Origin of the sequence: Rahnella inusitata, assembly GCF_965118895.1 — a bacterium.
In the GTDB taxonomy this organism is placed as follows: domain Bacteria; phylum Pseudomonadota; class Gammaproteobacteria; order Enterobacterales; family Enterobacteriaceae; genus Rahnella; species Rahnella inusitata_A.
Genome location: NZ_CBCPJJ010000025.1, coordinates 1 through 57671, shown reverse-complemented (window position 1 = coordinate 57671; position 57671 = coordinate 1). Strand labels below are relative to the sequence as shown.

At 53.8% G+C, this 57671-nt stretch carries 49 protein-coding genes and 5 tRNA genes (1 of these 54 running past the window's edge); 13 read left to right on the top strand and 41 right to left on the bottom strand.

Features of this window, described 5'->3' with window-relative positions; all coding sequences use genetic code 11:
• Positions 1-704, bottom strand: the 5' portion of a protein-coding gene (gene pldA, locus ACMHLI_RS20620) for a phospholipase A (RefSeq protein ID WP_413531095.1). 175 nt of this gene lie to the left of the window's left edge; 704 of the gene's 879 nt are visible here — the first part of the coding sequence; its start codon is at positions 702-704; its stop codon lies beyond the left edge, outside the window.
• A gap of 239 nt (positions 705-943) precedes the next feature.
• Between pldA and ACMHLI_RS20615 the strand changes: the two genes are divergently transcribed.
• Positions 944-1426, top strand: coding sequence for a thioesterase family protein (locus ACMHLI_RS20615; RefSeq protein WP_112165540.1), 483 nt, complete (start codon positions 944-946; stop codon positions 1424-1426).
• A 77-nt stretch (positions 1427-1503) separates the two neighbouring features.
• Positions 1504-2412 carry an EamA family transporter RarD gene (rarD, locus tag ACMHLI_RS20610; protein ID WP_413531094.1) on the top strand — a complete coding sequence of 303 codons (909 nt, stop codon included), beginning with the start codon at positions 1504-1506 and terminating at the stop codon, positions 2410-2412.
• A gap of 50 nt (positions 2413-2462) precedes the next feature.
• Here rarD and corA read toward each other — a convergent pair whose 3' ends face one another.
• Positions 2463-3413: a magnesium/cobalt transporter CorA gene (corA, locus tag ACMHLI_RS20605; protein ID WP_112165536.1), complete on the bottom strand. Its 951-nt coding sequence runs from the start codon at positions 3411-3413 to the stop codon at positions 2463-2465.
• Positions 3414-3832: 419 nt separating this feature from the next.
• Here corA and ACMHLI_RS20600 point away from each other — a divergent pair, with 419 nt between their 5' ends.
• Positions 3833-4309 (top strand): WbuC family cupin fold metalloprotein, encoded by a 477-nt coding sequence (locus tag ACMHLI_RS20600; protein ID WP_413531093.1) that lies wholly within the window; start codon positions 3833-3835, stop codon positions 4307-4309.
• A gap of 122 nt (positions 4310-4431) precedes the next feature.
• On the opposite strand, the gene uvrD is transcribed toward ACMHLI_RS20600, so the two are convergent.
• The 7 genes from uvrD to ACMHLI_RS20565 all read right to left on the bottom strand — a co-directional run bounded on the left by uvrD (position 4432) and on the right by ACMHLI_RS20565 (position 12862).
• Positions 4432-6597, bottom strand: a complete 2166-nt coding sequence (uvrD, locus tag ACMHLI_RS20595; RefSeq protein ID WP_413531092.1) for a DNA helicase II — start codon at positions 6595-6597, stop codon at positions 4432-4434.
• 97 nt (positions 6598-6694) lie between these two features.
• Entirely contained in the window at positions 6695-7411 is a 717-nt protein-coding gene (gene yigB / locus ACMHLI_RS20590; protein WP_413531091.1) for a 5-amino-6-(5-phospho-D-ribitylamino)uracil phosphatase YigB, read from the bottom strand.
• Positions 7411-8322 (bottom strand): tyrosine recombinase XerC, encoded by a 912-nt coding sequence (gene xerC / locus ACMHLI_RS20585; RefSeq protein ID WP_413531090.1) that lies wholly within the window; start codon positions 8320-8322, stop codon positions 7411-7413. The genes yigB and xerC overlap by 1 nt, the downstream gene beginning before the upstream one ends.
• Complete coding sequence (locus ACMHLI_RS20580; protein ID WP_112165523.1) at positions 8319-9023, bottom strand: DUF484 domain-containing protein; 705 nt, start codon at positions 9021-9023, stop codon at positions 8319-8321. The genes xerC and ACMHLI_RS20580 overlap by 4 nt, the downstream gene beginning before the upstream one ends.
• The gene (dapF, locus tag ACMHLI_RS20575; protein ID WP_413531089.1) at positions 9020-9844 is read right to left on the bottom strand and encodes a diaminopimelate epimerase; all 825 of its coding nucleotides are present in this window, start codon (positions 9842-9844) and stop codon (positions 9020-9022) included. Before dapF ends, ACMHLI_RS20580 begins: the two co-directional genes overlap by 4 nt.
• Positions 9845-9941: 97 nt before the next feature.
• On the bottom strand, positions 9942-10145 hold the full coding sequence (lptM, locus tag ACMHLI_RS20570) for an LPS translocon maturation chaperone LptM (protein ID WP_413531088.1): 204 nt from the start codon (positions 10143-10145) through the stop codon (positions 9942-9944).
• Between the two features lie 158 nt (positions 10146-10303).
• Positions 10304-12862 carry a class I adenylate cyclase gene (locus tag ACMHLI_RS20565; protein WP_413531087.1) on the bottom strand — a complete coding sequence of 853 codons (2559 nt, stop codon included), beginning with the start codon at positions 12860-12862 and terminating at the stop codon, positions 10304-10306.
• 330 nt (positions 12863-13192) lie between these two features.
• Between ACMHLI_RS20565 and hemC the strand changes: the two genes are divergently transcribed.
• Genes hemC through hemY form a run of 4 tightly spaced genes read left to right on the top strand, consistent with a single transcriptional unit; the run spans position 13193 to position 17245 of the window.
• Complete coding sequence (hemC, locus tag ACMHLI_RS20560) at positions 13193-14134, top strand: hydroxymethylbilane synthase (protein ID WP_413531086.1); 942 nt, start codon at positions 13193-13195, stop codon at positions 14132-14134.
• Positions 14131-14880 (top strand): uroporphyrinogen-III synthase, encoded by a 750-nt coding sequence (hemD, locus tag ACMHLI_RS20555; RefSeq protein WP_413531085.1) that lies wholly within the window; start codon positions 14131-14133, stop codon positions 14878-14880. Before hemC ends, hemD begins: the two co-directional genes overlap by 4 nt.
• A 13-nt stretch (positions 14881-14893) precedes the next feature.
• Positions 14894-16045, top strand: coding sequence for a uroporphyrinogen-III C-methyltransferase (hemX, locus tag ACMHLI_RS20550; RefSeq protein WP_413531084.1), 1152 nt, complete (start codon positions 14894-14896; stop codon positions 16043-16045).
• A 3-nt stretch (positions 16046-16048) separates the two neighbouring features.
• Complete coding sequence (gene hemY / locus ACMHLI_RS20545) at positions 16049-17245, top strand: protoheme IX biogenesis protein HemY (protein ID WP_413531083.1); 1197 nt, start codon at positions 16049-16051, stop codon at positions 17243-17245.
• Between the two features lie 608 nt (positions 17246-17853).
• On the opposite strand, the gene ACMHLI_RS20540 is transcribed toward hemY, so the two are convergent.
• The 17 genes from ACMHLI_RS20540 to trxA form a co-directional block, all read right to left on the bottom strand.
• Positions 17854-17930: transfer RNA gene (locus ACMHLI_RS20540), tRNA-Pro, on the bottom strand.
• A 59-nt stretch (positions 17931-17989) separates the two neighbouring features.
• Positions 17990-18075: transfer RNA gene (locus ACMHLI_RS20535), tRNA-Leu, on the bottom strand.
• A 31-nt stretch (positions 18076-18106) separates the two neighbouring features.
• A tRNA-His gene (locus tag ACMHLI_RS20530) sits at positions 18107-18182 on the bottom strand.
• A gap of 71 nt (positions 18183-18253) precedes the next feature.
• Positions 18254-18330: transfer RNA gene (locus tag ACMHLI_RS20525), tRNA-Arg, on the bottom strand.
• Positions 18331-18473: 143 nt separating this feature from the next.
• A complete protein-coding gene (thrP, locus tag ACMHLI_RS20520; protein WP_413531082.1) occupies positions 18474-19868 on the bottom strand; it encodes a bifunctional threonine/serine APC transporter ThrP in 1395 nt (464 codons plus the stop codon).
• Between the two features lie 241 nt (positions 19869-20109).
• Complete coding sequence (wecG, locus tag ACMHLI_RS20515) at positions 20110-20853, bottom strand: lipopolysaccharide N-acetylmannosaminouronosyltransferase (RefSeq protein WP_413531081.1); 744 nt, start codon at positions 20851-20853, stop codon at positions 20110-20112.
• Positions 20843-22216, bottom strand: coding sequence for an ECA oligosaccharide polymerase (gene wzyE, locus ACMHLI_RS20510; RefSeq protein ID WP_413531080.1), 1374 nt, complete (start codon positions 22214-22216; stop codon positions 20843-20845). The genes wecG and wzyE overlap by 11 nt, the downstream gene beginning before the upstream one ends.
• The gene (locus ACMHLI_RS20505) at positions 22213-23295 is read right to left on the bottom strand and encodes a TDP-N-acetylfucosamine:lipid II N-acetylfucosaminyltransferase (RefSeq protein ID WP_413531079.1); all 1083 of its coding nucleotides are present in this window, start codon (positions 23293-23295) and stop codon (positions 22213-22215) included. Before ACMHLI_RS20505 ends, wzyE begins: the two co-directional genes overlap by 4 nt.
• Positions 23292-24542 (bottom strand): lipid III flippase WzxE, encoded by a 1251-nt coding sequence (gene wzxE / locus ACMHLI_RS20500; protein WP_413531078.1) that lies wholly within the window; start codon positions 24540-24542, stop codon positions 23292-23294. Before wzxE ends, ACMHLI_RS20505 begins: the two co-directional genes overlap by 4 nt.
• Before the next feature lies 1 nt (position 24543).
• The gene (gene rffA, locus ACMHLI_RS20495) at positions 24544-25674 is read right to left on the bottom strand and encodes a dTDP-4-amino-4,6-dideoxygalactose transaminase (RefSeq protein WP_413531077.1); all 1131 of its coding nucleotides are present in this window, start codon (positions 25672-25674) and stop codon (positions 24544-24546) included.
• A 4-nt stretch (positions 25675-25678) separates the two neighbouring features.
• A complete protein-coding gene (gene rffC / locus ACMHLI_RS20490) occupies positions 25679-26383 on the bottom strand; it encodes a dTDP-4-amino-4,6-dideoxy-D-galactose acyltransferase (protein ID WP_413531076.1) in 705 nt (234 codons plus the stop codon).
• Positions 26374-27636, bottom strand: coding sequence for a UDP-N-acetyl-D-mannosamine dehydrogenase (gene wecC, locus ACMHLI_RS20485; RefSeq protein WP_413531075.1), 1263 nt, complete (start codon positions 27634-27636; stop codon positions 26374-26376). Before wecC ends, rffC begins: the two co-directional genes overlap by 10 nt.
• Positions 27633-28763, bottom strand: coding sequence for a non-hydrolyzing UDP-N-acetylglucosamine 2-epimerase (wecB, locus tag ACMHLI_RS20480; RefSeq protein WP_413531074.1), 1131 nt, complete (start codon positions 28761-28763; stop codon positions 27633-27635). The genes wecC and wecB overlap by 4 nt, the downstream gene beginning before the upstream one ends.
• Positions 28760-29812 (bottom strand): ECA polysaccharide chain length modulation protein, encoded by a 1053-nt coding sequence (gene wzzE / locus ACMHLI_RS20475; RefSeq protein WP_413531073.1) that lies wholly within the window; start codon positions 29810-29812, stop codon positions 28760-28762. The genes wecB and wzzE overlap by 4 nt, the downstream gene beginning before the upstream one ends.
• A 41-nt stretch (positions 29813-29853) precedes the next feature.
• Positions 29854-30939 carry a UDP-N-acetylglucosamine--undecaprenyl-phosphate N-acetylglucosaminephosphotransferase gene (wecA, locus tag ACMHLI_RS20470; RefSeq protein WP_413531072.1) on the bottom strand — a complete coding sequence of 362 codons (1086 nt, stop codon included), beginning with the start codon at positions 30937-30939 and terminating at the stop codon, positions 29854-29856.
• Between the two features lie 300 nt (positions 30940-31239).
• Positions 31240-32499 carry a transcription termination factor Rho gene (rho, locus tag ACMHLI_RS20465; protein WP_056772325.1) on the bottom strand — a complete coding sequence of 420 codons (1260 nt, stop codon included), beginning with the start codon at positions 32497-32499 and terminating at the stop codon, positions 31240-31242.
• Positions 32500-32913: 414 nt separating this feature from the next.
• Positions 32914-33240 carry a thioredoxin TrxA gene (gene trxA, locus ACMHLI_RS20460; protein WP_013577537.1) on the bottom strand — a complete coding sequence of 109 codons (327 nt, stop codon included), beginning with the start codon at positions 33238-33240 and terminating at the stop codon, positions 32914-32916.
• A gap of 118 nt (positions 33241-33358) precedes the next feature.
• Between trxA and rhlB the strand changes: the two genes are divergently transcribed.
• Both rhlB and gppA read left to right on the top strand, forming a co-directional pair.
• Positions 33359-34651 carry an ATP-dependent RNA helicase RhlB gene (gene rhlB, locus ACMHLI_RS20455; protein ID WP_112165487.1) on the top strand — a complete coding sequence of 431 codons (1293 nt, stop codon included), beginning with the start codon at positions 33359-33361 and terminating at the stop codon, positions 34649-34651.
• Positions 34652-34657: 6 nt separating this feature from the next.
• Positions 34658-36151, top strand: a complete 1494-nt coding sequence (gene gppA / locus ACMHLI_RS20450; protein WP_413531071.1) for a guanosine-5'-triphosphate,3'-diphosphate diphosphatase — start codon at positions 34658-34660, stop codon at positions 36149-36151.
• Positions 36152-36218: 67 nt separating this feature from the next.
• On the opposite strand, the gene rep is transcribed toward gppA, so the two are convergent.
• Positions 36219-38243 carry a DNA helicase Rep gene (gene rep / locus ACMHLI_RS20445; RefSeq protein WP_413531070.1) on the bottom strand — a complete coding sequence of 675 codons (2025 nt, stop codon included), beginning with the start codon at positions 38241-38243 and terminating at the stop codon, positions 36219-36221.
• Between the two features lie 176 nt (positions 38244-38419).
• Between rep and ppiC the strand changes: the two genes are divergently transcribed.
• Positions 38420-38701 (top strand): peptidylprolyl isomerase PpiC, encoded by a 282-nt coding sequence (gene ppiC, locus ACMHLI_RS20440; RefSeq protein ID WP_112165480.1) that lies wholly within the window; start codon positions 38420-38422, stop codon positions 38699-38701.
• Positions 38702-38811: 110 nt separating this feature from the next.
• Here ppiC and ilvC read toward each other — a convergent pair whose 3' ends face one another.
• On the bottom strand, positions 38812-40287 hold the full coding sequence (ilvC, locus tag ACMHLI_RS20435; protein WP_056772344.1) for a ketol-acid reductoisomerase: 1476 nt from the start codon (positions 40285-40287) through the stop codon (positions 38812-38814).
• Between the two features lie 186 nt (positions 40288-40473).
• Between ilvC and ilvY the strand changes: the two genes are divergently transcribed.
• Positions 40474-41355 carry an HTH-type transcriptional activator IlvY gene (gene ilvY / locus ACMHLI_RS20430; protein ID WP_413531069.1) on the top strand — a complete coding sequence of 294 codons (882 nt, stop codon included), beginning with the start codon at positions 40474-40476 and terminating at the stop codon, positions 41353-41355.
• A gap of 50 nt (positions 41356-41405) precedes the next feature.
• Here ilvY and ilvA read toward each other — a convergent pair whose 3' ends face one another.
• From ilvA to ACMHLI_RS20395, 7 genes are all read right to left on the bottom strand, one after another.
• Positions 41406-42950 (bottom strand): threonine ammonia-lyase, biosynthetic, encoded by a 1545-nt coding sequence (gene ilvA, locus ACMHLI_RS20425; RefSeq protein WP_413531068.1) that lies wholly within the window; start codon positions 42948-42950, stop codon positions 41406-41408.
• Positions 42951-42955: 5 nt separating this feature from the next.
• Positions 42956-44806: a dihydroxy-acid dehydratase gene (gene ilvD / locus ACMHLI_RS20420; protein WP_413531067.1), complete on the bottom strand. Its 1851-nt coding sequence runs from the start codon at positions 44804-44806 to the stop codon at positions 42956-42958.
• Positions 44807-44879: 73 nt separating this feature from the next.
• Entirely contained in the window at positions 44880-45809 is a 930-nt protein-coding gene (locus ACMHLI_RS20415; RefSeq protein WP_104924025.1) for a branched-chain amino acid transaminase, read from the bottom strand.
• Between the two features lie 18 nt (positions 45810-45827).
• Complete coding sequence (gene ilvM / locus ACMHLI_RS20410; RefSeq protein WP_013577547.1) at positions 45828-46091, bottom strand: acetolactate synthase 2 small subunit; 264 nt, start codon at positions 46089-46091, stop codon at positions 45828-45830.
• Complete coding sequence (gene ilvG / locus ACMHLI_RS20405; protein WP_413531066.1) at positions 46088-47734, bottom strand: acetolactate synthase 2 catalytic subunit; 1647 nt, start codon at positions 47732-47734, stop codon at positions 46088-46090. Before ilvG ends, ilvM begins: the two co-directional genes overlap by 4 nt.
• A gap of 147 nt (positions 47735-47881) precedes the next feature.
• Positions 47882-47983, bottom strand: a complete 102-nt coding sequence (gene ilvL, locus ACMHLI_RS20400; protein WP_112165468.1) for an ilv operon leader peptide — start codon at positions 47981-47983, stop codon at positions 47882-47884.
• A 132-nt stretch (positions 47984-48115) separates the two neighbouring features.
• Positions 48116-49354 (bottom strand): MFS transporter, encoded by a 1239-nt coding sequence (locus tag ACMHLI_RS20395; protein ID WP_413531065.1) that lies wholly within the window; start codon positions 49352-49354, stop codon positions 48116-48118.
• Positions 49355-49718: 364 nt separating this feature from the next.
• Between ACMHLI_RS20395 and ACMHLI_RS20390 the strand changes: the two genes are divergently transcribed.
• The gene (locus ACMHLI_RS20390) at positions 49719-51254 is read left to right on the top strand and encodes a YifB family Mg chelatase-like AAA ATPase (protein WP_413531064.1); all 1536 of its coding nucleotides are present in this window, start codon (positions 49719-49721) and stop codon (positions 51252-51254) included.
• A gap of 24 nt (positions 51255-51278) precedes the next feature.
• Here the strand turns inward: ACMHLI_RS20390 and ACMHLI_RS20385 are convergent, their stop codons facing one another.
• Complete coding sequence (locus ACMHLI_RS20385) at positions 51279-51617, bottom strand: DUF413 domain-containing protein (RefSeq protein ID WP_112165461.1); 339 nt, start codon at positions 51615-51617, stop codon at positions 51279-51281.
• Positions 51618-51735: 118 nt separating this feature from the next.
• Between ACMHLI_RS20385 and hdfR the strand changes: the two genes are divergently transcribed.
• Complete coding sequence (gene hdfR, locus ACMHLI_RS20380) at positions 51736-52560, top strand: HTH-type transcriptional regulator HdfR (protein WP_413531063.1); 825 nt, start codon at positions 51736-51738, stop codon at positions 52558-52560.
• Positions 52561-52571: 11 nt separating this feature from the next.
• On the opposite strand, the gene yjfF is transcribed toward hdfR, so the two are convergent.
• From yjfF to ACMHLI_RS20355, 5 genes are all read right to left on the bottom strand, one after another.
• Positions 52572-53558 carry a galactofuranose ABC transporter, permease protein YjfF gene (yjfF, locus tag ACMHLI_RS20375; RefSeq protein ID WP_413531062.1) on the bottom strand — a complete coding sequence of 329 codons (987 nt, stop codon included), beginning with the start codon at positions 53556-53558 and terminating at the stop codon, positions 52572-52574.
• Complete coding sequence (ytfT, locus tag ACMHLI_RS20370) at positions 53558-54577, bottom strand: galactofuranose ABC transporter, ATP-binding protein YtfT (protein ID WP_413531061.1); 1020 nt, start codon at positions 54575-54577, stop codon at positions 53558-53560. The genes yjfF and ytfT overlap by 1 nt, the downstream gene beginning before the upstream one ends.
• Before the next feature lie 10 nt (positions 54578-54587).
• Positions 54588-56069: a galactofuranose ABC transporter, ATP-binding protein YtfR gene (gene ytfR, locus ACMHLI_RS20365; RefSeq protein ID WP_413531149.1), complete on the bottom strand. Its 1482-nt coding sequence runs from the start codon at positions 56067-56069 to the stop codon at positions 54588-54590.
• A gap of 111 nt (positions 56070-56180) precedes the next feature.
• Positions 56181-57137: a galactofuranose ABC transporter, galactofuranose-binding protein YtfQ gene (ytfQ, locus tag ACMHLI_RS20360; protein ID WP_056772381.1), complete on the bottom strand. Its 957-nt coding sequence runs from the start codon at positions 57135-57137 to the stop codon at positions 56181-56183.
• A gap of 404 nt (positions 57138-57541) precedes the next feature.
• Positions 57542-57617: transfer RNA gene (locus ACMHLI_RS20355), tRNA-Trp, on the bottom strand.
• Positions 57618-57671: the final 54 nt, after the last annotated feature.

Here is a 57671-nt window from a genome sequence, read left to right as displayed (position 1 = left end):
CTTTCCACACTGAACACGCTGTCGCCCCACGCATAACCGACTTTCAGACGGTAATAACCCATGTATTTGGTGATATCGCGGTTATCATCATTTTCTTCACTTTCAGGAATGCGATACCACGGCTTGAGATCTACCTGCCAGTTGCCGTGCTGTGCCATAAAGCGCGCATAGACGCGGTTCCAGCTGCGCGACGTCGGATCTGAGCGACCGTTCGACTGGTGGCTCACGCCGTATTCAGCTTCACGCAGAGTCCAGCCCAGGAAGTCGTAATCCGTTGCCCACGCCAGGAAAAGCTGCGGTTCGTAGTTAGTTTCACGGAATGGTGAAGACTGCCCGCTGTTAGAAAGCTGCCAGAAGGATTTCTGCGTATAGGATGCACCGAGCACCGAGTTATCACCGGCAATGCCGCGCCACAGCGGGAAGGCCAGGCTCAGCTGGAAAGCGACTTCGTCATGGCGCGCTTTATTTGCCCAGTCATAAGACTGTATAGCTTTCTTGTTGATATTGCTGGTGTCGGTGTAAAGCAGGTAGTTCGATTCGTAAGGATAAAGCGTGAACGGGTTATCGTGATCCTCCAACATGCTGGCAACGATGCTGCCGCGCACTGCCGGCTTATCATGCACTTCCTGTACTGTTGCTTCTTCTGCATGTCCCAGCAATGGCAACGCCAACATAGTGGCCCCGACAGCCCAAGTTTTACGCATTTTTTCCTCACCCTATAGTGTTAAATGTTTTTTTCGAATTAATGGTTTGAAATAGCCAACTACCGGCCGGTCTTCAGAAACAAAGCAGAGCATTTTACACACATATACATTCGCGCAAGAGTAATGAATAGATTTATCATGCACGAGGTGGAGTTCACTGCCCTTGGCACATAAAATCAACATTTCGTTAACCAATTGGGCGACTATAACGCTCAGTCGTTTGGATCAGGAAAACTTTCATGTCCGCGTCATCCCTCAGCCACGAAGCTGCCCTGCAGCTGATTGGCAATATTTTCGTTTATGACATGCCTTTTAACCGCGAACTCGGTCTGGAGCTTAAACGTCTCGACTGCGATTACGCGGAGCTGAAATTCGCTAATCAAACCAAACTGGTTGGCAACGCAGCACAAAAAATATTACACGGTGGGGTGATCGCCGCAGTGCTCGACGTCGCAGCCGGGCTGGTGTGCGTCACCAGTTCGTTAATCCGCCGCGACAAACCCGATCACCCATTGCTCGAAGCAGAAATGCGCCAGCGCCTGTCAAAAATGGGCACGGTTGATTTGCGTGTGGATTATCTGCGACCCGGTCGTGGCGAGTATTTCATCGCGTCAGCCAGCCTGATCCGCGCCGGAAATAAAGTCTCCGTCGCCCGCGTCGATCTGCACAATGATACCGGCGTACATATTGCGACAACGACAGCGACCTACATGGTTGGCTGAGGCGTCGAAAAAGAAATCATGCGACGTAAATCAGTTACACTCGCGACCTTTCATTCTTATTTACTTCAGGTACCCACATGGATGCACAACGTACCCGGCAAGGCGTCATTTTTGCCTTTATCGCCTATTTGATTTGGGGGATCGCTCCGGCGTATTTCAAGCTCATCAAAGAAGTGCCAGCCGATGAAATTCTTACCCATCGGGTCATCTGGTCGTTCTTCTTTATGTTAGTGCTGTTGTCCGTCAGTCGTAGCTGGAGTGACGTCCGGCGGGTACTCGCACAACCAAAGAAAGTCGGCATGTTACTCATCACCGCACTGTTTATCGGTGGGAATTGGCTGATTTTTATCTGGGCGATTAATAATAATCACATTCTCGAAGCCAGCCTTGGTTACTTTATCAGCCCGCTGGTGAATGTCGTGCTCGGCATGCTGTTTTTGCGCGAAAGATTCCGAAGTTTGCAGTGGCTGGCTGTGGTGCTGGCATTTGCCGGTGTGCTGATTCAGGTCTGGATGTTTGGTTCAGTGCCGATCATCGGGCTGGGGCTGTCGCTCACGTTCGCTTTTTACGGCCTGCTGCGTAAGAAAATCGGTGTGGATTCTCAGACCGGTATGCTTATAGAAACCCTTTGGCTGCTGCCGCTGGCAGGCGTGTATCTGTTCTTTATCGCTAACAGCCCGACCAGCAATCTGTCAGCAAATCCATGGTCACTGGATTTACTGCTGATGGCGGCGGGGATCATCACTACCATTCCGCTGCTGTTCTTTACCGCAGCGGCGGCGCGGCTGAAGCTCTCGACGTTGGGATTTTTCCAGTATCTCGGCCCGACGCTGATGTTCCTGCTGGCGGTGGTGTTCTACGGCGAAACGGTGAATACCTCACAGCTCATCACCTTCGGCTTTATCTGGGCCGGTCTGCTGTGCTTTATCACTGACGCGCTTTACACGCAGGGCCGCTTGCGTCGTGGTGTGGCGGCGAAAGCATAAACGCAGCAAAAAGCCCCGTTCAGGGGCTTTTTTATTGTCTACGCAAAAAATTACAGCCAGTTTTTACGTTTGAAATACAGGTACGGCGCCAGCCCCGCGATGATCATCAGACCAATTGCGCCCGGATAACCAAATGCCCATTTCAACTCAGGCATGAATTCGAAGTTCATCCCGTAGCTCGATGCGACCAGCGTCGGCGGCAGGAACACCACGGACACGACCGAGAAGATCTTGATAATGCGGTTTTGCTCGATGTTGATAAAGCCCATCGCCGCCTGCATCAGGAAGTTCACTTTCTGGAACAGGGATTCGTTGTGTGGCAACAGGGATTCGATATCGCGTAACACTTCGCGCGCCTGCTCCAGCTGACCTGCCGGTAAGCGGGCTTTGCGCACCAGGAAGTTCAGCGCGCGCTGGGTATCCATCAGACACAAACGCACTTTCCAGCCGATATCTTCCAACTCCGCCAGCGTAGACAGCGCGGCGTCATATTCGTCGCCCTGATGCCCTTCCATGATCACGCGGCTGAGTTTTTCCAGATCGCTGTAGATATTTTCGATTTCATCCGCCAGCTGTTCGATTTTGGTTTCGAACAAATCCAGCAGCAGCTCGTAAGCGTTGCCATCGACCAGCGTCTGGTTTCTCGCGCGCATACGATAAAGACGAAACGCCGGTAACTCGCGCTCGCGCAGGGTGTAGAGACGACCTTCACGCACGGTAAATGCCACAGTGCTGTTGCCCGCGTGGTCTTCGGCATCTTCATAATAAAAGAAGGAGTGAATGTGCAGGCCGTCTTCGTCTTCGAAGAAACGTGCAGAGGCTTCGATGTCATCCAGTTCGGGACGCGTCGCCAGGCTTTGCCCTAATTCATGTTGAACGCGCTCGCGCTCTTGCTCATCAGGCTCGACCAAATCAACCCACAATGAGGTTTTGAGATCGTCTGCCTCGTCCAGCTCTAAACGGGATAAGCGGCTGTTTTCTAATTTAAAAGCACTCAGCATGTGCCCGTTCTCCCAAGAATGACAGAAAGTGGACAACGCGTTGAAGCACAGAAAATCACGAGGCGAAAAGAGTCACCGGCGTAATTCAGACCAAATTCAGATCCGACTCACAGCGACAGAACGGGGGTCGCTGACAACCACTAAGGCCATCAGCAAAGAGGAGGGCCTTAGAAGTGGTACCTAACGAACAGGTTATTGAGCCAGTATCTACTGGGTGTGTCCAAGGCGCAGTTCCTCATTGATAATAGTGCGCGCATGTTACGCCGAGAAGAAAAAGACTGTCAACCGCGAACAAATCTATTCCCGCAACATTTATGCATAAAATACAGTCGATGTTGGCAACCTTTGCCCGCTTATGTCAGAACCCTTTTTTGGCTACACTCAGAGGCCTGACTCCCTTTCTATTTCTGAAGCCAAAAATGATTAAGCAGATTACCCAAGACACGCTGTGCGACCTGATCACTCAGGCCGCGCATTCACCGCGACTGCGCCAGAATCTGAACATCCACCCTGCCCCGGAAGATGAGGTACAACGTCTGGCGATCGCCATGGAACCGGGCACTTATGTGCGCATTCACCGCCACCCGCACACATGGGAAATGCTGACCGCGCTGCGTGGCCGTTTTCTGGTGCTGACTTACGATGAGAGTGGCAAGGTCACCGAACGCTTATGGCTCGGCGCAGAAACCAAACTGCTGGAAATCCCGGCCAACACCTGGCATAGCGTATTATCGCTCGATGAAGGTGCCGTGATTTTCGAAGTGAAACACGGGGCGTATCAGCCCGTTCAGGAACAGGATTACCTGCCCGGTACACCGCCAGAAGGCGACGAACGCGTGAAAGCAACGCTGGAATGGTATGCGAAAGCGGAAGTGGGTGAAACATTTAGCCTCTGATACTCTGTCGGGCAAGCGTCAGCGGCGCAGCGAGGTTGAGTCCGGCCAGCGCGGAGACACCGGAATGGACACGTAGTCCATGAGGATGTCGAGCACTGCCCGGACTCAAGATCGCAAGTAAGCTAGCTTGCGGCCTCGAGTTTAGCGTAGGCGGCAACCAGCCATTTGATCCCTTCCCCTGGGAACGCCACCTGAAGGCGGCTGTGTTCGCCGCTGCCTTCCATGTTCACGATGGTGCCTTCGCCGAATTTAGGATGCACGACGCGCTGGCCAAGTTTGAAGCCGGTATCGCTGACACTGGTTGGCGTGCCGACGCTGCGATTGCTCATCGGGCGCGAGACGTTAGCGCGCATTCGCACTTCTTCCACGCAGTCTTCCGGCAGCTCGCCGACAAAACGCGACGGCTTGTGAGAGACTTCTTTGCCATACAGACGACGGGTTTCAGCAAAGGTCAGCGTCAGTTTTTGCATCGCCCGCGTCACGCCAACATAGGCCAGACGGCGCTCCTCTTCCAGACGACCGTTTTCTTCCAGCGACATCTGGCTCGGGAACATGCCCTCTTCCATGCCGACGATAAACACCTGCGGGAATTCCAGCCCTTTTGCCGAGTGCAGCGTCATTAGCTGCGCGGCGTCCTGATTGGCGTCGGCCTGACCTTCGCCCGCTTCCAGTGCAGCATGTGACAGGAACGCCTGCAACGGCATCAGATCTTCGTCTTCGTCCTGATAGCTGAACTGGCGCGTTGCCGTCACCAGTTCCTCTAAGTTTTCGATTCGCGCCTGGCCTTTTTCACCCTTTTCCTGCTCATACATGATGAACAGGCCGGAATCTTTGATCACGCGGTCAGTCTGAACGTGCAGCGGCATATCGGCGGTTTCATGCGCCAGCGCATCCACCAGTTCAGTGAAACGTTGCAGCGAAGAGGCCGCGCGCCCCGCCAGCACTTTGTCCTGCAACAGCGCGCGCGTCGCCTGCCACATGGTCAGCTGACGGTCGCGGGCAGTGTGGCGAACCACGTCCAGCGTGCGGTCACCGATGCCGCGAGTCGGCGTATTCACCACGCGCTCAAAGGCGGCGTCGTCATTACGGTTAGCCATCAGACGCAGATATGCCAGCGCATCTTTGATTTCCTGACGATCGAAGAATCGTTGCCCGCCGTAAATGCGGTACGGCATCGCCATCTGCAATAACGCTTCTTCCAGCACGCGCGACTGGGCGTTGCTGCGATAGAGAATGGCGCAGTCTTTCAGCGCACCGCCGTTGTCCTGCCACGTTTTGATGCGGTTCACCACAAAGCGCGATTCATCGAGCTCGTTAAAGGCGCAGTACAGGGAAATTTTTTCGCCCTCACCGTCTTCGGTCCACAGGTTTTTACCCATACGACCGCTGTTGTTCTCGATAAGCGAGTTGGCGGCTTTCAGAATGGTGCTGGTGGAGCGGTAATTTTGCTCTAAACGGATGGTTTCCGCGTTCGGGAAATCCTTCAGGAAACGCTGGATATTCTCAACCTGCGCACCGCGCCAGCCGTAGATCGACTGGTCATCATCGCCGACGATCATCACATTATTGTTGTCACCCGCCAGCAGACGGATCCACGCGTACTGAATGCTGTTGGTGTCCTGGAACTCGTCCACCATCAGGTTGGTAAAACGCTCGCGATAATGTTGCAGGATATGCGGCTTGTTCAGCCACAGCTCATGCGCGCGCAGTAACAGCTCGGCGAAATCCACCAGCCCGGCGCGGTCACAGGCTTCCTGATACGCCTGATAGATTCGCAGCCATGTGGCTTCAATCGGGTTGTTGTAGGTTTCGACGTGATGCGGGCGCAGACCTTCGTCTTTTTTGCCGTTGATGTACCACATCGCCTGACGCGGCGGCCACTGCTTATCGTCGATGTTCAACGCTTTAAGCAAACGCTTAATTAAGCGCAGCTGATCGTCGCTGTCGAGGATCTGAAAATCCTGCGGCAGTTTGGCGTCCAGATGGTGCGCGCGCAGTAAACGGTGCGCGAGCCCGTGGAAAGTACCGATCCACATGCCCCCCTGACTGGTGCCAATCAGCTGTTCGATGCGGTGACGCATTTCCGCCGCCGCTTTGTTGGTAAAAGTCACCGCCATGATGGAATACGGCGAGCAGTTTTCTACCGACAGCAGCCATGCGATACGATGCACCAGCACGCGGGTTTTGCCACTGCCTGCCCCGGCCAGCACCAACAGATTGCTGCGCGGCGCGGCCACGGCTTCACGTTGTTTTTCATTCAGGCTGTCGAGCAGGTCAGAAACGTCCATAGGCACCGTTTGTCAGGATGAGAAAAGCACTCCGGCGATGAATGCCGCCATGAACGCTTTTCTACTGTGAATTTATACAGAGTAATTGATGAGGGGATTATAGCAATGCTGTCAGCGATGCCAACTGCGAAATCTCAATATGCGGTAACAGGCGGGCATCACGGATATGCATCAGGTTGCCTTCACGCAGGTTTATCCAGCACGCTTGCATTCCGCAGGCCACGGAACCCGCGACGTCTGTCGTGAGATCGTCACCCACGTGCAGGATATTTTCCAGCGGGATGCCCAGCTTATTCGACGCCTTTTTATACATGTCGGCATAGGGCTTCGCGCGGCCGTGATCGCCCGCTCGCAAAGTGAACTGGAAATACTGCGCCAGCCCGCAGGCATGCGGATCGGCATTGCCGTTGGTGACGGCCACCAGCGGCCAGCGTTCTGCGAGGGCGGCCAGCGCATTATGATTTTCTTCCGGCACATAAATCTTACTGCGCCAGTAGGCGAAGGTTTCCATAGCGGCCTTCGTGCCCTGCTTTGCATCACTCTCACTCAGCCCGGCGCGGGTCATGGCGAGCAACACTGCCTGACGCCGCCATTCGGTAACATCATGATAAATCTCGGCATCTTCTGCCAGCAATTCGGCGCGCATCAGCCGGATGGCGTCCGGCGACATCTCAGCCAGCGCGGGGTGAAAACCCTGAATAGACTTCAGCGTTTCGGAATCGGTACGGCGGATAACGTCATAATTGTCATACAGCGTGTCGTCTAAATCGAAAGTGATCGCTTCAATGCGTTTCAGCGGACGATAGAACTTCATCAGGATTTGCCTCGTTTTGCGCGGGGATGGGCGGCATCGTACACCGTCGCCAAATGTTGAAAGTCGAGGTGGGTATAGATTTGGGTGGTGGACAGATTGGCGTGGCCCAGCAACTCCTGCACCGCACGCAGATCACCACTGGACTCCAGAACGTGTGTCGCAAAGGAATGCCGCAACTTATGCGGATTGATATGGCTGTTCACACCCTGTTTTACGCCCCACTCGGCAAAGCGTTTTTGTACGTTGCGCGCTGAAATGCGGTTGCCCTGACTGGATAAAAACATCGCATCATCCTGCGGGCCAAACTGCGGACGGTGCACCAGCCAGTGCTCCAGCCAGGTGACGGCGGTGCGGCCAATCGGCACCTGACGCTCTTTGCTGCCTTTACCCATGACGCGGACTTCGCCGGAGGCCATATCGACATGTTTGCAGTCGATACCAACCAGTTCCGATAAACGAATACCAGCGCCGTACATCACTTCCAGCATCGCGCGGTCACGCACTGAAAGCGGGTCGTCGAGATTGATTTCCAGTAGCTTGTTCACTTCATCGACGTCGAGATTCTTTGGCAAATGCTTAGGTGAACGCGGCGTGGATATACCTTTAGCCGGATTGGCGCTCAGAACGCCCTGACGCACCAGCCAGTCGAGGAAACTGCGCAGCGAAGACATGCGAAGCGCCAGACTCGCCGGGCCTAAACCCGCGCGTTTGCTGCGCGCCAGCAGCATGCGGACTTTCGGCGCATCAAGCTGCTGCCAGTGGGAAATACCGATTTCAGCAGCCATCTCGATCAGTGCGTCAAGCTGGCGGCTGTAGTTGGTTGAGGTCAGCGGACTGAGCTGACGCTCAACGTGCAGATAACGCAGAAACGCCTCGACTGCGGGATACAGGGGCGATTCAGTAGGCGTCATACCCGTTCTATCCAGCGTTCCAGTAAACCGGGCAGCATTTTTGCCAACTGGTCGAGCAACACGGTGCCCATTCCCGGCTGATAGTGCTGCGGATCGCGGCTGCTGAAGATGAGAACGCCCAGTTCACCCTGCTCACCCATCAGCGATAACGCGACGGAACCGACGGCTTTCGCCTGCGGCAATAATAGCAGGAGTTCCGGGCCGTTCAGGCTGCCGAGATAATGCGGGGTTTCGCCCAGACGCTGAATGCGCATGGATTCAAACGCGCTGCGGCTGACCGCCAGATGGGTGAAATCCGACGGCGCACCGATGCGCCAGCTTTCACTGAACAGACGCACGTTCGCCCCTGCCAGACCGAGGCTGCGCGACCAGCGTTGCAGGCGGTTGAGCATATCCTGCAAACCACTGGCGGCGGCAAGCGTCGCCTGCAGCTCGATCATCCGTCCGAACAGGGATTCGTTGATCGACGCCTGTTCCATCAGCAGCGTAATTTCTTCTTCAAGCTGAGCAATCTGATGACGCTGACGCCCGAGTTGCCATTCAACCAGCGAGGTGCTGCCTTTCACCGGATGCGGTACGTGCAATTGCTCGACGCTGCGGGCATTGCGAATAAAGAAATCCGGGTTTTGCAGCAAATACTGCATCACGCTGTCGTCGTCGAGTGCTATCACCGGGTCAATCTGGTCATCAAGATTGTTCATAGATGAATAAATCCGTCGTAAACATGAGTGGCAGGTCCGGTCATATACAGCGGGTGACCCGGCCCTTGCCAGCGAATTTCGAGGCTGCCTCCCGGCAGTTCCACCTGTACTTCTTCTGCGAGTAATCCTTGCTGAATACCAATGGCGACGGCCGCACACGCGCCGCTTCCGCACGCCTGTGTTTCACCTGCACCGCGCTCGTAAACGCGTAACTTAATGTTGTCCGGGCTGACTATCTGCATGAACCCGACGTTCACGCGCTCAGGGAAGCGTTCATGGCTTTCGAGGATCGGCCCGAGAACATCGACTTCGGCCGTCAGCACGTCATCAACCTGCAACACGCAATGCGGATTGCCCATTGAGACCACACCGCAAAATACTGTGCGCTCTTCGGCGCGCAGAATATAGGTCTTTTCCGGTTTCGCGGCACGGAAAGGCACCTGCTGCGGTTCAAAGACCGGTTCGCCCATGTTCACCTGCACGTCTTCATCTTCGGTGACCGTCAGCGTCATGCGACCTGTCTGCGTACTGACGCGGATATCGCGTTTGTTGGTCAGCCCTTTGATACGGACAAAACGGGCAAAACAGCGCGCGCCGTTGCCGCACTGCGCTACTTCACTGCCGTCGGCGTTGAAGATGCGGTAATGAAAGTCTAACTCAGGATCGTAAGGTGGCTCTACCACCAGCAGCTGGTCAAAACCTACGCCACGATGGCGATCGGACAAACGGCGGATCAACTCAGGGGAGAAATAGACATTTTGAGTCACGGCGTCAACAACCATAAAGTCGTTGCCCAGGCCGTGCATTTTGGAGAACTGCATAACTGACTCCGTTTACCGCTGGTCAAATCCAGTCGCGATGATCCCTTAATGATGCGGACCCGGCAAAAACCCGCCGGAACCTCAGCCCGAGGGCTGATTAATCTCTGGAATTCGTCGAGAGATCTTCTGGTGATACGCCTTTTTGCTGCGATGAACCGTCATTACTGGTGCCCGGAACCTGACTGGTTTTCTGCGTGGAAGATTTATCCGCAGGCGGAAAATATAACGGCCCTTTCAGTCCGCAACCGGAGAGAGAAAATAATATCGTCGCGGCCAGAGACCAGCGTAAAGCGTTTTTCATTTTATGAATGCCTGTAATTCATGCGACCAAGCTCTCTATAATCGCAGGTGGATCATGAAAAGCAACAGGAATCGATAAAACCGGCAGGCACATTTTCAGGAGTGAAAGGGAAGGAAAGCCAGATAATCTGCCGCATGCAGGCGATGCAGAACCTTTTTCTAATGGAGCTGGAATTGCTGTGTCAGCCGGGAAGGTTCGATCTCGCTTTCTGGCAGCGTGGCGCAGACGGCAGATAACGCATTGCTGCGAAAAGGGATCACCTGAATACGATCATCAAGGGACACTATCTGATAGAACTGCGGCAGGTTGAAGTTGATGAAGCTTGAGCCGTATGTGAAACGGTCGTGCGAGGAAGAATAGAAGCGGCTGACGTCACGCACCAGATCTTCTTTACTGCCTTCGCAATGGTGGTATACCTCAACGCGGTTCGACTCATCGAGAATATAGATGTTAAAACCGATTTCATCCGCGCTGTCTTCAAAGAAGAACTGAATAATCCCTTCGCTGGCGTAGCCGTCAATCACCGCAGGCAGGTGCGCCTGATCGGTCTGCAATTTCACCGACAAACCGTGCAGTTTGTTATTGGAAATTGCGCCGTAAAATTCGATAGCATTTTCCAGCTTCTGCACTGACACGCTCAGGCGTTCGAAGAACAGACCCCAGGTTTGTCCGGCAACGCGCACGGCTTTGAAACGACCCGGTTCGAGGCGTTTACTCGACAGACGCAGCTCGATGCACTCGGTCACCAGCTGCTGAATACGCGTGCGGATAAGGCCGCGCAAGTGCTGGCTGTAGCAGAACACTTCTACCGACTCCGGCGGCGCGGCGTCCTGATGCATTTTGCCCAGAATGGTTTTCAGCGCTTCCAGCACCGCCTGCTCGCCGCTGAAATGCAGCGTGCGCACTTCGTTCCACGAGTTGCGATACAGCAGATCGATACTGCCGACCATGCATTCCTGATTCTGCCCGAAGCTGAACACATCCAGCTTACGGAAATCAAAATGCACCACCTGATTACGGAAGGCGGCGGTCGGATCATGTTCGAGATTGACGATGATCGCCAGATGACGGATTTCACACGGGCTGTACAACGCTTTTGGCGTCGGTGCTGCTAAACGCAGCGGGAAGTTGTGCGAGACGTCCGCCACCAGCTCGCGCAGTTTGGCAATGTCGCACAGGCCACCACTTTTGATGTGCAGGCGCGTGGTGGAAGTCAGTAAACCGTTGAAATACGCCCAGGCCACCAGTTTATTGAGGTAGCGGTTATATTCCAGCGGCTGATGGCTGACGATCGATTCCATCGACGGTGACTGGTTATACAGATACCAGCCGGTGCGGTTGGCGCGGCCAATCGGCACATGGATAAAGGTTAAGTCGTTCTCTGACAGGTCAGGCGAGATCTGCGGGTTCACGAGTGTGACTTTGCCCGGCAGCGCTTCGAAAGCGGCGTACAACTTACGGGTCAGCACGCCAATATCCTGCGGGCTGGCGCTGACGCTTAAATTGTTGCGACGGGCAAAGCGGATCAGGTTGCGATAGCTCTGCATCATGGCATCGAGCAGTTCGTTATGCGCTTCGCGCACGCGCTCGATTTTCCAGTTAGCACGGTTATCCAGCATCACCAGACGCTCTTCGTCCCAGCCCCATTCGGCCACCAGCTGGCTGAGAATTTCACGACGCCAGCCGACTGATGCTCGGGCGCGGGAAAGTTTTTCACAGACTTTGAGATAGAAACATCGGCGGACTAAATCAAGGCGGGTAGTATCTTCAATCTGGGTCAGGTAGCGGGTCACGCGGTCGAGCATCATACAATAGGAATCAAGACCGAAGTTTACGATCTCGCCCTGATGCAGACGCTGTTTGATGTCCATGGCCAGTAACTGGGTTTTTGGATATTCCCACGAATAGGCTTCCAGCAGCAGCGTTTTGAGCACGGCCTTGTACGGCGAATCGATGCTTTTATACAGCTGCCACAGACTGGCACCAAAATACTCTTCCGCCGACAGTGTGCTGAGGCCGCCGAGATCGAGCCACTCGTTTGGCGTCAGAGAACCCTGCGCATACAAAGAAAGCACATATTCATCGTAATGCGCTTCTTCTTCACCCGGCACCATATTCCAAAGAATACGCTTGCCGCCCATCCGCACAGCCGTCCGGTAGAATTCGTCGAGCAATAAGATGTACTGCGTGGAACCGCAGTCTTCCCCACCCAGGCTGCCGCTTTCGTTGTGACGGAAACGGTTTTCGTCGATCAGGAAGAAGCTGACTTCCACGCCCAGCGACGCGGCCCATTTTTCCAACAGGCTGCATTTTTCCTGTAAGCGGTTGCGTTCTTCATTATCAAGCCAGGACTGATGACAGACCCAGATATCCAGGTCGGAGCTCTGGCTTTGGCCGATTGACGAGGTACTGCCCATCGAATAGACGCCGGTTATCGGCAATTCGCCCTTCGCCATAGGCTCAAGCGCGCTGCCCCATTTGTCTTCGAGGTCGGTCAGATAGGTTTTTTGCGATTCATCAGGCGTGAAGAGGCAGATACCATGCGGAACCTTACCTTCAAGGTATCCCGGTATCAGAGGGTGATGATGATGTAAAAAGACGGGAAGCAACGTGTAGACCTGTTGAAACGCAGGCCCCATTGCCGCCAGTGCACGATCGACTCGTAACTGGTTGATCGCATCCAATCTTTGCTTCAGTGTCTCGATGTAGAGGTACAAGACGTTTCGCCTGATTATACAGTGTCTGGAAAGAACCCCGTTCCAAATCCGCCATTTATCGTGATGCTTATGCTTTGAACAACCGCGATTGTGCAAATAGTTGACGAATTATTGCTGGAAACGTGATCAATTTAACACCTTGCTGATTGACCGTAAAGAAAGTAACGCACCACAATTACTCTTCCGCTTCTCTCGATTTTACCGTTTGCTGTCAAACAGAACAAATCTCCTTTACGCCCGTTACCCTTCTTTTGCGAATGGCTTCTTACGCTGACAGCTTTCTATTGTCAGTGGTAGGATGGTCACAGAGACAGATAAACGGTAACAAACATGTTAGACAAAATCATTCGAATTGCCACCCGCCAGAGCCCGCTGGCTTTGTGGCAGGCACAATATGTTCAAAGCCAGTTAATGGCTTGTCACCCCGGTTTGCAGGTCGAACTGGTTCCGATGGTCACCAAGGGCGATATCATTTTAGATACCCCGCTGGCCAAAGTGGGTGGCAAAGGGTTGTTTGTGAAAGAACTTGAGCTGGCGATGCTCGATGGTCGTGCGGATATCGCGGTACATTCTATGAAAGATGTGCCGGTCGAGTTCCCGGAAGGTCTGGGGCTGGTGACGATTTGTGAACGCGAGGACCCGCGCGACGCGTTCGTCTCCAATCACTACGCTTCTCTGGCAGAATTGCCGCACGGCAGCGTGGTCGGTACATCCAGTCTGCGCCGTCAGTGCCAGTTGCGTCAGCAGCGACCTGATCTGCAAATACGCGATCTGCGCGGTAACGTTGGCACCCGTTTATCGAAGCTTGATAACGGCGATTATGATGCCATTATTCTGGCAGTTGCTGGCCTGAAACGTCTGGGGCTCGACAGCCGCATCCGTGCAGCGCTGACTCCGGAAGAGTGCCTGCCCGCAGTCGGACAAGGTGCCGTCGGCATCGAGTGTCGTCTCGACGATCATCACACCCGCGAATTACTTGCCCCACTGGCGCACCGTGAAACCACACTGCGCGTTCAGGCAGAACGTGCCATGAACATGCGCCTCGAAGGCGGATGTCAGGTGCCGATCGGCAGTTACGCTGAACTTGAAGGCGACCAGCTGTGGCTGCGTGCGCTGGTTGGCGCACCGGACGGCAGTCAGATGGTCTGCGGCGAACGCCGTGGCCCGGCGGCCAGTGCCGAAAGCATGGGCATCAGTCTGGCCGATGAGCTGCTGGCGAACGGCGCACGTGAAATTCTGCAAGAGGTCTATCAGGGGAACGCACCAAAATGACCATTCTGGTTACCCGTCCTTCTCCGGCAGGAGAAACGCTGGTCAGCCGGCTGCGCGCTCTGGGTCGGGTCGCCTTCCATTCCCCGCTGATTGAATTTGCGCCGGGCAACCAACTCGCTATGCTGCCGAACCTGCTATCCTCTTTAGATCAGCAGGATCTGGTGTTTGTCCTGTCACAACATGCCGTGAACTACGCCGATCGCGCATTGCGTCAGTCCGCCACAAGCTGGCCGGGCCATGTGAATTATTACGCGATTGGCCGCACCACCGGCCTGCTGTTTCATCGTGCAAGCAGTCTGCCGGTTCTCTATCCACAGGATGGCGAAACCAGTGAGATGTTGCTGAACCTTCCGTCTTTGCAGCGTATTCAGGGCAAGAAAGCCCTGATTTTGCGCGGCAACGGAGGACGCGAAAAACTGGCGGAAACGCTGGCTGAACGCGGCGTTGAAGTGTCGTACTGCGAGTGTTATCAGCGCAGCCCGATCCACTACGACGCCAGCGAGCAAAGTGCCGTATGGCAACGCGCCGGTGTGGATACGCTGGTGGTCACCAGCGGTGAAATGCTGCAACAGTTGTATACGTTAGTCCCTGATTATTACCGGCATTCATGGTTACTGCGCTGTAACCTGGTGGTGGTCAGCGAACGTTTGGCAACCCTCGCCCGCCAGCTCGGCTGGAGCGCTATTCGGGTTGCCGAGAATGCAGACAATGATGCGCTGATTCGCGCATTACAATTACCTGACTAAGGGAAGTGCCAAAATGACGGAACAAAAAAATCCTTCCGCTCCGGATGATGAAATTGTTATCGCCCCGGCGGTTGAGAGCCCCCAGCCAGATGCTTTTGAACGGGATCAGGAGCTGAAAACCCTGCGTAAAAAGCAGCGTACCGCGCCCGTCCTGGGCGCTATCGCCATTGTGTTAGTGATCGCGCTCGGCGCGGGTCTTTACTATCACGGCCACCAGCAGGCGCTGGCTCAGGCCGCCTCGGATGAATCACTTTCTGAACAACTCGACAGCCTGCAAAAAAGTCAGCAACATGATAAACAGCAAATCGCTAACCTGCTTGCTCAGCAGGAGAAAACCCAGCAGGCAGCCGATCGCCAGCAGGCGTCGTTTGGCCGTCAGCTGAACGAACTGCAGGATAAAGTCGCCAGCATTTCCGGCAGCGATGCCAAAACCTGGTTACTGGCTCAGGCCGATTATCTGGTGAAACTGGCGGGCCGCAAGCTGTGGAGCGATCAGGATGTCACTACCGCCGCGGCGTTGCTGAAAAGCGCCGACGCCAGCCTGGCGGACATGAACGATCCAAGCCTGATTGATGTGCGCCGCGCGCTAAATGAAGACGTGAGCAGTTTGTCTGCGGTCACACAGGTCGATTTCGACGGCATTATTCTCAAGCTGAATCAGCTGTCGAATCAGGTGGATAACCTCCGCCTGGCCGATAACGATACCGACGATTCACCGATGGACAGCGACAGCACCAGCCTGTCTGGTTCACTGACCGAATGGCGGCAGAACCTGACTAAAAGCTGGCACAACTTTATGGATGATTTCATCACCATCCGACGCCGTGATTCGACAGCTGAGCCGCTGCTGGCACCGAATCAGGACGTCTATTTGCGCGAGAATATCCGCTCCCGGCTGCTGATCGCTGCGCAGGCCGTTCCGCGTCATCAGGATGAAGTCTACAAACAGTCGCTGGAAAGCGTATCCACGTGGGTTCGTGCCTACTTCGATACGACCGATCCCTCGACCAAAGCGTTCCTGGAAGAACTGGATAATCTCAGCCAGCAATCCATTTCGATGGACGTGCCGGAGCAGCTGAAAAGCCAGCCGATGCTGGAAAAACTGATGCAAACCCGCGTGCGTAACCTGCTTCAGCAGCCCGCCGCCGCAACGCAGGGGGAATAACGCATGTTACGAGTTTTCGTGTTATTCCTGATTGTGTTTGCCGGGATTATCGTCGGCCCGATGCTGGCCGGCCATCAGGGCTATGTTCTGATTCAGACTGACAACTACAACATCGAAACCAGCGTGACCGGCTTAGTGATTATGCTGATCGTGCTGATTCTGGTGCTGTTTTTCATCGAATGGATCCTGCGCCGCGTTCTGCGCACAGGTGCGCGTACCCGCGGCTGGTTTGCTGGTCGTAAAAGCTCTAAAGCGCGTAAGCAGACCAAAGAGGCGATGCTCAAACTGGCAGAAGGCGATCATCGTAAGATGGAAAAACTGCTGGCGCGCAATGCCGACCACGCCGACCAGCCGGTGGTGAACTACCTGCTGGCAGCGGAAGCGGCACAACAACGTGGTGACACCATTCGTACCAATCAGTATCTGGAGCGCGCGGCAGAAATCGCCGATACCGACCAGATGCCAGTGGATATCACCCGCGTGCGCATCCAGCTGGCGCAGGGCGAAATCCACGCAGCCCGTCACGGCGTAGACCGTTTAATCGGTCAGTCGCCGCGTCATCCGGAGATTTTACGTCTGGCTGAGCAGGCTTATCTGCGCACCGGCGCGTACGGTTCTCTGCTGGAAATTCTGCCATCCATGGCGAAAGCAGATATCCATACTGATGATGAAATCCGCATTCTGCAGGAACAAGCTTATATCGGCATGATGAATCAGCTGATGGCAGAAGAAGGCAGCGATGGGCTCAAGCGCTGGTGGAAAGATCAGAACCGTAAAACCCGTCATGAAGTCGCGTTGCAGGTAGCGATGGCCACGCATCTGATTGAATGTAACGATCAGGATCTGGCACAGGAAGTGATCCTCGACGGACTGAAACGTCAGTACGACGATCGTCTGGTCGCGCTGATGCCAAAACTACGCTCAGGGGATCCGGAACAGCTGGAAAAAACCCTGCGTCAGTTGATCAAGCAAAACGGCACAACGCCGCTGCTGAGCAGTACGCTCGGTCAGTTGCTGATGAAGCATGGCGAATGGATGCAGGCCAGCGAAGCCTTCCGTGAGGCGCTGAAACAGCGTCCTGACGCGTATGACTATGCGTGGCTGGCGGATGCGTTAGATAAGCTGCATAAACCGGCAGAAGCGGCGGAGATGCGTCGTGAAGGGCTAATGTTGACGCTGAACAACTCGCAGCAGCCGTAATGTTCTGACCTTAAAGCATTCTGCAAAAGGCTCCTTATGGAGCCTTTTTTACGTCGGTCGCAAATTTTAGATAAAAAAAACACCTGCACATAAGGCAGGTGTCTAAAAACAATCAGGTCTAGGACAACAGTGAGTGCCTCACTCAACGTTTTGTCATCTGCATGATAATGCCGAAGCGTTATCGGTCAGGGTGACAATAGGCACTATAAATTGGCTCTGCATCATTCCCAGGTTTATGAAGCCGGAGCAAACATAATGGGTGGAATGAGCATCTACGGCGGGAATATTGCAGGACGCGTGCCACTCTGGCAATACCTGAAGTAAAATATTTTATCGTTATGATTATCAAGGTTTTTATTATTCGTTAAACACGCGTACTTTTTCAAACTTCCGCGAATCTCCTGCCATAGCCCCTGATCTGTCTCCTGACGACGACACCACAGAATGAAAATGAAATTATCCTATTTTATCAATGAGATAAGCGTCTCAATACAGAGACAAAATGAAGGTATGAAGTCGCCGAAAAGCAACAACAGGTGTGGAAAGGGAATTGATCAAATCGCAGATAACAAAAAGCCCCGCATTTCTGCAGGGCTCTTTATTCGAATTGGTCGGCGAGAGAGGATTCGAACCTCCGACCCACTGGTCCCAAACCAGTTGCGCTACCAAGCTGCGCTACTCGCCGATGTCGTGCATCTTACTACGTCTTGACGCTAACTGCATCATTTAAATGCTTTTTGTGTGTGGTGCGAAGGGAGGGACTCGAACCCTCACATCCAAAGGACACTAACACCTGAAGCTAGCGCGTCTACCAATTCCGCCACCATCGCATGTCACAATCACAAAATCATTTAAAAAATTTGGGGTGGCTAATGGGGCTCGAACCCACGACAACTGGAATCACAATCCAGGGCTCTACCAACTGAGCTATAGCCACCATTTCAAACTTTTCTACATCGTGGACCGTTCAACTTCGAACAAGACCACCGCAACTCTAGCGCAAACTAATGGTGCGCCCGACAGGATTCGAACCTGAGACCTCTGCCTCCGGAGGGCAGCGCTCTATCCAGCTGAGCTACGGGCGCTTAGCGCCGTTGCGGGTGGGGATACTACGGTTTTAACGACTAGCTGTCTAGTGCTTTTTATCAGAAATATTGCGTTTGATTACGCTTTGTCCAATACGCACTAAAAGTAAGCGCCTTACCTTCCCCACCCATGACTTACGACGTTATTTTGCCTTTTCCGTCATCAGCGCAGCACGCTTATGCATGCCAAGACCGAAGTATATCAGGGACACTCCCGCGATGAAAATACCGCCTACCAGCAAAGAAATGCGCGTATCCGGGTTAATCGCCATGCCCACCAGTACGCAGGTCAGGAAAAACAGCGTCAGATAGTTGGTATAAGGGAACATAATTGATTTGAACGGATGGTTCTTCAGTTTCTCTTTATGCGCCTCACGAAAACGCAGCTGGCTGATGAGCACCACGAACCACGGCACCATGCCCGGCAGAACGCTGGCACTGTAAACGTAGACGAAGACTTTCTCAGGATTCGGGATCAGGTAGTTCAGACATGAGCCGACCAGCAGACATAAAATGGTGATCGCGATACCGTACACAGGTACGCCACTTTTCGAGACGTTACTCAAAAATGCGGGCAACTGGCGATTCTTAGATAACGCATAGAGCATGCGCCCGCAGCTGTACATGCCGCTGTTACAACCGGACAGCGCTGCCGTCAGCACCACAAAGTTGATGATGCCCGCCGCCGAGGCGATACCAATCTTCGCGAACGTCAGCACGAACGGGCTGCCGTGCGTCCCCATTTCATTCCACGGGAAGATGGTGATGATGACGAAAATCGCACCCACGTAGAAAATCAGGATACGCCACAGGATATTGTTGATGGCACGCTTGAGCGTCACCTGCGGATTTTTCGCTTCACCGGCGGTAATACCCACCAGTTCGACGCCCTGATAAGACGCCACGACGATACACAACGCAAACAGGAACCCTTTCCAGCCACCAGCGAAGAAACCGCCGTGCGCGGTCAGATTGGCAAAGCCGACCGGTTCGCCGTGATTACCGAAACCGAAGAAGATAACGGCCAGACCGACAACGATCATCACAATGATGGTGGTGATTTTGATCAGCGCAAACCAGAACTCCATCTCACCGTAAAGTTTTACGGCGGCCAGATTGGCAGCCGCGACAATCGCCACGGCGGCTAACGCCGGGATCCACTGCGGTAATTCCGGGAACCAGTACTGCGCGTAGACGCCAATCGCGGTGATTTCTGAAATCCCCACCGCTATCCACATAAACCAGTAGCTCCACGCCGTCAGATAGCCGTAATACGGCCCGAGATATTTGTGCGCGTACACCGCGAAAGAACCGGCCACGGGTTCCAGATGCAACATTTCGCCCATCGAGCGCATGATAAAGAAGACAAAAATACCGGCCAGAATATATGCCAGCAGGACCGATGGTCCCGCCCATTTCAGGGTACTCGCCGCGCCCATAAACAGCCCGACGCCAATGGTACCGCCCAGCGCTATCAGCTCGATATGTCTGGCTTCCAGCCCCCTGTGTAGCCCACCCTTTTCTTCTTGATTCGCCATAGATCCTCAATTTCTCAGTGTTGGTGTTTGCCTTCCGGAATCACCGGAATGTTATTTTTATTGTGAGATCGCCCGCAGAATGCGGAAAAACGGCGTTATGGTTCCGTATTTTCAGACGAGTTGCAAACCACAATTGAGAAAGGTACGCATTGGCAGACAAGACTGGGTGCAAGAGGCTGTAAGCGAGACAAAGAAATGAGAAGTGACGCGCCGTCCCGCTATTTTAGGACGGCGGAAGAGATTACAGGCGGCCGGTATAGTAATAGCGAACAAATTTGAGCAGTTTCAATTGGCGGCGAAGACGGCTTGGTTGCGAAATCAGGCGGTACAGCCACTCCAGCCCCATCTTCTGCCAGATCTTCGGCGCGCGTTTCACATGGCCGGTGAACACGTCGTAAGTGCCGCCGATCCCCATATACAGCGCGTCCGGGTGAACGAGACGGCAGTCTCGCATCAGGATTTCCTGCTTTGGCGAGCCCATCGCGACGGTCACGATCGCCGCGCCGCTGGCTTTCACCCGTTCAAATAACGCGTGGCGCTGATCCGGCGTAAAATACCCGTTCTGGCTGCCGGCGATATTGACGTTCCACTGCGCGCGCAACTTGTCTTCGGTTTGTTGCAGGATCTCCGGTTTACCGCCGATCAGAAACACCGGTGTCCCTTCTGCGCCTGCGCGCTGCATCAGGCCTTCCCACAAATCGGCACCCGCAATACGCGAGACCTTCGCCTGCGGATATTTCTTGCGGATGGCGCGCACGATGCTGATCCCGTCGGCGTATTTGTATTCTGCCTCACCGATCAGCGTGCTGAGTTCCGGGTTACTTTCGACGGTCAGCACTTTCTCAGCATTCATTGCCACCAGCGCACCGGTTTTGACCTGATGACCGGCAAACAAATAATCGAGAAAATGCGCCATATCACGAAAGCCCCAGAGGCTTATCCCGCGTATGTCGTAGTGTGGAATGTTATTTTTTTCAGATTTCATTGGCTTTCCTGACAGCTACCGTCCCGATGAGGTTTTCATTGCGCGGCATTTTGGCACGGATCAGCCCCGCAGCGTCCAGCATCCAGTACAACAATTTGGCCGCGACCAGACAGGCACCGAACACGACACAGAAAAACACCACCCGTGAGAAGAAGGAATCCACGCCTTCACGGGCCAGCACGATAATATTGAAGACTGCGCCGAAGCAGAAACTTTGCCGAATCGCCGCTTTATACTTATTCGCATCAGCCTTGCCTTTCTCATACAGCCAGTCAAACCACTTGATGATCATGCCCACGGCGACGGCACCGAGTGGAATAAACCACACGCCGCCCATCACCACCAGCGAACCAATCAGCGTCGGGGAAATCGCCAGGCCGGAATGGTTATCCAGCACTTCCCAGGTGAAATAGTTGGCAGTGTTAAGCACCACGCTCGGACGGTCATGCCACAGCCAGCTCGGGATAAAGACGTAGAAGTCACGCACGATGGGCGCGAGACCCTGGAAGCTGATTTTGTCGTAGTTCTGCAACAGCAGGCCGAGGTTTTCCCACGGCGAGAAGGTATCGCGCGTCAGATACAGGAAGGTATAAAACGCTTCCGGGCCGCTGACGTTCAGGCCGTAGCGCTTCAGCGCCAGCCAGAACATCCCGACAATCCCCAGCACGCCTGCGGCCGCCAGCATCCACAATGAGATCCAGCCGCGCACAATGCCGATAAACAAAAACAACGCAAAAGCGATGATAATATTGGCGCGTGTACCGCCGACGATAACGTAAGTCAGGAAACCAAAGGCAACGGTACTGGCGAGGAAAAACAGCCAGCGGCGCACATCTGGCTTGAGGAAAAACACCACCAGCATGGCCGGAATGAAGAAATAGAAGAAACGTTTGAGCGCCACGCCGGAGACGTCGCTGGAAAAAATCTGGCTGTAGGATTTTAGCTTAAACAGCAAAAAACCGTTGTGCATAAAGAAGATAGAGACCGTTACTACCGCGATCAGCGCCAGCAGGATCCATGTCAGATGCGTCTCCACCCGGTTCATGGTAAATATCGCCCGTGAAGGCCCGTCACGTTTGGCCTTCAGCCGCGTTTTGTAACTGACGTAGTAAATGCCATAGAAACAGGTGGCGGCGAGCATGGCCTGCAACAGGTTTTCCACCGGCACCACTTTGACATCAAACTGGAAAACCAGCACACAGGTCAGCGGAAAACCGAAGTAAAAGGTCAGCAGATACAGCAACGAAAACAGGACGTTGAAGTTGAAACGCACGCGGCGGAATTCTTTGTAGGTTAGCGTCAGGATAAACAGCAGCGAGAGCGCGTAAACCAAAGACAGGCCACCTAACTGTGCCAGCGTCATGATGCCTCTCCCGCTGCCAGCAGCAACGCCTGCTGCCAACCCGTAATGTAATTCGGATTAAAGAAAGCGATGTTCTGCCGGTCGGTATTGAGCAACTGGCGACGCGCCTCGGCCACGGTTTTCACATCCAGAGCATCGCCGTAAAACAGTACAGGCAGATGCTGTTCCGCCAGATCCTGCCAGAACGGATTCTGGCGGCTGACCACAAACGGCACGCCGAACTGGATCAGCAAACATTGGGTACCAATCGCCTGCTGCCGGTCGAAAATAAAATAGCCCAGCGTGCAACGACGCAGCACGTTGAGATAATCCGCAAACGCCATTGCGTCGGTCATCAGTTCAACATGGGCAGGAGCGAAAAGTTTTAATGCTTCTGCCCGCACCTGTTCGATATAGGTCTGATTATTGGCCGGATAGCCCATCGGAATAATCACGCGGATATCCGGGCCGAATTGCTGATGTAAGGATCGCAGGGCTTCAATGTGGCGATTACTGCGATCGCCGGAGTTTCCGACCAGCACAGTCATCGGCCCTTGTGGCTCCGGCAGATCTGCCGGCTGGGTCAGCGCCGGATCCATGCGTGTCGGGAAATAGAGTAAAGATGACGGAACACGGGGGTGACGCTGATGGAAATGAATCAGATCGCCGCGCGTGCCAAAAACGTGCCCGGTACGTCCCTGTGCCAGACGGCGCAGCATATAGAACAGCCGAAATTTGAGGCTACCTGCCGACTCATACAAATCCGCACCCCAGATATGCCAGCTCACCTGCTGCGATTTGATTTTGCCGGTCAGGATAGCCAGCCAGAGCGTCGGGTTAAATTGCCCGTGGAAGAAAAAGCGGTGCGTCCGCTCCTGCGCGCGGGAAATTACCGCCGCCGCCAGCGATTTTTTATCCGGATAAACGCGAATATCCAGATGCGTAAATTCAGCAAACGCCGACGCGTCCTTCGCTGCTACCATAAAATGGCAAATTAACTTTTCAGGCGCGCATTCGGCCAGCACGTCGTTAAAAAAGCGCAGTACGGTGACATTATGGTGGGGGATGTCAGATCCCAAAACGTGAATCAGCGTTGTCATGCTCGTCTACGATAAAGAAGAAATACGGTGCAACACAGCGCGAAATAGACGATATACGTCGCCATATACGCCTGCGCAGCGCCCAGGGAACCGTGAATCGGGATCAGCCAGTGTGAGAATCCGGTCAGTAACGCGAACTGGCTGATTTCAGTCAGCACGTAAAAACGCAAAGACGCACGGGCGATCACCAGATATCCAAAAACATACGAGCCGACTTTCAGCACATCACCCACCAACTGCCAGGCGAACAAATCGCGCATCGCAATAAACTGTTTGGAAAACAGCAGCCAGATGGCAAAATCCCGCAGCAGCCATACCGTAAAACTGACGGCAGCGACGGCGGGAAGCACAAATTTCAGCGACTTGACGATCTCATGGGAAATCGCCTGTTTGTCTTTCAGTCGCGACAGCGTCGGCAGCAGATACACGCTGAAAGATGCGGTGATAAATTGCAGGTACGCATCGGAAATACTGCTAACGCCCTGCCAGATCCCCACCTCTTTCCAGCTGTAATGTTCTGCCAGGAGATTTCGCATCATCACATACGCCACCGGAATGGTGACGGAGGTGATCACCGCCATCAGCGTAAATTTGCCCAGATGGCTGGCGATAAAGCGATCCCAGCCCGGCCTCAGATACGCCAGCGGAAAGGATTTGCGCCACCACAGCATACCCGCCGCAGGAATAATCACCAGCGCAGGCACCAGCGCCAGACCAGCCAGTGCGCCTTCATAACCGCCGAGTTTGAAACACAGCAGATAGGCCAGTAATCCAATCAGGCTGCCGCCGATAACGGCCAGCGCGTTGCCCATCGCATCGCGATAGCCTTTCAGGATGGCCTGAAAATAGTTGGCGTAGGCGATGCCCATCTGAATCAAGGCCACGGCACGAACCACCGCCTGATAACGATCATGCCCAAACAGCCCGACGCTGACCGGCGCTGCCGCCAGCAGAAATACCGCCGCCAGCAGCGTTGAGAACCCTAAAATTAGCGATGAAGACGTGCCAAGGACCGCTTTGAGCTGCTCAGGATTTTCGTGGTGTTCCGCGACATACTTGGTGACGCCATTAAAAATCCCGGCACCGGACAATACGCCCAGCACCGTCACCAGCTGACGAAAATTCCCCGCCTGCCCGACACCTTCCGGCCCGAACGCCACGGCCAGCAACTTGACCACCAGCAGCCCGGCACCAATTTTGATAAGCGTTGAGCCAGCGGTCCAGACAGACGCTTTTGCCAGCGACATATCAGGCGAAGTATTGCAGCATGGCCGCAATCACCGTGCGCTGCGTGTCGTCGGTCATGTTGTAGAACAACGGCAGGCGCACCAGACGTTCGCTTTCCTGCGTGGTAAAGCGGTCAGTGCCGTCGAAACGGCCAAAGTTTTCACCCGCCGGGCAGGCGTGCAGCGGAATATAATGGAAGACCGTAAGAATATCCGCGGCTTTCATGTGGCGGATAAAGGCATCGCGATCTTCGATATCCTTCAGGCGCACATAGAACATGTGGGCGTTCTGCACACAATCCTGCGGAATGCCCGGCAGCTGGATGCGGCCTGCATCGGCCAGATCCTGCAAGGCTTCGTAATACTCGTTCCAGATGCACAGCCGGCGCTGGTTAATTTTCTCAGCGGCGTCCAGATTTCCCCACAGATACGCGGCCTGCAAATCCGACATCAGGTAGCTTGAGCCGATATCGCGCCAGGTATATTTATCCACTTGTCCCCGGAAGAACTGGCTACGGTTGGTGCCTTTTTCACGAATGATTTCCGCGCGGTCGATGAGTTTTGCGTCGTTAATCAGCGTCGCGCCGCCTTCGCCACCGGCAGTGTAGTTTTTAGTTTCATGGAAACTGAAACAGCCGATATGGCCAATGGTGCCCAGCGCTTTACCTTTGTACGTTGACATCACACCCTGCGCGGCATCTTCCACCACAAACAGTCGATGCTTTTCGGCCAGCGCCATGATGGTGTCCATTTCACAGGCCACTCCGGCGTAATGCACAGGCACAATCACTTTGGTTTTGTCAGTGATGGCGGCTTCAATCAGGGTTTCGTCGATGTTCATCGTGTCCGGGCGAATATCGACAAACACAATTTTCGCACCACGCAGTACGAACGCGTTGGCGGTGGAAACAAAGGTGAAGCTCGGCATGATAACTTCGTCGCCGGGCTGGATATCGAGCAACAGCGCGGCCATTTCAAGAGAAGCCGTACAGGACGGCGTCAGCAACACTTTCGGGCAGTGAAAACGCTGCTCGAACCATTGCTGGCAGCGCAGGGTAAAGCCGCCGTCACCGCATAATTTGCCGCTGCTCATCGCCTCACGCATGAAATCAATTTCAGTACCTACGATCGGAGGCGCATTAAAAGGGATCATTGTTTCACCTGTACAGCCAGTACGCCGCGCGCGTGACTTTGCCACCGCTGGCGAGATAAAGGTTTAAGGCTGCGAGATTGCCGGTTTGGGTGGCGACGTGTAAACGCGACACTCCCTGTTCGGCACACCAACGTTTCGCAGCCGCCATTAATTTCCTGCCCGCTCCCCGTCCCTGACATTCAGGTCTGACGGCCAGCAGGCCAATTCTTGCTTCGTCCGGCGAGAGCCTTCGCAGCGTCACAAAGCCCAGCCCGTTACCCTGTTCGTCATCTGCCCACAGGCAAAGATGGTCGAAGGTGCCGAGCACCGCTTTCTCCGCCCACATCGCGTAGAAACGCGCGCTGTCCTGCGGGTGATACCACGGCGCACGAAAACGGCTTAACCGGAATGCCTGTCGGGCGATACTCACCACATCCGCAATATCTTCAGGTATGGCCAGACGTCCGGCGGTAAGTGCGGCGTCCTGCGAGCCTGTCGCCACACAAACGTCGGTTTCACCTTCTGCCAGCCGGAAACCCAGCGCCGAAAGGGCATCCAGCGTATCCGTCCGATCGGCGTCCACTTTCGCCTGCACCAGCGCATACGGCACAAAATCCTGTAGCGTGACTTCAGGCGCGGCGGCATCGAGCGTCAGCTTCGCGCTCTGCAACTGGAAGAACTCACTCTCCCAGTCGAGGGAATCAACATTGCCGCGCAGGCTTATCGCCATACGCCCTTGGTATCCACAATCCACGACTGCTCAATCTGAGCGGCGGGGATCGCTTTGAAGGAAGCATGATCGACCAACATCACCAGCAGATCGGCGTTTTTCAGCGCATCATCCAGCGCATGTAACGTCACTTTTTCGGCCAGAGAGGCTGGCAGCTGATGCACGTTCGGCTCAACTGCCCAGGTTTCTCCGGCATGCCAGTCGGCAATCAAATGCGTGACTTCAACGGCCGGGCTTTCGCGCAGGTCGTCGATGTTCGGTTTAAACGCCAGACCAAAGCAGGCGATTTTGACATCGGCTGCGCGTTTGCCGGTAGTCGTCAGGCAATCTGCCAGCGCCGCTTTCACCCGGTCAACCACCCAGAAGGGTTTGCTGTCGTTCACTTCCCGCGCGGTGCGGATAATGCGCGCCAGCTCCGGGTTTTGTGCGACGATAAACCATGGGTCGACGGCGATACAATGGCCGCCCACACCCGGTCCCGGCTGCAAAATATTGACGCGCGGATGGCGGTTTGCCAGGCCGATCAGCTCCCACACATTGATGCCCTGCGCATCACAAATTAGCGAAAGCTCATTGGCGAATGCGATGTTCACATCACGGAAGCTGTTTTCAGTCAGCTTGCACATTTCAGCGGTACGGGAGTTGGTGACGACACATTCACCTTTGAGGAAAATGTTGTAAAGCTCACTCGCACGCTGCGAACACAGTGCAGTCATGCCGCCGATGACGCGGTCATTTTTAATCAGCTCGACCATCACCTGCCCCGGCAAAACGCGCTCCGGGCAGTAAGCGATGTTGATGTCAGCCTGCTCCCCTGCCTGCTGCGGGAAGGTCAAGTCGGTACGCACTTCTGCCAGCAATGCGGCCATGTTCTCGGTCGCACCCACGGGAGAAGTCGATTCCAAAATAATCAAATCGCCTTTTTTGAGCACCGGCGCCAGAGAAAGCGCGGCGGATTCGACGAATTTCATGTCGGGCAGATGATCGCCTTTGAAAGGCGTCGGTACGGCAATCAGAAAAGCGTCTGCGGGTTCCGGCGTGGTCACGGCGCGCAGGAATCCGTCTTCGACGGCCCGCTTCACCAGCAGATCGAGATCCGGTTCGACAATATGAATCGCCCCGCGGTTGATGGTGTCGACCGCATGCTGATTGATATCCACACCGATCACTTTTTTCTGGTGCGAAGCAAACGCGGCGGCGGTAGGCAGACCGATGTAGCCCAGTCCGATAACAGAGATCGTATTAAAACTCATTGTGATACCCAATGATTTTTCAGTGCGTCAAGAATATGGTGACACGCATGGCCGTCACCGTAAGGATTGTGTGCCCGGCTCATGCTGTTGTATTCATTTTCATCCGTCAGCAGACGGTTCACTTCTTCCACAATTCTGGCGGGATCCGTTCCGACCAGCTTGACCGTTTTGGCATCGACGGCTTCCGGGCGCTCCGTGGTTTCGCGCATCACCAGCACCGGTTTGCCCAGCGACGGTGCTTCTTCCTGCACGCCACCGGAATCGGTCAGGATCAGATAGGCCTTATCCATCAGATAGACAAACGGCAGGTAATCCTGCGGATTGATAAGCACAATGTTGTCGATACCATGCAAGATACGGTTCACCGGCTCACTGACGTTAGGATTGAGGTGAACCGGATAGACAATTTGAACATCAGGATGCTGGCGGGCGATATCGGCCAGCGCGGAACAGATCCGCTCAAACCCGCCGCCGAAGCTCTCACGACGATGGCCGGTAACCAGAATGAGTTTTTTGTCGGTATCAAGGAAGGGGTAACTCGCGGCGAGTTGTTGCGCCAGAGAGGTATCGCCGCTGAAGCGATCCCTGACCCACAGTAAGGCATCAATCACCGTATTACCGGTGACGTAAATACCCTGGCCAGGGATATTTTCTTTGAGTAAATTCGCGCGGGCATTTTCGGTCGGTGCAAAATGCCACGTTGCCAGATGCCCCGTCAGCAGACGGTTGGCTTCTTCCGGCCACGGCGATGAAAGATCGCCGGTACGTAATCCGGCCTCAACGTGACCGACCGGGATCTGATGATAAAACGCGGCCAGGCTAGCTGACAGCGTAGTCGTGGTATCGCCATGAACCAGCACGACATCCGGTTTGAAATCATCCAGCACGGGTTTCAGCCCGGCCAGAATGCGACAGGTGATTTCAGTCAGGCCCTGCCCCGGTTTCATGATGTCGAGATCATAATCGGGGGTAATTTCAAACAGACGTAATACCTGATCGAGCATTTCACGGTGCTGTGCCGTGACACAAACTCTGGATTCAAATGCCGCATCCTGCGACAAAGCATGCACCAGCGGCGCCATTTTTATGGCCTCCGGACGGGTGCCGAAAATCGTCAACACTTTCACAATGTGTTTCTCTTATTTTTACGACGCGTCAGGGCAACGCCAGCCCCGATTAAACCACCGACAACACCCCACATGATCATTAAAAATACGCGGCGCGGGCTGTCACGTTTTACAGGCTCTTCAGGCGTTCTGAGATAACGGTAGGTCTGAAACTTTGCAGTCAGCGTCGGGCCGACATTGAGCGTAGAAAGCATCGCACGGTTCTGATCATACTCCAGATCGTACCCCGGACCGGAAGCTTGTAGCAGTTCCAGACGGGCTTTCAACATCGGGACGCCTAACAGGAACATGTCGGAGTCCGGCAATTCTTCGGCTGGCGTGTCCGTCATACTCTTATTGATATTCTGCTGCTGGGCGATTTTAAGCGCCTGCTCCGTATTGTTTGCAATACGTTTGAAAATGGCCTGCGCGACTTCTTCCTGACGCTTCACTTGCGCTTTCATCGACTGCGTACGCGCGGCCCATGCGCCCTGAAGTTCATCATAAAGGTGCTGGGATGCGCGGGCGCTGGCGAAATTCACATACTGGCGCAGCAACTTATTGGCATCGACCGAGTTATCTGCAGTCAGTTTGACGATGTCATTCGGGACTTTCAGACCGTCGCGCGCGGTGAACTGAATATCGTTAACGAGATCATCAAGCAAAACGGCATTTGCCCGCGCGTCGCCTTCCTGATGCTGCTTGTAATACGGCGATTGCAGCCAAAAATCGCGGCGGGTGTCGTAGGCCGCCAGCTGCATCACAAATTCGTTATAGGATTCATCAGAAATCGGCGGGCGGCTGGAGTCAGTCTGCGGCGCATTGCGCATATCCAGATTACGCAGGAACTGCGCCTGCGAGAAATAGGACGACAGGTTGTTCACCGTCGGACGATCGGTGATCGCGGTGGCACTCCATTCCTGCTTCATCAGATAGGACGAACCAAGCGCCACGAGAGCAAAGAGGATCCCCAGCCCCGTAATCCACAACTTACCGTTCCATAAGGTGCAGCAAAGGCCGCGGATATCGAGTTCATTTTCGATGGCGCGTTCATTCTGGTTACTTGTCATTTCTGATTTATCCACAGCCAGTAAGCCTCGGGTTATAAATATTAGTGAACGGTGGAGCGGCGCAAACGCCTTTTGACCCGTTTAATAAACCGTGCAACCCGCCAGGCGCGTTTAATACACACGCCATAAAGCAGGAACGCGAAGAAAAATAATACTAACATCAGCCATTCAGGCACCAGCGGCAGATGCTCACCAATGACGCCAATTGCCGCCAGCAGCGCCGCAGCGACGGTGATCAAAACAAATGCCTGACGGGAAGTAAAACCGGCGCGCATGATCAAATGATGAATATGCTGGCGGTCAGCCGAGAACGGACTCAGCCCTTTGCGCAGACGTCGGTACATAATAGCAATCATATCCATCAGAGGGATGGCGATAAGCCAAAGCGCGGTGACCGGATTCATCGGATGCGATTCCCCCTGCGTACTTTGCAACAGGATCCAAATCACTGTGAAGCCAATCAGCGTACTGCCGGCATCGCCCATAAAGACTTTATAGCGGCGGCCTAAGATGCCCAGATTGAGAAGAATATAGGGAAGTGTGGCCGCAATCATCGCGAAGCACCATAGCGCCAGATCCATATGGCCACTGTCGTACATGATGATGCCCATAGCACCGAAACTGACACAGGAAAGCCCGCCTAACAGGCCGTCGATACCATCAACCATATTGAATGCATTAATTGCAGCCCAGACGGCGAAAAGCGTGAAGAGATAGCCAAACGGCCCGAGCACCATTTCCCAGGGACCAATCAGGTGCCCGAGATTGCGCAAGGTCAGGTTGGCGAAGCTCATCATGGCGACGGCAACACCGGCCTGCACCAGCGCGCGAATTTTCACGCTAATGTCATATCGATCGTCCAGCGCCCCAACCAGCACCAGTACTCCTGCGCAGAGTAGATAAAGTTGGCCGTGGGGAATGCGGTAATCGGTAATGAAAAAGGTGAAGCAGATCCCGGCGAAAACAGAGATGCCGCCTACCAGTGGTACCAGACCCTGATGGCGTTTGCGGAAATTGGGTTTATCGACCAAACCAATTTTGGTCGCTACCTTTCTGGCAACAAGTAAAAACAGGAATGAAAATAAGAAAATAATGACGAGTTCAGTACTCATAGTGAGTAGGTTCACAGTTAAGAGATCTCTGCAAAAATAAGGTGCGTGGAATTGAGCACAAGAACATCATAAACCTCACAGCCTTACATCTAATCCAGGGGGTGACAGTTATGGTTTTGTCTCAGGCAAGACCTTATCTGTTGCCCTTTCTTTATGTTATCAGGGAGTCCGTCGACAAAATAAAGAAAGGGCAATGGAAAAGCCATCAGCTATTATCCGAATAAACTGACTGTTTCTCCTAAGTGGCATAATGGTAGCGACCAAAAGCAAAAAACGCCACGGCTTAGCGTGGCGTTAGCTGACTTTTACACCAAATTACGAACGTTTCATCATATCGAAGAAGTCGTCATTGGTTTTGGTCATGGCAAGCTTGTTGATGAGGAATTCCATCGCATCGATCTCACCCATTGGATGGATGATTTTGCGCAGGATCCACATTTTTTGCAGCTCTTCAGACGTGGTCAACAGCTCTTCTTTACGCGTACCAGAACGGTTGTAGTCGATAGCAGGGAACACGCGCTTCTCAGCGATTTTACGCGCCAGATGCAGTTCCATGTTGCCGGTACCTTTAAATTCTTCATAGATAACTTCATCCATTTTAGAACCGGTATCGACCAGCGCGGTCGCGATGATGGTCAGGCTTCCGCCCTCTTCCACGTTACGTGCTGCACCGAAGAAACGTTTTGGACGGTGTAAGGCGTTCGCATCCACACCACCGGTCAGGACTTTACCTGAAGCAGGAACCACGGTGTTGTAAGCACGAGCCAGACGGGTGATGGAATCGAGCAGGATGATGACGTCTTTTTTATGCTCGACCAGGCGTTTCGCTTTTTCGATAACCATTTCGGCTACCTGAACGTGGCGGGAAGCCGGTTCGTCAAAGGTGGATGCAATAACTTCGCCTTTCACCAGACGCTGCATCTCGGTCACTTCTTCCGGACGTTCATCAATCAGCAGAACCATCAGTACACAGTCAGGATGGTTGTACGCAATGCTGGTCGCGATATTTTGCAACAGCATGGTTTTACCGGCTTTCGGCGGAGCGACAATCAGACCACGTTGACCACGGCCAATTGGGGAAGCCAGATCCAGTACGCGAGCGGTCAAATCTTCGGTTGAACCGTTACCACGTTCCATGCGCAGACGAGAGTTTGCGTGCAGAGGGGTTAAGTTTTCAAACAGGATTTTGTTGCGGGCGTTTTCTGGTTTGTCGAAGTTAACTTCATTAACTTTCAACAGGGCAAAATAGCGTTCACCTTCTTTAGGTGGGCGGATTTTACCGGAAATGGTGTCGCCAGTGCGAAGATTGAAGCGGCGGATTTGGCTGGGAGATACGTAGATGTCGTCGGGGCCTGCGAGGTAGGAACTGTCGCCGGAGCGGAGGAAACCAAATCCATCCTGCAATATCTCCAGTACGCCATCACCGAAGATGTCTTCTCCGCTTTTAGCATGCTGCTTCAATATTGAAAAGATAATGTCTTGCTTGCGCATGCGGGCCTGGTTTTCCAGTCCCATATTTTCGCCGAGTGCAATCAGGTCAGAGACCGGCGTATTCTTTAATTCGGTAAGATTCATAATGGTGGGTTCTTAAACTCGGGGTATGTCTCGAACATCTGTCGTGAATGGGTATGGCAGGGTCATCCGTGCCTGTTTGTGTAGAACAACACTCAAATAACAGCTTAAAAATCCAGCCGATGGCAGTCGCCAGCGGGCGATTCTAGAGGGGCAAACTGATATTGAGGTGTCTTAAAGCCGATTTTTTCAAAACCGTTAGATGGTCAAGCACAGTGCCAGTTCAATATAATTTTTATTCAAAGAAACTATCAGGCAGATGTTTTTGACACAACAGAGTAAAACGTAAGAATCAAACTACAGGTAAGCTCTATTTGCAGTAAGCGTAAACTTAGCACGCTTCTTGACAGGCGTCTAGCGGACATTGTGAAAAACACGGCAGCCCGCTAAACACCTGAACTGGGTCATCCCGACCGCTTACAGATTAGCTGTTAAGAACTCTTTCAGCTGACCTTTCGACAGTGCGCCAACTTTAGTTGCTGCGACTTCGCCGCCTTTAAATAACAGCAGGGTAGGAATACCACGGATGCCGTATTTAGGTGCAGTACCTGGGTTTTCATCAATGTTCAACTTCGCGATGGTCAGCTTGCCTTCGAACTCAGTGGCAATTTCATCGAGAATCGGAGCGATCATCTTGCAAGGACCACACCACTCTGCCCAGAAATCGACCAGCACCAGCCCTTCGGCTTTCAATACGTCGTTGTCGAAACTGTCATCGGTAAGGTGAATAATTTTATCGCTCATGTTCTACTCCAAAGGATTATCTTTACCTTGTTGATGTAGCATTAACCAACATTAGGTTGACTTTATTTCACCGGATACGCTTTCGTAAAGCAATAGTTAGCTGATATTCTACCACACTATGAGCAAAACACACTTGACCGAAAAGAAGTTTTCCGACTTCGCCCTGCACCCGCTTGCAGTAGAAGCCCTTGAAAAGAAAGGGTTCCATTACTGCACACCTATCCAGGCATTAGCTTTGCCAATCACGCTCGCTGGGCGTGATGTTGCAGGTCAGGCGCAAACCGGTACCGGCAAGACGCTGGCTTTTCTAGCGTCTACTTTCCATTATCTGCTTTCTCACCCCGCTGCGGAAGGTCGTAAGACCAACCAACCGCGTGCCTTGATCATGGCACCGACGCGTGAACTGGCTGTGCAGATCCACTCTGATGCCGAAGCTTTATCCGAGTCTACCGGGCTGAAATTAGGTCTGGCATACGGCGGCGACGGTTACGACAAACAGCTTAAAGTGCTGGAAAGCGGCGTGGATATCCTCATTGGAACCACCGGCCGTTTAATCGATTATGCAAAACAGAACCACATCGACCTGGGCGCGATTCAGGTGGTGGTACTGGATGAAGCAGACCGCATGTTCGATCTGGGCTTCATCAAAGATATCCGCTGGATCTTCCGCCGGATGCCGCCTGCCACTCAACGTCTGAACATGCTGTTCTCCGCAACACTTTCCTGGCGTGTGAAAGAGCTGGCGTTCGAAAACATGAATAATGCCGAGTCGATTGAGATCGAACCGGAACAAAAAACCGGTCACCGTATTCAGGAAGAGCTGTTCTACCCTTCTAATGAAGAAAAGATGCGCCTGTTACAGACGCTGATTGAAGAAGAGTGGCCAGACCGCTGCATCATTTTCGCTAACACCAAGCACCGTTGTGAAGACGTCTGGGGCCATCTGGCTGCCGACGGACATCGTGTAGGTCTGCTGACCGGTGACGTTCCTCAGAAAAAGCGCCTGCGCGTTCTGGAAGACTTCACCAAAGGCACGCTGGATATTCTGGTGGCGACTGACGTAGCCGCACGTGGCTTGCACATTCCTGCCGTGACACACGTCTTCAACTATGACTTACCTGATGATTGTGAAGACTACGTTCACCGCATTGGCCGTACCGGCCGTGCTGGCCTGAGCGGTCACTCCATCAGCCTGGCGTGTGAAGAATATGCGCTGAACCTGACGGCAATCGAAACCTATACCGGCCACAGCATCCCGGTCAGCAAATACAGCAGCGAAGCACTGTTAACTGATTTGCCTGCTCCGAAACGTCTGGCACGTGCACGTACCGGCAACGGTCCGCGCCGTAACAGCAACTCGTCTTCGCGTCGCAGCAGCGCACCGCGTAGCAACCGTAAACGTCCGGGCTGATAACCTATGCTAAGCTCCACCTCACTCTACGCAGCAATCGATCTGGGCTCTAACAGCTTTCATATGCTGGTTGTTCGTGAGGTGGCAGGCAGTATCCAGACCCTCGCCAGAATAAAGCGCAAAGTGCGTCTGGCCGCAGGTTTGGATAAGCAAAACCTGCTTTCTCAGGAAGCGATGCAACGCGGCTGGCAATGCCTGAAATTGTTCTCTGAACGATTGCAGGATATCCCGCGCGAGCAAATCCGCGTGGTGGCGACCGCCACCTTACGGCTTGCCAGCAACGCCGAGGAATTTCTCGGCAAAGCGCAGGAGATTCTCGGCTGCCCGATTCAGGTTATCGCCGGGGAAGAAGAAGCCCGTCTGATTTATCACGGTGTCGCCCATACCACGGGTGGCCCGGATAAACGTCTGGTGGTCGATATTGGCGGCGGCAGCACCGAGTTAGTGACCGGTGTTGGCGCGCAGGCGACCACGCTGTTCAGTTTGCCGATGGGCTGCGTCACGTGGCTTGAGCGCTATTTTAGCGATCGCAATCTGGCGAAGGAAAACTTCGATCAGGCCGAACAGGCCGCGATCGATATGATCCTTCCCGTTGCGCCGGATCTTATCGCTAACGGCTGGCAGATTTGCGTCGGCGCCTCCGGCACGGTGCAGGCTTTGCAGGAAATCATGGTGGCGCAAGGCATGGACGAGCGCATCACGTTGCCGAAACTTCAGCAGCTCAAACAGCGCGCGATTCAGTGCGGCAAACTGGAAGAGCTGGAAATTGAAGGTCTGACGCTGGAACGTGCGCTGGTTTTCCCAAGCGGACTGTCGATTCTCATCGCCATCTTCAAAACCCTGAATATCGAAACCATGACACTGGCCGGCGGCGCATTGCGCGAAGGTCTGGTGTACGGAATGCTGCATCTGCCGATCGAACAGGATATCCGTCAACGCACGTTGCGAAATCTGCAACGTCGCTACCTGCTGGATAACGAACAGGCGCAACGGGTGGCACAGCTGGCCGAGAACTTCTCGATACAGGTGTCACAGGAATGGAAGCTGGATGCCCGCGCCCGTGATTTGCTTAATAGCGCCTGTCTGATCCACGAAATTGGTTTGAGTGTCGATTTCAAAAAAGCCCCGCAACACGCGGCCTACCTGATCCGTCACCTGGACTTACCGGGTTTCACGCCGGCACAGAAAAAACTGCTGGCGACGCTGTTGCAGAATCAAAACGGCACGCTCGATTTACCTTTGCTCAATGAGCAGAATGCTCTGCCGCCGCGTCTGGCGCAGCGCCTTTGCCGCATTCTGCGACTGGCGATCATCTTCGCCAGCCGTCGCCGTGACGACACATTGCCTGCCGTGCGTTTACGTGCGAATGATGATGAACTGAGTGTGATTGTGCCACAGGGCTGGCTGGAACAGCATCCGCTGCGCGCCGAAGAGTTAGAGCAGGAAAGCCACTGGCAAAGTTATGTCCACTGGCCTCTGTTTGTTGAAGAGCAACGCTGATTTTCCTGATTAATCAGTAAATTATTGAGGCAGGGTTGATCCCCTGCCTTTTTTACATCTTAATCTTTCAATTTCCGCCTTTGGCTTTCGCCAGCTGTTCGCGGATTTTCTCCAGATGGCTCTGCCCTTTCACCATTCGCTCCTGTGCACTCACCACCTTACGCTCGCTTTCCCACGCCAGATCGTCTTGCGGTAACTCCATCAGGAAACGACTCGGCTCAGGGCGGATAAGCTCGCCGTACTGGCGACGTTCGCGACACAGCGTAAAGGTCAGCTCTTTCTGCGCGCGGGTAATACCGACGTACGCCAGACGCCTCTCTTCATCTACATTGTCTTCATCAATGCTGCTCTGGTGCGGCAACAAACCTTCTTCCATGCCAACCAGATAGACATACGGGAATTCCAGCCCCTTCGAGGCGTGCAGCGTCATCAGCTGAACCTGATCCAGTTCTTCATCATTTTCCCCCCGCTCCATCATGTCGCGCAGCGTAAAGCGCGTCACCACCTGAGTGAGCGTCATCGGCTCATCCAGATCGGTGCCTTCGAGCATTTCGGTCATCCAGCTGAACAGCTGATTGACGTTTTTCATGCGCATTTCTGCTGCTTTCGGGCTCGGTGACGTTTCGAACAGCCAGCTTTCGTAATCGACGCCGTGAATCAAATCCCGCACGGCGGCTACCGGCTCGCGTTCGGCCAAATCGGAAATCGAGCCCATCCAGTGGGTGAAGCGTTGTAAAGATTCAAGCCCGCGTCCGGTCAGCGACTGGCTTAGCCCCATGTCGAAGCTGGCTTTAAACAGGCCTTTGTTGCGATGATTCGCCCACTCGCCGAGCTTCTGCAAGGTCGCCGCACCGATTTCGCGGCGTGGCGTGTTGACGATGCGCAGGAATGCGCTGTCGTCGTCAGGGTTGGTCAGAACGCGCAGATACGCCAGCAGGTCTTTAATCTCAGGACGAGAAAAGAACGACGTGCCGCCGGAAATACGGTAAGGGATGCGGTTTTGCATCAGCATTTTTTCGAACAGGCGCGACTGGTGATTCCCGCGGTACAAGATAGCGTAATCCCCATACTGCGTTTTGTTAATGAAATGATGGGCGATCAGCTCGCCGACCACGCGCTCAGCTTCATGATCTTCATTGTTGGCCGTCACCACTTTCAGCGATTCGCCGTAGGCCAGTTCAGAGAACAGACGTTTCTCGAAAACGTGCGGGTTATTGGCGATCAGAATGTTGGCGGCTTTCAGTATGCGCTGCGTCGAGCGGTAGTTTTGCTCAAGCTTAACGACCTGTAATTGGGGAAAATCTTCTTTCAGCAGCACCAGATTTTGGGGGCGCGCGCCACGCCAGGAGTAGATGGACTGATCGTCATCGCCGACCACGGTAAACCGCGCACGGTTGCCGACCAGCAGTTTCACCATCATGTACTGGCTGGTATTGGTGTCCTGATATTCATCCACCAGCAGATAGCGTAATTTGTTCTGCCAGCGTTCGCGCACTTCTTCGTTTTTCTGCAACAATAACGTCGGCAGCAGGATCAGGTCATCGAAATCGAGAATATTACAGGCGCGCATGTGGTCATGATAAAGGCTGTAACAGTGCGCGAAGATCTGATCGCGTTCGGATCGCGCAAGACCAGCGGCATGAGACGGATCGACCAGATCGTTTTTCCAGTTTGAGATCGTCGAAACCAGTTGCTGAAGTAACGTTTTATCGTTCTCCAGCCACTTTTCGCTCAGCTCTTTGAGCAGCGCCAGCTGGTCCTGATCGTCGAACAGAGAGAAGTTAGATTTCATGCCCAGCGCAGCGAATTCGCGCTTAATGATTTCAAGACCAAGCGTATGGAACGTGGCAATCAGCAAACCGCGCGCTTCTTTGCGCCCGAGGGTTTGCCCGATACGCTCTTTCATTTCACGCGCGGCTTTGTTGGTAAAGGTGACGGCCGCAATATGACGGGCCTGATAGCCACATTCTCGGATCAGGTGCGCGATTTTATTGGTAATTACCCTGGTTTTACCGGAGCCAGCACCCGCCAGAACCAGGCAGGGTCCGGTGACGAATTCGACGGCGTGTTGTTGGCTGGGGTTTAATCGCATGGCGTATTTTTGCTCACCGGATAGACAAGGACGGCGATTGTAGCAGAAACGTCGCCTGAGATTGACAGGCTTTACCGCCCAATTTGTTATCTCTGGAATGCAGGCCGGAGTCCACATGCGCAGTTGCAAATGTTACATTACGCCTCTGGAACACATCTCAAGAAAAGGTCTCAATCATGGCAAAAACCGCAGCAGCAATGCATATCCTTGTAAAGGAAGAAGAACAGGCGAATGAAATTCTGGCTCAGTTGAAAAACGGCGGCGATTTCGAAAAGCTGGCAAAAAAACACTCTACCTGCCCGTCAGGTAAAAAAGGCGGTCATCTGGGCGAATTCAAGCAAGGCGCCATGGTACCTGCTTTCGATAAAGTGGTATTCTCCGCGCCGCTTATCGAGCCACAAGGCCCGCTGCATACCCAGTTTGGTTACCACATTATCAAGATCCTGTACCGCAACTGAGTTTCCGTTTCGGCGCAGTGAGCAGTAAAAAAGAAAGGGCACCGCATTTTCATGCAGTGCCCTTTTTTATCTCTCTCGCAACCCAAAATACTTCGCGTTGCAGGGAAATCTTAACTTGCTACAGCAATGCGTTTCATATCAGTCATATAGCCACGCAGGGTGCGGCCGATTGACTCGATTGGGTGGTTGCGGATAGCTTCGTTAACATCACGCAGCTGCGCGTTATCAACCTGAGTCTCGGCAACAGATTTACCCAAATCACCCGCCTGCAGGGTGGTCATGAACTCTTTCAGCAACGGTACTGCTGCGTTAGCAAACAGGTAGTTACCGTATTCTGCGGTATCAGAGATAACCACGTTCATTTCGTACAAACGCTTACGCGCAACGGTGTTGGCGATCAGCGGCAGTTCATGCAGTGATTCGTAGTAAGCAGATTCTTCGATGATGCCGGACGCCACCATGGTTTCGAAGGCCAGCTCCACGCCCGCTTTCACCATCGCAATCATCACAACGCCGTGGTCGAAGTATTCCTGCTCGGAAATTTTACCGTCGAACTGTGGCGCGTTTTCGAACGCGGTAGCGCCCGTTTCTTCACGCCATGTCAGCAGGTTTTTGTCGTCATTCGCCCAGTCAGCCATCATGCCGCTGGAGAATTCACCCGAGATGATGTCGTCCATGTGTTTCTGGAACAGCGGCGCCATGATCTCTTTCAGTTGCTCGGACAGCGCATAAGCACGCAGTTTCGCCGGGTTAGACAGTCTGTCCATCATCAGCGTGATGCCGCCTTGTTTCAGCGCTTCGGTGATGGTTTCCCAGCCGAACTGCAGCAGTTTTTCTGCGTAGGCTTCATCAACGCCGTCAGCGACCAGTTTGTCGAAGCACAGCAGAGAACCGGCCTGCAACATACCGCACAGAATAGTCTGCTCACCCATCAGGTCAGATTTTACTTCAGCAACGAAAGAAGATTGCAGAACGCCGGCACGATGGCCGCCGGTAGCCGCAGCCCAGGCTTTAGCAATCGCCATGCCTTCGCCTTTTGGATCATTTTCCGGGTGAACGGCGATAAGCGTTGGAACGCCGAAACCACGTTTGTACTCTTCACGGACTTCAGTACCCGGACATTTCGGAGCAACCATTACCACGGTGATGTCTTTACGGATCTGCTCGCCCACTTCAACGATGTTGAAGCCATGAGAGTAGCCCAGTGTCGCGCCGTCTTTCATCAGGGGCTGAACCGCTTTAACCACTGCGCTGTGCTGTTTGTCCGGAGTCAGGTTAACCACCAGATCCGCCTGCGGGATCAGTTCTTCGTAGGTGCCAACTTTGAAACCGTTTTCTGTCGCTTTACGCCATGAAGCACGCTTCTCAGCAATCGCTTCTGCACGCAGGGTATATGACACATCCAGACCAGAGTCACGCATGTTCAGACCCTGGTTCAAACCTTGTGCGCCACAGCCCACAATCACCACTTTTTTACCTTTGAGATAGCTGGCTTCGTCAGCGAATTCATCGCGACCCATGAAGCGGCATTTGCCCAGTTGTGCCAGCTGCTGACGCAGGTTCAGTGTGTTGAAATAGTTAGCCATGTCTTGCTCCGTTCTTTCGAGGTAAGTGCTGTTATTTTTTGTTTCACCGGTGAACCAGTGAACGCCGTGAATTCACTATATGTCATGCGACACATTGCTTAAATTGATATATTACGAAGATGACGTTGCAAAATCTGCAATACTCTTATTTTGTCATCTGTGAAACTAAAGAGCCGGGTAATCTTTATGGACTTACGTGATCTGAAACTGTTTTTGCATCTGGCGGAAAGCCGCCATTTTGGCCGTTCGTCGAAAGCGATGCATGTCAGCCCGTCAACGCTGTCGCGCCAGATCCAACGGCTGGAGGAAGAACTCGGCCAGCCGCTGTTTCAGCGTGATAACCGCACCGTGCAACTGACCAGTGCGGGCGAACAACTGAAAAACTTTGCCCAGCAGACGCTACTGCATTACCAGCAACTGCGCAGCGGGCTGGATCAGCATGGCCCGACGCTGAGCGGCGAACTGCGTTTGTTCTGCTCGGTCACCGCCGCATACAGCCATCTTCCGCCGATCCTTGACCGTTTCCGGGCGCAGCATCCGCTGGTCGAAATCAAACTTACTACCGGTGATGCCGCCGATGCGGTCGAAAAAGTGCAATCCACCGAAGCGGATTTAGGCATCGCCGGGCATCCTGAAACCTTGCCGGGTAGTGTTGATTTCACCAAAATTGGCGAAATCCCGATGATCCTGATTTCGCCGTCCCTGCCCTGCGCGGTGCGGACTCAGGCCAGCGAACCGCACCCTGACTGGTCGCAAATCCCGTTCATTCTTCCGGAACACGGACCGGCGCGAAAACGCATCGACATCTGGTTCAAACGAAACCGTCTGAGCAATCCGCTGATTTACGCCACCGTCTCTGGCCACGAAGCGATTGTCTCGATGGTGGCGCTCGGCTGCGGCATTGCGCTAATCCCCTCGGTCGTCGTCGATAACAGCCCGGAATCCATCCGTAACCGCATTACGGTGCTGGATAACGTCACCGTCGGCGCACCGCTGGAGCTGGGCGTCTGCGTGCAGAAAAAACGCCTGAACGAACCGCTTATCGACGCATTCTGGCAACTGCTCTGACTGTTTCCGGTAATAAAAAACGGGACGCTTTTCAGGGTCCCGTTTTATTTTTAACCCGCTAAGAAGAAGCGGAACGCAGGATTATCACTTTCGTTATGGCAGTCATAGCCCAGCGCCTTCAGGTTCTGTTCGAACTCCGGTTCCTGCTCATTGAGCTCAAACGCGGCCAGCACGCGGCCGAAATCGGTGCCGTGGCTGCGGTAATGGAACAGGGAAATATTCCAGTGCGTGCCCAGCGTGTGCAGGAATTTCAGCAAAGCACCCGGTGATTCCGGGAACTCAAAGCTGTAAAGCCGCTCGCGCAAAGGCTTGGTTGGACGTCCGCCCACCATGTAACGCACGTGAAGTTTCGCCATTTCATCATCAGAAAGATCCACCACCTGATAGCCATCGCGATTCAGCTCGTCGATGATCTCCAGCCGCTCTGCATGGCCACGCGTCAGACGCACGCCCACGAAGATGCAGGCGTTATCTGCATCGGCATAACGGTAGTTGAACTCGGTCACCGAACGGCCACCCAGCAGCTGACAGAATTTCAGGAAGCTGCCTTTGCGCTCAGGAATGGTCACCGCCAGCAGCGCTTCACGTTGTTCGCCCAGCTCGCAGCGTTCCGATACGTAACGTAAACCGTGGAAGTTGACGTTCGCGCCCGAAAGCACGTGCGCCAGACGTTCGCCCTGAATGTTGTGCTGCTGCACGTATTTCTTCAGTCCGGCCAGCGCCAGCGCACCGGAAGGCTCGGCGATAGCACGCACGTCTTCGAACAAATCTTTCACTGCGGCGCAGATGGCATCGCTGTCGACGGTTATCACATCATCAAGATATTCACGGCACAGACGAAAGGTTTCGGTGCCGATACGCTTCACCGCCACGCCTTCGGCAAACAGCCCGACGCGCGCCAGATCAACAGGTTCACCGGCATCCAGCGCTGCACGCAGGCAGGCAGAATCTTCGGCTTCGACGCCAATTACCTGGATCTGCGGCATCAGCTGTTTGATCAATACGGCAACGCCCGCCGCCAGACCGCCGCCGCCGACCGGCACGAATACGCGATCGAGATGCGCATCCTGTTGCAGCAGTTCCATCGCCAGCGTGCCCTGACCTGCGATCACCGCAGGATGGTCAAACGGCGGAACAAACGTCATGCCCTGCTGCTGCGAAAGCTCGATGGCTTTGCCTTTGGCTTCATCGAAATTCGCACCAAACAGCAATACTTCGCCACCGAAACTGCGCACCGCATCGACTTTGATATCCGCAGTCGCCACCGGCATCACTATCAAGGACTTGATGCCTTTTTTGGTGGCTGAAAGCGCAACACCCTGCGCGTGGTTACCGGCTGAGGCCGTAATCACGCCGCGGGAAGCCTGTTCTTCGGTCAGACTGGCTATCATGGAATACGCGCCGCGCAGTTTAAAACTGTGAACAGCCTGGCGGTCCTCCCTCTTCACCAGAATGGTATTACCCAGCCGGGAAGAGATCTTTTCCATGACCTGCAAAGGGGTCACCTGTGCGACTTCATACACCGGCGCACGCAGCACGGCGCGCAGATATTCAGCGCCGCACGGCTGGTCGGGCAAAGGTTGAGATACCGCCATGGCCTTTAGCCTCCCAGCTTAGACTTGTCGCGAACGGCGCCTTTATCCGCACTGGTCGCCAGCATGGCGTAAGCACGCAGCGCATAGGAGACTTCACGCACACGGTTCTTCGGCGTCCACGCCTGATCGCCACGAGCCTCTTCTGCTGCATGACGCGCTGCCAGTTCGGCTGCCGGAACGTCCAGCACCATGCTGCGATTTGGAATGTCGATGTCGATGAAGTCGCCATCCTCAACCAGCGCAATCATGCCGCCGCTGCCCGCTTCAGGAGAAACGTGACCAATCGACAGACCAGATGTGCCGCCAGAGAAACGACCATCGGTGATCAGCGCACACTCTTTACCAAGGCCCATGGATTTCAGATAGGTAGTCGGATACAGCATTTCCTGCATACCCGGCCCGCCTTTTGGCCCTTCGTAGCGGATAACTACGACGTCGCCCGAAACGACTTTACCACCGAGGATCGCGCTCACGGCGTCGTCCTGGCTTTCGTAAACTTTGGCCGGACCCCGGAAGGTCAGGTTGGATTTATCCACGCCTGCGGTTTTCACGATACTGCCGGCTTCGGCAATATTGCCGTACAGTACGGCCAGACCGCCCTCCAGGCTGAACGCATTTTCCAGCGAGCGGATACAGCCCTCGGCGCGGTCATCATCCAGCGTGTCCCAGCGGCAATCTTGTGAGAACGCCTGCGTGGTGCGGATACCGGCGGGACCGGCGCGGAACATTTTTTTCACGGCTTCATCTTTGGTCAGCATGATATCGTACTGATTCAGCGTTTCCGTCAGAGTCAGGCCAAGGATGTTTTTGACGTCGCGGTTCAGCAGGTTCGCGCGATCCAGTTCGCCCAGAATCGCCAGTACGCCACCGGCGCGGTGAACGTCCTCCATATGATATTTCGGCGTGCTTGGGGCCACTTTACACAGGTGCGGTACGACGCGTGACAGACGATCGATATCGATCATATCGAATTCGATTCCACCTTCCTGCGCGGCAGCCAGCAGATGCAGAACAGTATTGGTCGAGCCGCCCATCGCGATATCCAGCGTCATGGCATTTTCGAAAGCCGCTTTGCTGGCGATGTTGCGTGGCAATGCGGTTTCGTCATCTTTTTCGTAATAGCGTTTAGTCAGCTCAACGATGCGGCGACCGGCATTCAGGAACAATTCGCGACGGTCAGCGTGCGTGGCCAGCAATGAACCGTTACCCGGCTGTGACAGCCCCAGCGCTTCGGTCAGGCAGTTCATGGAGTTGGCGGTAAACATACCGGAACAGGAGCCGCAGGTCGGGCAGGCAGAACGTTCGATCTGCTCGCTGTCGGCGTCGCTGACGTTCGGGTTTGCACCCTGAATCATGGCATCGACCAGATCGAGCTTAATGATTTTGTCAGACAGTTTGGTTTTACCGGCTTCCATCGGACCGCCGGAAACAAAGATCACCGGAATATTCAGGCGCAATGACGCCATCAGCATTCCCGGGGTGATTTTGTCGCAGTTGGAAATACAGACCATGGCATCGGCGCAGTGCGCGTTCACCATGTATTCGACGGAATCGGCGATCAGTTCACGTGAAGGCAATGAATACAGCATGCCGCCGTGACCCATCGCGATACCATCATCCACCGCGATAGTGTTGAATTCTTTTGCCACGCCGCCGGACGCTTCGATTTGCTCAGCAACCAGTTTACCCAGATCGCGCAAGTGCACGTGGCCCGGTACGAACTGGGTAAAGGAGTTAACGACAGCAATAATTGGCTTGCCGAAATCGTCATCGGTCATGCCGGTGGCACGCCATAAAGCGCGGGCGCCAGCCATGTTGCGGCCATGAGTGGTGGTATGGGAACGGTACTTAGGCATGCTCAGTTCACTCCAAATCATTTCTGTTTAGCAGGCAGCAAAATCGCCACCTGCATCATTCTTGTTCTTTAGATTATTGCGGGTTGATTGGGTCCAACCATCCCCATTTGTCTTCAGTTTTGCCGGTGAACAGGCCGAAGAACGCATCCTGAATTTGTTTGGTGACCGGACCACGTTTGCCGATACCGACCTGAATGCCGTCAACGCTGCGCACCGGGGTGATTTCCGCCGCAGTACCCGACATGAACACTTCGTCAGCCAGATACAGAGATTCACGGGACAGCACCTGCTCGCGAACTTCCAGACCCATGTCTTTCGCCAGTTTAATGATTGCATCGCGGGTAATACCCGGCAGTGCGGAAGAGGTAAACGGCGGTGTGAACAGGATGCCTTCTTTCACTTCGAAGAGGTTTTCGCCCGCGCCTTCTGAGACGTAGCCGTGAATATCCAGCGCGATCCCTTCCTGATAACCGTGGCGGCGTGCTTCGCTGCCGACCAGCAATGAGGACAGGTAGTTACCACCGGCTTTAGCGGCAGTAGGAATGGTGTTGGCTGCGACGCGGTTCCATGAGGAAACCATTGCGTCGATACCCTGCTCCAGGGCTTCTTCACCCAGATAGGCGCCCCACGGGAAGGCGGCGATGATGACGTCAGTTTTGTAACCATCCGGCGGGTTCACGCCCATACCCACATCACCCACAAACACCAGCGGACGAATATACGCGCTGACCAGATTGTTTTTACGCAGCGTTTCGCGGCAGGCTTCCATCAGCTCATCAACGCTCTGTGAAACCGGCATACGGTAGATTTTTGCGGAATCGCGCAGACGCTGCATATGTTCACGATGGCGGAAGACGACCGGGCCTTTATGGGAGTCGTAGCAACGCACGCCTTCGAAAACGGAAGTGCCGTAATGCAACGCATGGGACATCACGTGAACCTTTGCTTCCGCCCACGGAACCATCTCGCCATTGAACCAAATGTAATCAGCTTTCTTCGTCATTCTATTCGTCCCTATTACTCACGCGTTCGCGCGTATTTGTTGTGATGTGTGTTGCTGGATTTCGACACAGGCGACATCCATAAGTTTGCGTAACTGTGAAGACAGTAAATCTACCGGCCGCTGGCTGGCAACGGTCAATTCGATATTTATATTTTCCGCATTGACCATCGGGGTCATGTTCATCGCACAGACCTGAAAACCACGGTGGCGAACAACGCGTAATACGCGCTCCAACATTTCAGGGCGGAAACGGGCCTGGATTGAGACGTTATGCTGCATCATGACATTTTCTCCAACATGGTTTCGTTGCCTGCGCCCGGTGGCACCAGAGGCCAGACATTTTCATTTTCGTCGATGGAGACATGAAGCAAATACGGGCCTTTGCTGTTGAAAAAGGCATCCAGTGCGGCATCGACTTGGTCTTTACGGCTGATACGTTGGCCGGGGATATTGAATGCGCTGGCCAGCGTCACAAAATCGGGGTTATCTGAGAGGTTGGTTTCACTGAAGCGTCCGTCGAAGAACAGTTCCTGCCACTGTCGAACCATCCCTAACCGCTGGTTATCCAGCAGCAGGATTTTTACGGGCAACTGTTTTCGCTTAATGGTGCCCAGCTCCTGCACATTCATCATAAAGGAGCCATCGCCCGAAACGCAGATAACCATATCGTCTGGGCGTGCAACCTGCGCACCGACAGCAGCAGGTACGCCAAAGCCCATCGTGCCCAGACCGCTGGAGGTGATGAAGTTTTCAGGACGAGAGAACTGCATGTGTTGCGCAGTCCACATCTGATGCTGGCCGACGTCGGTGGTCACCACGGTATTGGCATCTTTGCGATCGGAGATTTGTTTCAGCAGCAGCGGCGCGTAAATGGCCTCGCCAGGATGATCGTAACGCCATTCGCCCTGCGCTTTCAGGGTCATGACTTCATCACGCCATGCGTTGATGCTCAGTGGTTGTTGCAGCGCCGGTAACAGCGCATTCAAATCGCCCTGTAACGCGACGTGTGCCTGACGCAATTTATTCAGCTCAGCCGGATCGATATCCATATGGATAACGGCGGCGTGCGGTGCGAAGGTGTTCAGCTTGCCGGTCACCCGGTCATCGAAACGCGCACCGACGGCGATCAGCAAATCAGAAGACTGTACCGCCAGATTGGCCGCTTTGGTGCCGTGCATACCCAGCATGCCCAGATAACATGGGTCAGTGGCATCCGGTGCCCCCAGACCTTTCAGCGTCGCCACCGCCGGAATACCGGTGGTCGAGATAAATTCGCGTAACGCCGGAACGGCCTGCGCCATGCCAACGCCACCGCCGATATACAGCATCGGTTTTTGCGCAGCGGCGATCATTGCGCGGGCTTGTTTCAGTTCAGCCGCCGGATGCGGGAAGGATTCTTCGACGGCCAGCAGGTGTGGCGGCAGTTCACCGGTCGCCAGCTGGATATCTTTCGGAATGTCGATCAGCACCGGGCCTGGACGGCCGGAGCTGGCGATGGCGAAGGCTTCGGCCATGATTTCCGGCAGTGCATCCAGTGATTCGACCAAAAAACTGTGTTTGGTGCAGGCCAGAGATAATCCTAAAACGTCGATTTCCTGAAAGGCGTCTGTGCCGATGAAGGCAGAGCCCACCTGGCCGGTGATGGCGACCAGCGGGACAGAATCGAGCAGCGCGTCAGCCAGACCGGTGATCAGGTTAGTGGCGCCGGGACCGGAAGTGGCGATACACACGCCGACTTTGCCGGTTGAACGGGCATAGCCTATGGCGGCCATTGCGGCACCTTGCTCGTGCCGGCACAACAGGTGTTCAACGCCGCCGTCATACAGAGCATCGTATACCGGCATGATTGCCCCGCCGGGATAACCAAACACCATATCTACCCCCTGCGCACGCAACGCTTGTACTACCCACTGTGCTCCGTTCATCCTTATTCTCCTGCCTTTTTGCGACAAGTGCAGAACATTATGCTGTTGCTCATTTTCCGACCTCGATTCATTGTTCACTGAAATCGCCGAACCAAAAAAAAACCCCGGACCTTTCGGTGCGGGGTTTCTTTTCAGGTTCAGGCTTGTTTAATAAGCCTTTCTTCGTCCAAGTGCAGCCCCGCACGGTGGGATAATAATCACCACCACGCGAATCACGACTAGGCTAACAACGAGGAGAAGGGCTTTCATTTTTAGGTTTCTATAATTCATATTGCGAACGATTGCCTACAGAGTTATCACAGTAATGCATTTAATGACAACATTTTTCTTGCGTTATTATTTGCGCACCGTTGCACAATCCGCCAAAAAAAATCTGGAAAATCAAACCTTAGCGGGTTGATCCACCGTCTGATTATTTATTGCACCTGTTATGGCTTTTCCGCGCGTATCCCGCCCAAACGCAACCAGTATGGAAATCACGATTGCCACCGTCCCGGCAACAATCGCCATCGCCAGACCATAATTATGTCCGTGGCTTTCGGCGATGCTCGCCTGCAAGGTCGCGTTGACCGATGCCAGCAGATTCCCCAGCTGATAAACAAATCCGGGCAGCACGGCGCGGGTATTCGCGGGCACCAGCTCGGTTAAGTAAGACGGCACCACGCCCCACGCGCCTTGCACCATAAACTGCATCAGGAATGCGCCCAGACCGATAGTCCAGGTTCCGCTGGAAAAGGCCCACAATGGGATCACCGGTAAAGAGAGTAACGCCGCGATAATAATGGCTTTTTTGCGCCCGATTTTCTCCGACATGGTGCCAAAGAAGATACCGCCAATGATGGAGGCGATGGTGTAACCGATCGCAATCAGGCTGACCGTATGGGCATCAAAACCGTGCTGAACTTTGAGGAATGATGGGTAAAGATCCTGCGTTCCGTGGCTGAAGAAATTAAATGCCGCCATCAGCACCACCAGATAGACGCAGAGCTTCCAGTGCGATTTCAACACCGGCAGCAATGCCGTGCTTTCCTTGCGTTCGCGGGCAGCGAGCCAGACCGGCGATTCCTGCACTTTGAACCAGATGAATGGCAGCAGGAAAACGGGGACAGCGCCGATCACAAACATTCCGCGCCAGCCGACCAGTTCAGAGAACAAACCGTAAACCACCGCCGCCAGCAGGTAACCAAACGGATAACCGGCCTGAAAAATTCCGGACATCATCCCGCGTGAACGGTCAGGAATGGTTTCCATCGCCAGTGATGACGCCACGCCCCAGACTCCGCCCATCGCCACGCCGTATATCACGCGCAGGATCAGGAAAACCGTCAATGAAGGCGCCGCTGCTGTGCAAAGTTCGAAAATTGAAAAGCAGGCAATGTTTACCATCAGCACCGGCTTACGCCCATATTTTTCCGCTGCCCGCCCGAACAATAATGCCCCTATTGGCCGAACGGCCAGTGTCAGCAAAATCGCCAGCGTCACCTCTTTGATATCGACCTGAAACGCCGTCGCTATATCGCTGAGCAGAAAGACTAAAATGAAAAAATCGAAGGCATCGAGAGTCCAGCTTAAGAAACTGGCGATGGCAACGTTTCGCTGCCGAGAAGTCCAACCAAACATGGGTGTATCCCTATTCCGGAAAGATGTAGGCAATGCGCTCACGAGCCGATCCGGAGAATCCTCGGTGAGGCAGAGAGATGTTAATTAATAATGGGTATTTGTTTATTTATTGTTAAATACACTCAAATTAAACACCTCTGCCTCGCAAACCGGCAACTTAATTAGCCAGCTAATTTGTTTCCAGAAACCTCAGGCTGTTAAAGAATGTTGCTGACTTTACGAGGCATCGCACAGCCTTTTGATTTCACAGCGTAAATTTTAAAAATTTTTTACGCGATGCTGCGCAAGGCTGTGATCTTATTTCCACTGCAGGATTGCATTGCGGCATGCTGCTGACAGGAATTTTCACAGCAAAGGAAAAAGCATGTCATTAGCCGTGGTGTATACGCGCGCATCGCTCGGTGTTCAGGCACCCGGCGTCTCTGTCGAAGTGCATATCAGCAACGGTTTACCAGCACTGACGCTGGTCGGACTGCCCGAAACCACCGTTAAAGAAGCCAGGGATCGCGTGCGTAGCGCTATCATCAACTGCGGATTCACCTTTCCTGCAAAGCGCATCACCGTCAATCTCGCCCCGGCAGATTTACCTAAAGAAGGCGGGCGATATGATTTGTCGATCGCGCTGGCGATTCTGGTGGCTTCTGAGCAGTTGCAGGGCGATAAGCTGGAGGCCTATGAGTTTTTGGGTGAGCTCGGGCTTTCTGGTGCGTTACGCAGCGTTAATGGCGCGATCCCGGCAGCACTTGAGGCGCAGAAAGAGGGGCGGATACTGATCCTGCCGCAAAACAACCAGATGGAAATGACGCTGCTCGATCCGGGGGTTGCGCAGATCGCCGGGCACTTGCTACAGGTTTGCGCTTTCCTGCAAGGCGAGGACAGCCTGCCGCCCATCAACTATCCCGCAGAGCCGCCCGCACCTGTGCATCAGCCCGACATGGCGGAGATCATTGGTCAGGAGCAGTCCAAGAGAGCGCTGGAAGTCGCCGCTGCGGGCGGGCATAACCTGCTGCTGATTGGTCCGCCGGGAACGGGAAAAACCATGCTCGCCAGCCGGTTACCGGGATTATTGCCACCGCTGAGCAATGAGGAGAAGCTGGAAACAGCGGCCATCGCCAGCCTGGTGTATAACCCTGAGGAGGACGGAGAATTCTCCCGCGTGCGGCCTTTTCGCGCACCGCATCACAGCACCTCGATGAGCGCACTGGTCGGCGGCGGCTCGCTACCGAGGCCTGGAGAAATTTCGCTGGCGCACAACGGCGTCCTGTTTCTCGATGAGCTGCCGGAATTTCAGCGGCAGGTGTTAGATGCGTTACGCCAGCCGATGGAGTCCGGGGAAATCACCATTTCCCGCGCCAGAGCGAAAGTGCGCTATCCGGCAAGAGCACAGCTGATCGCGGCCATGAATCCCAGCCCGACGGGGCATTATCAGGGCATCCACAACCGCACACCGCCCCAGCAGGTTCTGCGCTATCTGGGCAGGCTCTCAGGGCCTTTTCTGGACAGGTTCGATTTATCGATTGAAGTGCCACTTTTACCCCCGGGGATCCTCAGCCAGCAAAACCATGCACCTACCGTCAGGGAAAGCAGTGCAGAAGTTCGGGAAAGGGTGCTAATTGCCAGAGAAATTCAGTTAAACCGTGCGGGGAAAATCAATGCGCATATGAACAGCAGTGAGGTGGAAACGTATTGTGTGTTAACGAAGGCGGATGCGGAGTTTCTGGAAGAAGTACTGCATAAACTGGGATTATCAGTGAGAGCCTGGCATCGTATTCTGAAAGTCGCAAGAACACTGGCCGATCTTGGGGGGAGTGAAGCCATTGAACGCAAACATATTGCGGAGGCGCTGAGCTATCGCACTATGGATAGGCTATTGTTAACTCTGCATAAGAGTCTGGCATAAAAAACGGGGCATAGCCCCGTTTCATTAGTCGTCGCTTTCCGTGTAGTCTTCTACTGCGTCTGCCTGCGGTTTACCGCCGGACAACGTGTGGAATTTCTTCGGACGACGGGTGCGGATGATGTACTTATTCCACACTTTTTCTGCTTCCGTTACCGGTTCGCGCGTACCGCGGCAAACCTCAAGGAACAGCTTTTCTTCATCGGTTGCTGGCTCGCGTTTTCCCAAATCCAGTTCGTTAAAGGCAAAGCCGTAACGTTCTAGCATTTGCGCTTCTTTAATGGTGAAATCGCCATGCCGGGAGAACCCGCGAGGGTAATGTTTATTATCAAAAAAACGACTTGTCGTGGTGAAGCTTTCCGCCATCTGACACGCTCCTAATTCTCTCATGGTCGTGCTGTTATGGCGCGGAGTATTAGTTAGGCTTGACATTGTGTAAAACAAAACATTTAAATCTTAACGACAAAAATAATTGGAGATGGTTTTGGACACGGAATTACTGAAAACCTTTTTGGAGGTCAGTAGAACTCGCCACTTTGGTCGGGCAGCGGAATCGCTTTATCTGACGCAGTCCGCTGTCAGCTTTCGTATCCGGCAACTGGAAACCCAACTTGGCGCAAATTTGTTCACCCGCCATCGAAATAATATCCGCTTAACGCCCGCAGGAGAGCGTCTGCTGCCTTACGCCGAGAATCTGATGTCTACCTGGCAATTGGCGAAAAAAGAGGTAATACGCTCGTTACAGCACACAGAATTGTCGATTGGTGCCACGGCCTCGCTATGGGAAGCCTATCTGACGCCGTGGATGCAGTCGCTTTACGTGCAACGTGATACTTTGCGGCTGGAAGCACGCATCGCGTTGCGCCAGTCGCTCGTCAAGCAATTACATGAAAGACAACTGGATTTGCTGATCACCACCGAGCCACCAAAAATGGACGAGCTCTCAAGTCAGCTGTTGGGTAATTTCTCGTTACGACTTTTTTCATCGAAAAAAACAGTCAGAGGGGAACAATCGCCTTACGTGAAACTGGAATGGGGCGCCGATTTTCCTCAACAGGAAAAGTTGCAAAATAGCGATCAGGAACCCGTTCTGACCACCACGTCAGCGCATCTGACGCGACAATTACTGGAGCAGACCGGTGGCTGTGCTTTCCTGCCGTCACACTGGGCGAAAGAATATCCCCAGCTGGCCGCCCATGAAGAGATTCCACCGGTTATCCGCCCGCTGTACGCCGTATGGCTGCAAAATAGCGATCAGCAGGTTCTTATCCGTCAGTTACTTAAAACACCGCTGATCACCCATCTCTGAGCCCCCCGCTATCAGGTCGGCTCAGGGCGCGGATGGCGCGCTCTTCTGGCAGTCCAGAATGAGCCCATGCCCTTCTGCAAACCGATGAAGACAAACAGCAGGATACCCATCACGATTTTGGTCCACCACGAGCTGAGTGTACCGTCGAACGTGATGTAGGTTTGGATCAGGCCCTGAATCAGCACACCGAAAAGGCTTCCAAGTACGGTTCCTACGCCGCCGCTCAACAAGGTCCCTCCGATGACGACAGAAGCGATAGCATCCAGTTCTACACCACTGGCTGCCAGCGCGTATCCGGCGGAGGTATAGAGTGAAAACACGATGCCAGAAAGGACTGCCAGCGTGCTCGACAGCATGTAGATGTAAATCGTGGTCCGTCTTACGGGAACGCCCATCAGCGCCGCCGACACGTTGCTCCCACCGACCGCGTAGACATTGTTCCCAAAGCGTGTCCGGTGCGCCAAAATAATCCCCACGAAGACGACCAGCAGCATGATTAACGCCAGCAACGTGAAACGTCCTCCGCCCGGCATTTTCCATGCGTAACTGGCCAGAAAATCATATACCGGATGATTAATGGGCAGCGATTCTTCGGAAACGATAAAACTCATCCCGCGAACGAAAAACATTCCTGCCAGGGTAATAATAAACGCAGGAAGCTTCAGCGTATCGATGATCCAACCCATGAGTGCGCCAAACATCGCCCCCATCAGCAGGACAATCACGAAGGCATAGCCGGGCGCAACGCCGTAATCGCCAATGAGTTTCGCCAGTAAAACGCCGGTAAAAGCGATCACTGATCCTACAGACAAATCGATGCCACCTGAGAGGATCACGAAGGTCATACCAACGGCTACGATGCCGAGAAAGGCGTTATCTGTCAGTAAATCAAAGAAGACGCGCGTGGAGGCGAATCCGGGGAACTGGGTGAAGCAATAGCCATATCCGGCCAGAAACACCGCGATAGTAATCAGCAGGGGCAGATTTCTTTTGAGCATTATCCCTTCCTCCGGAACACATTACTGAGCGATACCCGGGGTGACTGGACCACCAGCACGGCCAGTACCACCAGCGCTTTGAGTACAAGATTAAACTCAGGTTTAAAACCGGAGAGCAGAATGCCGGTGTTCATGCCCTGAATGATGAGCGCACCGATAACCGAAAGGAGTAGATTAAATCTCCCTCCGAGCAACGAACCACCACCTATCACCACCGCCAGAATCGCATCCAGTTCCAGCCATAAACCGGCGTTATTGGCATCGGCACCGCGAATATCTGCCGTGACGATGACACCCGCAACCGCAGCACAAATCCCGCAAATTACGTAGGTAGAGATCAGCACCAGACGCGCATTCACTCCGGCGTTATATGCGGATCGGATATTGATCCCGACGGATTCAATAAACAGCCCAAGCGCCGTTTTACGCGTCAGCGCCCACACCAGAACCAGCATCACAACCACAATGATCACCGGCATCGGCAGATAGAACAGAGAACCGCTGCCAAACTGCGATAAACCATTGTGTTCGAACGTGACGATTTGTCCTTCGGTTATAAGCTGTGCGATACCGCGTCCCGCAACCATCAGCATCAGCGTCGCAACGATCGGCTGAATTTGCAGAACCGCGACCAGAAAGCCATTCCAAAGGCCGCAAACTGCGCCTACCCCGACGGAAGCGAGCAGCACCATCGCCAGCGGATAACCCTGAACCGTCATGGTGGCCGCCGTTGCCCCGGCAATCGCCATCACCGCGCCGACCGAAAGATCAATTCCCCCGGTCGCAATCACCAGCGTCATACCCAGAGCCAGCAAAGCCACCGGCGCACCGCGGTTAAAGATATCCACCAGACTGCCAAACAGACGGCCATCCTGAATGTGGATTGAGAAAAAGCCCGGAGCAACCAGGCTGTCGATCAGTAAAATGGCAATGAATGCCCCGATTTGCGTAGCACCTTTCGGAAATACCCATCGAACTTTGCGCGGTGATCCTGTCATCGGCAGACTCCTGTTACTCATCGATATCTCCTCATTGGGCCGCAATGGCTTTCATAATGGCTGGCACGGAGATTTCAGCCTGCTCAATTTCGGCAACATGGCGACGATCGCGTAATACCACGATACGGTCGGCATAGCCCGACAGCTCTTCCAGCTCGGATGAAATCACCAGCAATGCCAGCCCCTCATCACACAATTTTTCAATCAGGCGGATGATTTCAGCATGCGCACCGACGTCAATCCCGCGGGTCGGTTCATCAAGGATAAGAAAGCGAGGATGAGTGGCAAGCCAGCGTGAAAGCAGGACTTTTTGCTGATTACCGCCGGAGAGATATTGAATTTCCTGCTCGGTGCCGGGTGTTCGAATTCCGAGAAGTTTGATGAATTTCTCTGAGATCTGATGCTGTTCTTTCATCGGCAGCGGACGTAACCAACCGCGTTGAGCCTGTAGGGCCAGAATGATATTTTCACGAACCGTGGCTGCGCCGATAATGCCATCGGTTTTGCGGTCCTCAGGGCAATAACCAAATCCGAGTTTGGCCGCTTTACGCGGCGTGCTGATGGTCTCTTCCTTGCCATCAACCCGAGCTTTGCCGCTGTCATGACCTTTGATGCCGAAAATCAACTGAGCGGTTTCTGTCCGTCCCGAACCCAACAATCCGGCCAGCCCGACAATTTCACCACGACGGACTTTCAGGTCGAAATTCTCGACCACGCCACGGCGGCCATAATCCTTAAAATCCACCAGCGGTTCACCGGTGACATTCCGATGTTCAGTACGTTTAAGCAGACTTTCATCAAAGCTGTGTCCCAACATCATCGGCACCAGATCGATACGTGGCAAATCAACCGTGCGCTCTGAGCCCACACGTTTGCCGTTGCGAAGCACTGTAATACGGTCGCTGATGCGGTAAACCTGATCGAGGAAATGAGTCACGAAAATCATCCCAACACCCTTGTCACGCAGCTGCACGAGAATATCCAGCAGCATGCTGACTTCTTTAGCATCGAGACTGGCGGTAGGTTCGTCGAGGATTAATACCTGCGCAGATAGGTCGACAGCTCGCGCAATCGCCACGATCTGCTGGATGGCAATGGAATAGGTTGAAAGCGGCTGGCTGACATCCAGATTTAAGCCGTAACCTTCCAGGAGCGCCTCAGCCTGTTGTTCCATTTTACGCTGATTTACCAGACCAAACCGGGTAGGTTCGCGACCGATAAAGAGATTAGCCGCCACGGAAATATTCGGCAGCAGATTCACTTCCTGGTAAACAGTACCAATTCCCAACGACTGCGCATGGGCCGTATTGACCGGCTCGATGGGATTACCATTCAAAAATACCTGCCCGGCAGAACGTTTATATACGCCAGTCAGGGCTTTAATCATTGTGGATTTACCGGCACCGTTCTCTCCTAAAAGAGCCACGATCTCACCACGTTCGAGAGTAAAATCAACATTTTCCAGCGCCTTAACGCCGGGGAACTCTACTGAGAGGCCCCGCACATCAAGCAGCACTGCTGAACCTGGATTATCCGTCACATCACTACTCCTGCTGCATCCGCTACCGGCGGAATGGGAATAATTTTTACCGGCCTGCCCGTGAGACAGACCGGTAAAATCGGCTTAATAACCCATGTCTTTTTTCATGTCATATTCTTTCTGAGCCATGTCCGGCAGGATCAGCGCAGACTGCGTCTGAATAAATTTCTTCGGTTGAGTACCGTCTTTTTTCATTGCGATCAGCGCATCAAACGCCGGACCCGCCATGTTTGGCGTCAGTTCGACTGAGGCATTCGCTTCCCCATTCAGCATGGCTTTGTAGATGTCAGGAACCCCATCAATTGAAACGATTTTGATCTGCGAACCCGGTTTCAGACCGGCTTCTTTGATAGCCTGAATAGCGCCGATCGCCATATCATCGTTATGTGCGTAAACGGCACAAATATTCTTGCCGTTTTGCTCAGCCTTGATGAAGCTCTCCATAACTTCTTTACCTTTACTGCGGGTAAAGTCACCGGATTGAGAACGAATGATTTTGACATTCGGCGCGGCTTTGAGCGCATCAGCAAAACCTTTTTTACGATTTAAGGCGACGCTCGCGCCGACGGTTCCCTGAAGTTCGACCACGTTACATGGTTTGCCGGCCACATCTTTCACTAGCCAGTCACCGGCCACTTTACCTTCATAGACGCTGTCAGATGCCACAGCAGCGGTATACAACGACGGATCGCTGACTTCAATCGTGCGGTCTAAGAGGAATACAGGGATCTTTGCCTCTTTGGCTTCAGTCAGAACGGGGGCCCAACCGGTTGCGACAACAGGTGCAATAAAGATCGCATCGACACCCTGCGCAATGAATGAACGGATTGCCTTGATTTGGTTCTCTTGTTTTTGCTGAGCATCAGCAATTTTCAGCGTGATCCCGCGTTTCTCGGCCTCTGATTTAGACACCTTAGTTTCTGCAGAACGCCAACCAGACTCTGATCCGATCTGAGAAAAACCTACAACCAGCGGAGCTGCCTGTGCCGCGCCACAAAGTGCTGTTGCTACTGCTGCTGCCACAAATAAGCGTTTGTACATGTCTCTTTCCTCGCGTGTAGTCTGAGCTACTTTTTGTTATGACTCGTTGGGTACGGCCAGAACATTCACCGGACATATGTCCTCGCTCATTACGATAATTACGCCGTAAAAAGAGCAAAATAGTCGTGTCCGATTCTGGTTGTCGTCATAGGACGATGATTAGGTTTAGTACACAGGGAAAAACGGAGCATGAGCGGGGTCACATACGGGAATAACAATCATTTAGTGCATGTATTTAGCCGAAATATGACCAGAAATAACCAGGGAAATGGGAAGAATTGAGCTGGAATAGTGCAAAAAAGATACAGAAGAAGGATCAGTGATGAGGAGGAATGAAGTAAATAAATAATTTGCAGGATCTCAAAACAAAAAAAAGCCCCTCGCTTTCGCGAAGGGCTCTTAAATGGCAGGGGCGGAGAGATTCGAACTCGCGACACCCGGTTTTGGAGACCGGTGCTCTACCAACTGAGCTACGCCCCTAAAATACACTTAACATTATGCCTGCTAAGGTTAGCAGGCATAATTTTTAATAAT

Excerpts from the sequence above, each read along its gene's own strand:
- ACMHLI_RS20615 (WP_112165540.1), top strand. The coding sequence starts at position 944 with ATGTCCGCGTCATCCCTCAGCCACGAAGCTGCCCTGCAGCTGATTGGC.
- rarD (WP_413531094.1), top strand. The coding sequence starts at position 1,504 with ATGGATGCACAACGTACCCGGCAAGGCGTCATTTTTGCCTTTATCGCC.
- corA (WP_112165536.1), bottom strand. The coding sequence starts at position 3,413 with ATGCTGAGTGCTTTTAAATTAGAAAACAGCCGCTTATCCCGTTTAGAG.
- ACMHLI_RS20600 (WP_413531093.1), top strand. The coding sequence starts at position 3,833 with ATGATTAAGCAGATTACCCAAGACACGCTGTGCGACCTGATCACTCAG.
- uvrD (WP_413531092.1), bottom strand. The coding sequence starts at position 6,597 with ATGGACGTTTCTGACCTGCTCGACAGCCTGAATGAAAAACAACGTGAA.
- yigB (WP_413531091.1), bottom strand. The coding sequence starts at position 7,411 with ATGAAGTTCTATCGTCCGCTGAAACGCATTGAAGCGATCACTTTCGAT.
- xerC (WP_413531090.1), bottom strand. The coding sequence starts at position 8,322 with ATGACGCCTACTGAATCGCCCCTGTATCCCGCAGTCGAGGCGTTTCTG.
- ACMHLI_RS20580 (WP_112165523.1), bottom strand. The coding sequence starts at position 9,023 with ATGAACAATCTTGATGACCAGATTGACCCGGTGATAGCACTCGACGAC.
- dapF (WP_413531089.1), bottom strand. The coding sequence starts at position 9,844 with ATGCAGTTCTCCAAAATGCACGGCCTGGGCAACGACTTTATGGTTGTT.
- lptM (WP_413531088.1), bottom strand. The coding sequence starts at position 10,145 with ATGAAAAACGCTTTACGCTGGTCTCTGGCCGCGACGATATTATTTTCT.
- hemC (WP_413531086.1), top strand. The coding sequence starts at position 13,193 with ATGTTAGACAAAATCATTCGAATTGCCACCCGCCAGAGCCCGCTGGCT.
- hemD (WP_413531085.1), top strand. The coding sequence starts at position 14,131 with ATGACCATTCTGGTTACCCGTCCTTCTCCGGCAGGAGAAACGCTGGTC.
- hemX (WP_413531084.1), top strand. The coding sequence starts at position 14,894 with ATGACGGAACAAAAAAATCCTTCCGCTCCGGATGATGAAATTGTTATC.
- hemY (WP_413531083.1), top strand. The coding sequence starts at position 16,049 with ATGTTACGAGTTTTCGTGTTATTCCTGATTGTGTTTGCCGGGATTATC.
- thrP (WP_413531082.1), bottom strand. The coding sequence starts at position 19,868 with ATGGCGAATCAAGAAGAAAAGGGTGGGCTACACAGGGGGCTGGAAGCC.
- wecG (WP_413531081.1), bottom strand. The coding sequence starts at position 20,853 with ATGAAATCTGAAAAAAATAACATTCCACACTACGACATACGCGGGATA.
- wzyE (WP_413531080.1), bottom strand. The coding sequence starts at position 22,216 with ATGACGCTGGCACAGTTAGGTGGCCTGTCTTTGGTTTACGCGCTCTCG.
- ACMHLI_RS20505 (WP_413531079.1), bottom strand. The coding sequence starts at position 23,295 with ATGACAACGCTGATTCACGTTTTGGGATCTGACATCCCCCACCATAAT.
- wzxE (WP_413531078.1), bottom strand. The coding sequence starts at position 24,542 with ATGTCGCTGGCAAAAGCGTCTGTCTGGACCGCTGGCTCAACGCTTATC.
- rffA (WP_413531077.1), bottom strand. The coding sequence starts at position 25,674 with ATGATCCCTTTTAATGCGCCTCCGATCGTAGGTACTGAAATTGATTTC.
- rffC (WP_413531076.1), bottom strand. The coding sequence starts at position 26,383 with ATGGCGATAAGCCTGCGCGGCAATGTTGATTCCCTCGACTGGGAGAGT.
- wecC (WP_413531075.1), bottom strand. The coding sequence starts at position 27,636 with ATGAGTTTTAATACGATCTCTGTTATCGGACTGGGCTACATCGGTCTG.
- wzzE (WP_413531073.1), bottom strand. The coding sequence starts at position 29,812 with ATGACAAGTAACCAGAATGAACGCGCCATCGAAAATGAACTCGATATC.
- rho (WP_056772325.1), bottom strand. The coding sequence starts at position 32,499 with ATGAATCTTACCGAATTAAAGAATACGCCGGTCTCTGACCTGATTGCA.
- trxA (WP_013577537.1), bottom strand. The coding sequence starts at position 33,240 with ATGAGCGATAAAATTATTCACCTTACCGATGACAGTTTCGACAACGAC.
- rhlB (WP_112165487.1), top strand. The coding sequence starts at position 33,359 with ATGAGCAAAACACACTTGACCGAAAAGAAGTTTTCCGACTTCGCCCTG.
- gppA (WP_413531071.1), top strand. The coding sequence starts at position 34,658 with ATGCTAAGCTCCACCTCACTCTACGCAGCAATCGATCTGGGCTCTAAC.
- rep (WP_413531070.1), bottom strand. The coding sequence starts at position 38,243 with ATGCGATTAAACCCCAGCCAACAACACGCCGTCGAATTCGTCACCGGA.
- ppiC (WP_112165480.1), top strand. The coding sequence starts at position 38,420 with ATGGCAAAAACCGCAGCAGCAATGCATATCCTTGTAAAGGAAGAAGAA.
- ilvC (WP_056772344.1), bottom strand. The coding sequence starts at position 40,287 with ATGGCTAACTATTTCAACACACTGAACCTGCGTCAGCAGCTGGCACAA.
- ilvY (WP_413531069.1), top strand. The coding sequence starts at position 40,474 with ATGGACTTACGTGATCTGAAACTGTTTTTGCATCTGGCGGAAAGCCGC.
- ilvA (WP_413531068.1), bottom strand. The coding sequence starts at position 42,950 with ATGGCGGTATCTCAACCTTTGCCCGACCAGCCGTGCGGCGCTGAATAT.
- ilvD (WP_413531067.1), bottom strand. The coding sequence starts at position 44,806 with ATGCCTAAGTACCGTTCCCATACCACCACTCATGGCCGCAACATGGCT.
- ACMHLI_RS20415 (WP_104924025.1), bottom strand. The coding sequence starts at position 45,809 with ATGACGAAGAAAGCTGATTACATTTGGTTCAATGGCGAGATGGTTCCG.
- ilvM (WP_013577547.1), bottom strand. The coding sequence starts at position 46,091 with ATGATGCAGCATAACGTCTCAATCCAGGCCCGTTTCCGCCCTGAAATG.
- ilvG (WP_413531066.1), bottom strand. The coding sequence starts at position 47,734 with ATGAACGGAGCACAGTGGGTAGTACAAGCGTTGCGTGCGCAGGGGGTA.
- ilvL (WP_112165468.1), bottom strand. The coding sequence starts at position 47,983 with ATGAAAGCCCTTCTCCTCGTTGTTAGCCTAGTCGTGATTCGCGTGGTG.
- ACMHLI_RS20395 (WP_413531065.1), bottom strand. The coding sequence starts at position 49,354 with ATGTTTGGTTGGACTTCTCGGCAGCGAAACGTTGCCATCGCCAGTTTC.
- ACMHLI_RS20390 (WP_413531064.1), top strand. The coding sequence starts at position 49,719 with ATGTCATTAGCCGTGGTGTATACGCGCGCATCGCTCGGTGTTCAGGCA.
- ACMHLI_RS20385 (WP_112165461.1), bottom strand. The coding sequence starts at position 51,617 with ATGGCGGAAAGCTTCACCACGACAAGTCGTTTTTTTGATAATAAACAT.
- yjfF (WP_413531062.1), bottom strand. The coding sequence starts at position 53,558 with ATGCTCAAAAGAAATCTGCCCCTGCTGATTACTATCGCGGTGTTTCTG.
- ytfT (WP_413531061.1), bottom strand. The coding sequence starts at position 54,577 with ATGAGTAACAGGAGTCTGCCGATGACAGGATCACCGCGCAAAGTTCGA.
- ytfQ (WP_056772381.1), bottom strand. The coding sequence starts at position 57,137 with ATGTACAAACGCTTATTTGTGGCAGCAGCAGTAGCAACAGCACTTTGT.